Below are 56,430 nucleotides of genomic sequence, written 5' to 3'. Positions count from 1 at the left end.
CCGCGTTCGCGGTGCTGGTCGTGCTGCTGATGTTCCGGCCGACCGGTCTGCTCGGCGAATCACTGGGGAGGGCACGCGCATGACGACCACCATCGACCCGCCGGAGCGGCGGGAGACGGCGGCGGACAAGCTGCGGCAGGGCCGGCACGCGATCTCGGAGCGCTGGCACCACGCGCCGCGCTGGGTGCGCTGGGTGCTGCTGGTCGCGGTCATCGCGTTCTTCTACGCGCTGCCGAACAAGGAGTTCTACCAGTACCTCGGGCCGATCCCGACCCCGGGAGCGAACTTCACCCAGGTGATGTTCACGGTCTCGATCTACGTGCTGCTGGCGGTCGGCCTCAACATCGTGGTCGGCTTCGCCGGTCTGCTCGACCTCGGCTACTTCGGCTTCTTCGCCGTCGGCGCGTACACGGTGGCGGTGCTGACCTCGCCGAGCAGTGACCTCAAGACGCTGTGGCCGTGGCTGGCGGTGGTGCCGATCGCGATCGGCCTGACCATGGTCTCCGGCGTCATGCTCGGCACGCCGACGCTGCGTCTGCGCGGCGACTACCTGGCGCTGGTGACGCTCGGCTTCGCCGAGATGATCCGGATCGCTGCGGTCAGCTCCGAGTTCCTCAAGGGACAGCGCGGCTTCAACCAGATTCCGCACCCGCCCGGCCAGTACGCCGACGGCCGGCCGTGGTTCGGCGTGCTCGACGCCCGCCCGTACTACTGGCTGGTGCTCACGCTGATCATCCTGGTGGTGATCGGGGTGCGGAACCTGACCCACAGCCGGGTCGGCCGGGCCTGGATCTCGATCCGTGAGGACGAGGACGCGGCCCAGCTCATGGGTGTGCCGACGTTCAAGTTCAAGCTGTGGGCGTTCGCCTCCGGCGCGGCCATCGCCGGTCTGGCCGGCGCGTTGTTCGCCGGTAAGCAGAACTTCGTCAACTCGCAGAACTTCGAGCTGCTCAACTCGATCATCATCCTGGCCGCCGTCATCTTCGGCGGCTCGGGCAACATCGTCGGCGCGATCGTCGGCGGCGGCCTGGTCGCGTACATGATCGAGCGGTTCCGCGGCATCGAGCTGTTCGGCATCGAGCTGTACGAGTACCGGTTCCTCTTCTTCGGTCTGGTGCTCGTGGTGATGATGATCTTCCGGCCGCAGGGCCTGATCCCGAACCGGCGACGAGCGGCGGAGTTCAAGGACCGCCGCAAGGAGGTGATCGTCGGTGAGTGACACCGAGCAGACCCCGGCAGTTCCGGCCCAGGCGGCGGCCCCCGCCGTCGAGACGGTCGACAAGCGGGAGCCGTTGCTGGAGGTCGACCACGTCACGCTGCGCTTCGGCGGTGTGGTGGCCCTCAACGACGTGGACTTCACCCTCTACAAGGGGGAGATCCTCGGCCTGATCGGACCGAACGGCGCCGGCAAGACCACCTGCTTCAACGCGATGACCGGTATCTACCAGCCCACCGAGGGGCAGATCCGGTTCCTGGGCCAGAAGATCAGTGGCAAGAAGCGCCACCAGATCACCCGGATGGGCATGGCCCGTACGTTCCAGAACATCCGTCTCTTCCCGGAGATGACCGCGCTGGAGAACGTCCAGGTCGGCGCGGACGCGCACCACAAGACCAGCGTGATCGCCGCCCTGCTGCGCCTGCCGCGGCACTGGAAGGAGGAGCGCGAGGGCCGGGAGAAGGCCGAGCGCCTGCTGGAGTTCGTCGGCATCAGCAACCGGATGCACGAGTTCGCCCGCAACCTGTCCTACGGCGAGCAGCGCCGGCTGGAGATCGCCCGCGCGCTGGCCACCGACCCGAAGCTGCTCTGCCTGGACGAGCCGGCCGCCGGCTTCAACCCGGCGGAGAAGGAGGAGCTGCTGCAGCTCATCCGGCAGATCCGGGACCAGGGCGTGACGGTGCTGCTGATCGAGCACGACATGCGCCTGGTGATGGGCGTGACCGACCGGATCGTGGTCCTGGAGTTCGGAAAGAAGATCGCCGAAGGGCTGCCCGCCGAGGTGCGGGACAACCCGAAGGTGGTCGCGGCATACCTGGGGGTGCCGGACGATGCTGCTTGAGATCGAGGACGTGAGCCTGCTCTACGGGCGGATCCAGGCGCTGCACGGCATCAGCCTGACCGTGGACGAGGGGGAGATCGTCGCGCTGATCGGCGCGAACGGCGCCGGCAAGTCCACCACCATGCGGGCGATCTCCGGCATCCGGCCGGTCGCCTCCGGCACGATCAAGTTCGCCGGTGAGGACATCACCAAGCTCCGCGCCGACCTGCGGGTCCGCCGCGGGCTGTGCCAGGCGCCCGAGGGCCGGGGCATCTTCCCCGGCATGACGGTGCTGGAGAACCTCGACATGGGCGCGTACACCCGGCGCGACAAGGCCGGCATCGCGCAGGACCTGGCCCGGGTGCTGGACCTGTTCCCGCGGCTGGCCGAGCGGCGCAAGCAGGCCGGCGGCACGCTCTCCGGCGGTGAGCAGCAGATGCTCGCGGTCGGCCGGGCGCTGATGAGCCGGCCGAAGCTGCTGCTGCTCGACGAGCCGTCGATGGGTCTCGCGCCGATGCTGATCCAGCAGATCTTCACGATCATCACGGAGATCAACCAGCAGGGCACCACGATCCTGCTGGTGGAGCAGAACGCCCAGCAGGCGCTGGCGCGCGCCCACCGGGCGTACGTGCTGGAGACCGGCCGGATCGTCAAGAGCGGCACCGGCGCGGACCTGCTGCACGACCCCTCGGTCAAAGAGGCCTACCTCGGCGTGGCCTGACCGACCGACCCCTCGCAATAAGGAGTACAGCCATGTTCCACCCCAACCCCGGACGGCGGGCGGCGCTCGGCGTCGCCGGTGCGGCCGTCCTGCTGCTCTCCCTCGCCGCGTGCGGCGAGAAGGAGAACTCGGCCGAGCCGGGCGACGGCCCGTCGGTGTCCGCCACGGCCGACTCCAACCTGGCCGCGAAGGTGCCGGACGCCATCAAGGCCGACGGCGTGATCAAGGTCGGCACCGACTCGACGTACGCCCCGGCCGAGTTCCTGGACCAGGACGGCAAGACCGTGGTCGGCTTCGACGTCGAGCTGTTCAACGCGGTGGCGCAGAAGCTCGGTCTCAGGGCCGAGTACGAGTCGGCGCCGTTCGACGCGATCCTGCCCGGTGTGGGTTCGGGCAAGTACGAGGTCGGCGTCTCGTCGTTCACCATCAACGCCGACCGTCTGAAGACGGTCAACATGGTGAGCTACTACTCGGCGGGCACCCAGTGGGCGACCAAGAAGGGCAACCCGGCCGGGGTGGACCCGGAGAACGCCTGCGGCAAGAAGATCGCCGTGCAGGTCGGTACGGTCCAGCTCGACGACATCACCGCCCGGTCGAAGAAGTGCACCGACGCCGGCAAGCCGGCCATCAAGATCGACCAGTACCAGGCGCAGAGCGACGCCACCGCTGCCGTGGGCAGTGGCAAGAACGACGCCATGCTGGCCGACTCCCCGGTCGGCGCGTACGCGGTGAAGCAGAGCAACGGCCAGCTGGAGGTGCTCGGCGACATCTACGAGTCGGCGCCCTACGGCTACGCGGTGAACAAGGAGCAGCAGGCGTTCGCCGAGGTGCTCAAGGAGGCCGTGCAGGCGGTCATCGCCGACGGCAGCTACAAGGCGGCGCTCAGCAAGTGGGGTGTCGAGGGCGGCGCCATCACCAACGCTGAACTGAACCCGTCGGTCTGACCATGTCGGCCGACACATCCGGACGGGCACGGCCAGAACCGATCAAGGCCGTGCCCGTGCGGCACCCCGGGCGCTGGGTCGGCGTGGCGGTCATCGCCGTGCTGGTCGCGATGTTCGTGCACATGCTGGTCACGAACTCCGCGTTCCAGTGGTCGTTCATGGTGGACGAGATGTTCCGTCCGCCGATCATCGAAGGGCTGCGCGGCACCATCCTGCTGCTGATCACGTCGATGGTGATCGGCATCGGCCTGGGCATCGTCATCGCGATCATGCGGCTGTCGCCCAACCCGGTGCTGCGCGGCGTGGCCTGGGTGTACACCTGGTTCTTCCGGGCGGTGCCCCGGCTGGTGCTGGCGATCCTCTTCGGCAACCTCGGCATCCTCTGGTCGCGGCTGGAGTTCGGTCTGCCGTTCGACAGGCAGATCGGCGCCCTGTTCGGGTTGCACGACTTCGAGGCCCGGCTGTTCGGGTTCAGCGCGGTGGACATCCTGACCGGCTTCGTGGCCGGCATGCTGGCGCTGGGCCTTTCCGAGGCCGCGTACATGGCCGAGATCGTCCGGGCCGGCATCCAGTCGGTGGACGAGGGGCAGACCGAGGCGGCTCAGGCGCTGGGCATGAGCCGGGCGCAGATCCTGCGGCGGATCGTGCTGCCGCAGGCGATGCGGGTGATCATTCCGCCGACCGGCAACGAGACCATCGCGATGCTCAAGGACACCTCGCTGGTGGCCTTCGTGCCGGTGTCGATGGAGCTGTTCTTCCAGCTCAAGGCCGTCGGTTCCCGGACCTTCCAGCCCTTCCCGATGTACGTCGCGGCGACGTTGTGGTACCTGCTGCTGACCAGCGTCCTGCTGGTGGGGCAGTACTACCTGGAGCGGCACTACTCCAAGGGGTTCGGGCGCAGCGGGCGGGCCCGGCAGCGGCTGCGGAATCTGACCGCCGAGAGCGGCAGTACCACGAGTGGGACGGCGCAATGACGGACATGACCGCTTCCCCGCAGACGCGGGCCGCCGAGTTGATGGTCCGGGCCGAGCAGGTGCACAAGTCGTTCGGGCCGCTGGAGGTGCTCAAGGGCATCGACCTGGAGGTCCGCTCCGGCGAGGTGTGCTGCCTGCTCGGGCCCTCCGGCTCCGGCAAGTCGACGTTCCTGCGCTGCATCAACCACCTGGAGAAGATCGACGCCGGCCGCATCTGGGTCGACGGTGACCTGATCGGCTACCGGGAGCGCGGCGGCAAGCTGTACGAGATGCGCGACCGGGACGTGGCCGCGCAGCGCCGTGCCATCGGCATGGTGTTCCAGCGGTTCAACCTGTTCCCGCACATGACGGTGCTGCAGAACGTCATGGAGGCGCCGGTGCTGCTGCGCCAGGCCAAGAAGGCGGAGGCCCGGGAGCACGCCGCGCAGTTGCTGGACCGGGTGGGGCTGGGCGACAAGCTCGGCGCGTACCCCGGTCAGCTCTCCGGCGGCCAGCAGCAGCGGGTGGCGATCGCCCGGGCGCTGGCCATGCGGCCGAAGCTGATGCTGTTCGACGAGCCGACCAGCGCGCTCGACCCGGAGCTGGTGGGCGAGGTGCTGGACACGATGAAGGACCTGGCCCGCGACGGCATGACGATGATCGTGGTGACCCACGAGATCGGCTTCGCCCGCGAGGTGGGCGACCACCTCGTGTTCATGGACGGCGGCGTGGTGGTCGAGCAGGGGGACCCGCGCGAGGTGATCTCGGCGCCGAAGCACGAGCGGACCAAGGCGTTCCTGGCCAAGGTTCTCTGACCTCGGCCTCCGGTGCGGCGCGCGCCGCACCGGAGGCCGGAGTTGTCGGGCGTACGGACTAGAGTCGCAGCCGTGACAGCTACGACGCCGCGCCTGCTCCTCGTCGACGGACATTCCCTGGCATACCGGGCGTTCTTCGCCCTGCCTGTGGAGAACTTCTCCACCACCACGGGGCAGCCGACCAACGCCGTCTACGGCTTCACCTCGATGCTGATCAACGTGCTGCGCGACGAGCAGCCGACCCACATCGTCGTGGCGTTCGACGTGTCCCGCCGCTCCTTCCGCACCGAGAAGTACTCCGAGTACAAGGCCGGCCGCAGCGAGACGCCCACCGACTTCAAGGGCCAGGTCAGCCTGGTCAAGGAGGTCCTCGCCGCGCTGCGCGTGCCGGTGGTCGAGAAGGAGGGCTACGAGGCCGACGACGTCATCGCCACGCTCGCCTGGCAGGCCCGCGACCAGGGCATGGACGTGCTGATCACCACCGGCGACCGGGACGCGTTCCAGCTCGTCGGCGAGCGGGTCACGGTGCTCTACCCGCGCAAGGGCGTCTCCGACCTGGCCCGGATGGACCCGGCCGCGGTCGAGGCGAAGTACGGCGTCACCCCTGATCGCTACCGCGACCTGGCCGCGCTGGTCGGCGAGACCAGCGACAACCTGCCCGGCGTGCCCGGCGTCGGCCCGAAGACCGCGGCCAAGTGGATCAACCTGTACGGCGGCGTCGAGGGCGTGGTGGCCCGCGCCGACGAGATCAAGGGCAAGGCCGGCGACAGTCTGCGCGAGCGGCTCGCCGACGTGATCCGCAACTACGAGATCAACTGCCTGGTCTCCGACCTGGAGCTGCCGGTACGCCCCGAGGACGCCCGCTGGCAGGGCTGGGACCGCGAAGCGGTGCACCAGGTCTTCGACACGCTCCAGTTCCGCATCCTGCGCGACCGGCTCTACCAATACCTGGAGGCGGTCGAGCCGGAGGCCGAGGCGGGCTTCGACCTGGACGGCGCGGTGCTCACCGAGCCGGGCGCGCTCGCGGGCTGGCTCGACACGCACGCCCCGGCCGGCACGCCGGTCGGCCTGGCGGTCACGCTCGACACCGGCCCGAACCGCCGCCACACCGCCACCGTGACCGGGATGGCGCTGGCCACCGCCGCCGGCGCGGGCGCCTGGTTCGACCCGAGCCGGCTGGACGCCGGCGACGAGGCCGCGCTGGCCGGCTGGCTGGCCGACGCCGAGCGCCCGAAGGTGCTGCACGACAGCAAGCCGGCGGTGCTGGCGTTCGCCGCGCACGGCTGGGAGCTGGAGGGCATCGCCCGCGACACCCAGATCGCCGCCTACCTGGCCCGCCCCGACCAGCGCTCGTACGACCTGACCGACCTGGCGCTGCGCTACCTGCACCGGGAGCTGCGCGTCGACGCTCCGGAGACCGGTCAGCTCACGCTCGACGGGTTCGGCGACGAGGGCGCGGCCGAGCAGAACCTCATGCTCCAGGCCCGCGCCACGCTCGACCTGGCCGACGCGATCGACGCCGAGCTGTCCCGCGACGGCGAGCAGTCGGCCCGGCTGATGGCCGGCGTCGAGCTGCCGCTGATGCGGGTGCTCGCCGCGATGGAGCGCACCGGCATCGCCGCCGACACCGACTACCTCTCCGAGCTGGAGGCGCACTTCGCCGCCGAGGTGAAGGCCGCCGCCCAGAGCGCGTACGAGGTGGTCGGCCGCGAGTTCAACCTCGGGTCGCCGAAGCAGTTGCAGGAGATCCTCTTCACCGAGCTGGGCCTGCCCAAGACCAAGCGGATCAAGACCGGCTACACCACCGACGCGGACGCGCTCCAGTGGCTCTACGCCCAGACCGAGCACCACCTGCTGCACCACCTGCTGCGCCACCGCGACGTGGCGAAGCTCAAGTCGACTGTCGACGGCCTGCTCAAGTCCGTCTCCGATGACGGCCGGATCCACACCACGTTCAACCAGACGGTGGCGGCGACGGGGCGGCTGTCGTCCACCGAGCCGAACCTGCAGAACATCCCGATCCGCACCGAGGAGGGGCGGCGGATCCGCCGCGCGTTCGTCGTCGGTGAGGGCTACGAGTGCCTGCTCACCGCCGACTACAGCCAGATCGAGATGCGGATCATGGCGCATCTGTCCTCCGACGACGCGCTGATCGAGGCGTTCAACTCCGGGCACGACTTCCACGCGGCCACCGCGTCCTCGGTCTTCACCGTCGAGGTCGCGGACGTCACCGCCGACCAGCGCCGCAAGATCAAGGCGATGAACTACGGCCTGGCGTACGGGCTCAGCGCGTTCGGCCTGTCCCAGCAGCTCGGCATCAGCGCCGAGGAGGCGCGCGGGCTGATGGAGAACTACTTCGCCGGGTTCGGCGGGGTGCGTGACTACCTCCAGGAGGTGGTGGCCCGCGCCCGCCAGGACGGTTACACCTCCACCATCCTGGGCCGCCGCCGCTACCTGCCCGACCTGGTCAGCGACAACCGGCAGCGCCGGGAGATGGCCGAGCGGATGGCGCTCAACGCCCCGATCCAGGGTTCGGCGGCCGACATCATCAAGGTCGCGATGCTGCACGTCGACGGCGCGCTGCGCGAGGCCGGGCTGCGGTCCCGGATGCTGCTGCAGGTGCACGACGAGCTGGTCTTCGAGGTCGCGCCGGGCGAGCGGGAGGCGTTGGAGGCGCTGGTGCGTAAGCAGATGGGCGAGGCGTACCCGCTGTCGGTGCCGCTGGAGGTGTCGGTGGGCGAGGGCCGCGACTGGAACAGCGCCGACCACTGACCCCCGACGCCCCACCCCGTCCGGCCCGCCGGCCTGCGGGTGATCAAGGAGTTTGTGTCCTCCCGGGGCCCGAATCAGGACACGAACTCCTTGATCACTGAAGGGAAGCGGGTGAGGGCGCGGGCGCGGCCGGAGGGGCGGCGGCCTGGAGGGCGGCGGCCAGGCGGTCGCGGACGGCCACCTGGGCCGCGATCCGGGCGTCCAGCACGGCCAGCCGCTCCCGGCCGACCCGCAGCCCGGCCACTGACGGCGGCGCGGACGCCACGTCCCCGTCCAGGCAGGGCAGGAAGACCCGCACGTCGTCGAGCGTCAGCCCGGCGTCGAGCAGGTGACGGATGTTGCGGACCCGGGTGACCACCGCGTCGTCGTACTCGCGGTAGCCGTTCGCGGCCCGGGCCGAGGCGATGAGCCCGTGTTCCTCGTAGTGCCGCAGGGCACGCGGCGTGCAGCCCGTCGCCTTCGCCACCGCGCCGATCCGCACCGCCGTCACCGTCCTCTCACGCGACCACCGCGCCCCCGTCCACCGGCAGCACCACACCGGTGACGAAGCCCGCCTCCGGCTCGCAGAGTCGCCGGATCGCCCAGGCTACGTCCTCCGGGCGGCCGATCCGGCCCGCCGGGGTGTGCGCGAGTTGCCAGTCCCGCACCGCCGCTCGACCTTCGGAGGACAGGCCACTGTGCACGCCGATCGGCGTGTCGATCGCTCCGGGCGCCACCGCCACCACCCGGACGCCGCGCGGCGCGAGTTCCACCGCCCAGCTGCGGGTCAGCGAGTCCAGCGCGGCCTTGCCGGCCGCGTACACCGAACTGCCCGGCCAGGCGCGCAGGCCGACCGACGTGGTGACGTTGACCAGCACACCGCGTGTCGCGGCGAGCGCCTCGACGGCGGCGTGCGCCAGCCGGACGGGCGCGAGGAGGTTCGTCTCCAGTTGCCGCCGGGCGGCGTCCTCGTCCAGATCCGCCAGCGGCCCGCCGCCGGCCACGCCCGCGTTGTTGACCAGGACGTCCAGGCGGCCGTACCGGTCGAGCGCGGCGCTGACGATCCGGCCGGGCCCGTCGGGCGCGGTGACGTCGGCGGTCAGTGGCGTGATGTCCGGCCGGCCGCCGGCGGTCTCCGACAGCGGCGCGGCGCGCCGGCCGACGGCGACGACGGCGTACCCGGCGGTGGCGAGGGTGTGTGCGGTGGCCCGGCCGATGCCGGTGCCCGCACCGGTGACCACGGCGACGCGTGGTGTGCGGCGTTCCATGCCGGCATCGTCCGACCCTGCCGCCTGCGGCAGGGTCAAGTCAGAGGCCGAGCAGGACGGGCATCGCGTTTACCGCGCCGTGCACCACGAGCAGCGGCCACATGCGGCGGTACCGCGACCACAGGTAGCCGAGGAACAGCCCGGCGATCCCCTGGTTCACGATCACCGACGCCAGGTCGACGGCGGGACGGCCGCTGCCCTGGATGGCCACGTGCCAGACCGCCCACACCAGCGACGCGAGCACGATCGCCGGCCAGCGTCCCAGCAGCGACTCCCACCGGGTCTGCAGCCACCGCCGGTAGAAGACCTCCTCCAGCAGCGCGTTCACCGCGAAGGCCACCAGCAGCGTGACGGCCAGCTCGACCGGCGTGACGGTCCGCCCCCAGTCGCTCGCCGGCACGGCCAGCGGCGTCGCGTAGCTGAGTGCCAGCCACACCGCCACCGGCAGCGCCGGACCCCACCGGTGGGCGGCGTCCGCCGGGGCCGGGCCGGGCGACCACCGTGGCGGCCGGCGGCGCGCGGCGAGGAACACCACAAGGGGTACGCCGAGCAGCAGCGCGAGCTTCAACACCGTGTACGCGGGTTCGCCGCCCAGCAGCGGCATGACGGCGGCGAACGCGATCCCGGCCAGCAGCAGCGGCACCGCCTCGCGGTACGGCGCGACCAGGTCCGGCCACCTCGGGTCGGGCGCGGGCGGGATCAGCCGGATCAGCGCGATCCCGGCCAGCGCCGGGATCCAGCGGCTCCACATCGGCACGGTGCCGTCGTGGTCGGCGCTGTACCTGACGCCGGTGTTGCCGGTTGCCACCAGGAAGACTGCCGCGACGGCGATCAGGCCGAGGCCCGCCAGGAGGACCACCCGTCCGGCGCGGGGATGACGGCCGGCGGTCGGGACGTCTGTCGTCATCGCCGGCACGGTACCAACGCGCGGCGAACGACCCGGGCGGCTCAGCCCTTGAGCGGGTCGTGCCCCCAGTTCATCAGCGACCAGCGCCACCTGGTGTCCCGCACGTCCCCGGACGGCCGCTGGGCGAGGTGGCGGTGGACGTACCCGATCACCTTGCGCATGTGCTTGTAGTCGGCGGCGGTCAGGTCGGCGCGTTTGCGGCGCAGCAGGTCGACGATGCGCCGGCCGGAGTCGTGCCCGACCGACTCGCCGCCGGCGGTGCCCTTCTTGTGCCAGCCGACGTGCTTGGACTCCTCGGTCTCCAGCCAGCGGGACAGCTCACCCGGCTTCATGTTCACCGCGTCGGTGAACTCCCGGTACGTCTGCTGCGGGTCCTCAGCGCGACTCATGGCGCAGCACCTCCGGGCGGTGGGCGACGTCGCGGCCCGAGTCGTCGTTGGTGATCCGGTACTGCGGCTGCTCCGGCGAGGCGTTCACGGTGTGCCCGCGGACGTGGGTGCGCTCGGTCAGCTTCTCCTTGACCACCCCGTACGCCCGGCCGCTGTGGCTGGCCCAGGAGACGTGGTCCCCGGCGTGGAACTCCTTCTCGGCCATGCCGCCCGGTTACCCGGAGTGGATACCGAGTAACGGCGTCGTCAGGGCCGGATCTCCGCGATCGGCAGCTTGATCGCGAAGGGCTCGGGCAGCTCGATCACCTCGCTGCTGTCGTCCACCAGCTCGTACTGCCGCTCGCCGCCCGGGCCGATCCGGTCACCGAGGCGGTACGCGTAGAGGTGCACCGGATCCTGCTCGATCCGCCAGTAGAAGGGGATCCCCGCGGCGGCGTACTCGCCCGGCTTGGCGAACCGGTCGACGCGCCGGGTGCCGGGGGAGACGATCTCGACGGCCAGGACGACGTCCGCCGGTCGCAGGAGGGACCTGTCGCTCGGCAGCCCGGCGTGGTGGAGCAGGACGTCCGGTTGCCGGCTGGTGTTGGGGCTGAGCCCGACTCCGACGGCTTGGGACGCCCGCAGGTGAGCCGGTGCGTGCGATCGAAGCCAGAGCCACAGCAGGCTGGAGATTGTCTGGTGGCCCAGGGTGGGGGAGGGTGTCACCTGGAAGACTCCGTCGACGAGTTCGACGCGGGGGGCGTCGTCCGGCAGGGTGAGCAGATCCTCCAGCGTGTAGTCCGCACGCTGCTGCCGCATCGGGTCCGGACACCAGGGGCCAGGTGATGTCGGGATGGGCTCGGCGCTCATGCGGCGAGCGTACCGCCGGGTGCCGGAGCTCGTGTCGCACCGGACGTGCGACGCGCTCAGCCCGTGGGCTTCTCGGCGACGAAGATCGCGGTGCCGGGGAACAGCCGGCCGCGCAACGGGCTCCACTGCCCCCAGATGCCCTCGTGCCCGGCCGGCCACTCCGGCTCCACCAGGTCCAGCAGCCGGAACCCGGCGCCGACCAGCTCCCGGATCCGGTCGCCCAGGGTGCGGTGCTGCTCGACGTACGTGGCCACGCCGTGCTCGTCCTGCTCGACGTAGGGGGAGCGGTCGAAGTACGAGTGCACGGCGGTCAGCCCGCCCTCGCCCGGGTCGTCCAGGAAGATCCAGCGCATCGGGTGGGTGACCGAGAAGACCCACCGGCCGCCGGGGCGCAGCACCCGGGCCACCTCGCGCATCGCCGCCGCCGAGTCGTCCACGAACGGGATCGCGCCGAACGCGGTGCAGACCGTGTCGAACGCGGCGTCGGCGAACGGCAGGGCGAGCGCGTCGGCCTGCACCAGCGGCACGCGTACCCCGGTGCGTTCGGCGGCCTCGGCGGCGTGCCGCAACATGCCGGCGGACAGGTCCAGCGCGACCGGCCGGGCGCCCTGGGCGGCGAGCCAGCGGGCGGCGGCGGCCGCCCCGGCGCCGAGTTCGAGGATCCGCCGGCCGGCCACGTCGCCGAGCAGCCGCGCGTCGGCCTCGCGCAGGCCCTCCGGGCACCAGACGAAGTCGGCGTCACCGAGGAACGCGCCGTGCTCGGCCTGGTACGCGTCGGCGTCGGTGTCCCACCAGCCGCGGTTGGCCCGGCGGATCTCACCGGCGTCGACCCGTCGGCGGGTCACCCTGTCGTCGTCCACCCGTCCACGCTAGGTCCGGCGGCGTCCGGCCGGTCGGGTGGGGTGGCGGTTGGGACGGGTGTGACGGACGAGACAGCTGTGGCCCCTTACCGCGCAAAATCTCCGCTTTCGCAGCGGATGAGTTCGCGCGGACCCGGGAGGGCTTGCACGCTGTGGTAATGCAGCGGGTAGGCTAGACGATGCGCTCGCGGATCGTGTGCCTCGGCAGGGAGCAGGTGCGCGGTCACCGGAGCCACTAATGATCTTCTCGCGTCGATCGTTCGGTGTGCCCGGCGACGGATCCGTTGGCGCGGCAGAGTCACCGCGACACCCATGCCCGCTGTGACAACCCATCCGACCGGAGCAACCGCCCACATGACGAGCAGCATCGAGGCCACCTCGAGCGCCAACAAGGTCACCCACGACGACCTCGGCTCTGAGGAAGCTTTCCTCGCCGCGATCGACGAGACCATCAAGTACTTCAACGACGGCGACATTGTCGAAGGCACCGTCGTCAAGGTCGATCGGGACGAGGTCCTGCTCGACATCGGCTACAAGACCGAGGGTGTCATCCCCTCTCGGGAGTTGTCGATCAAGCACGACGTGGACCCGGCCGAGGTCGTTTCGGTGGGCGACCACATCGAGGCCCTCGTCCTCCAGAAGGAGGACAAGGAGGGTCGGCTGATCCTCTCCAAGAAGCGGGCGCAGTACGAGCGGGCCTGGGGCACGATCGAGAAGATCAAGGACGAGGACGGCGTCGTCCGCGGTTCGGTCATCGAGGTCGTCAAGGGTGGTCTCATCCTCGACATCGGCCTGCGTGGCTTCCTGCCCGCGTCGCTCGTCGAGATGCGGCGTGTGCGTGACCTGCAGCCGTACGTCGGCCGCGAGCTCGAAGCCAAGATCATCGAGCTGGACAAGAACCGCAACAACGTGGTCCTGTCCCGCCGTGCCTGGCTGGAGCAGACGCAGTCCGAGGTGCGCACCGAGTTCCTCAACAAGCTGCAGAAGGGGCAGGTCCGCAAGGGCGTCGTCTCCTCGATCGTCAACTTCGGCGCGTTCGTCGACCTGGGCGGCGTGGACGGCCTCGTGCACGTCTCCGAGCTGTCCTGGAAGCACATCGACCACCCGTCCGAGGTCGTCGAGGTGGGCCAGGAGGTCGAGGTCGAGGTCCTGGACGTCGACCTGGACCGCGAGCGGGTCTCGCTGTCGCTGAAGGCGACGCAGGAGGACCCGTGGCGTCAGTTCGCCCGCACCCACGCGATCCAGCAGATCGTGCCGGGTAAGGTCACCAAGCTGGTGCCGTTCGGCGCGTTCGTCCGGGTGGACGACGGCATCGAGGGCCTGGTCCACATCTCCGAGCTGGCCGAGCGCCACGTGGAGATCCCGGAGCAGGTCGTGCAGGTCGGCTCCGAGGTCATGGTCAAGGTCATCGACATCGACCTGGAGCGCCGCCGGATCTCGCTGTCGCTCAAGCAGGCCAACGAGGGCTTCGTCGAGGGCGAGGAGCACTTCGACCCGACCCTCTACGGCATGGCCGCGACCTACGACGAGCAGGGCAACTACATCTACCCGGAGGGCTTCGACCCGGAGACGGGCGAGTGGCTCGAGGGCTACGACAAGCAGCGCGAGACCTGGGAGCAGCAGTACGCCGAGGCACGTCAGCGCTGGGAGGCCCACACCAAGCAGGTGCAGACCTCCCGCGCCGCCGACGCCGAGGCCGCTGCCAACCCGGCTCCGCCCGCCACCAGCGGCACCACCACCTCGACCTCGGCCCCGAGCCGTCAGGCCGAGGAGCCGGCCGGCACGCTTGCGACCGACGAGGCGCTCGCCGCGCTGCGGGAGAAGCTCGCCGGCGGCAAGTGACCGGACGCTGACGCCTGCTCGTCCCACCGGACGAGCCGGCGACCGCCTCTGACGACGGGCCCCGTCCCCGCGTTCCGCACCAGCGGAGCGCCGGGGGCGGGGCCCGCGTCGTGTGCCGGGACGGTTTGGCATGTGGACGAGCGATCCGGTTGACTGTCCGGGTGCTGAAGGTGGGGCTGACCGGCGGAATCGGATCGGGCAAGAGCGCGGTGGCGAGCCGCCTCGCCGCGCTGGGCGCGGTGATCGTCGACTCGGACCGCATCGCCCGCGAGATCGTCGCGCCCGGCACCGACGGGCTGGCAGAGGTGGTCGCCGCCTTCTCCGACAGGGTCCTCGACGCCGACGGGGCGCTGGACCGGGCCGCCCTCGGCGCGCTGGTCTTCGGCGACGAGGCCGCCCGCCGCACGCTCGAAGGGATCACCCACCCCCGGGTACGCGCACGCAGCGCCGAACTGGTCGCCGCCGCCCCGGCCGACGCGATAGTCGTCAACGACGTACCGCTGCTGGTCGAGGTAGGGCTCGCGCCCACGTACCACCTGGTGGTCGTGGTGCAGACGGCCGTGCCGACCCGGATGGCCCGGCTGACCCGCGACCGGGGCATGGCCGCGGCGGAGGCGCAGCGGCGCATCGCCGCGCAGGCCGACGACGCCACCCGGCGCGCGGTCGCCGACGTGCTGCTGGCCAACGACGGCACGCTCACCGAGCTGCACGCCGCCGTGGACGCCCTCTGGCGGGACCGCCTGGTGCCCTACGAGCGCAACGTCCGCGAGCGCCGCGCCGTGCCGGCCGACCCGGCGGCGCTCGCCGGGCCGGACCCGACCTGGCCCGAGCAGTACGCCCGGCTGGCCGCCCGGATCCGCCACGCGGCGGGCGGTGACGTCCGGGTCGACCACGTCGGCTCCACCGCCGTGCCGGGGCTGGCCGCGCCGGACGTGATCGACATCCAGGTGACTGTCTCCTCGCTGGACGAGGCGGACGGGCCGATCGCGCAGCGGCTGGCCGAGGCGGGCTTCCCGCGCCTGCCGGGTGACTGGTGGGACGTCCCCCGGCAGCCGGAGCCGGTGCGCTGGCCCAAGCGGCTGCACGGCGGCGCGGACCCGGGGCGTCCGGTGCGGCTGCACCTGCGCGAGGCCGGCTCGCCCGGCTGGCGGTACGCGCTGCTGATGCGCGACCACCTGCGCGCCGACCCGGCGCGGCGGGCCGACTACCTGCAGGTGAAGCGGGAGCTGGCGGCCACCGCGCCGGAGCACGCGGCGTGGGGCACTGTCAACGACCCGTGGTTCGACGAGGAGCACCTGCGCGCCGAGGAGTGGGCCGCGCAGACCGGCTGGCGTCCCTGACGCTCACCCCCGGCGTCGCGCGCGGCGGCGGGCGGGTCAGCGCGACGCCGGGCCCGGTGGACCGGCGGACACACGGCCCGGCGTGAGGTCGAGCCGGACCCAGACACCGGACCCGGTGCGCAGTTCCAGCCGGCGTGGCAGCCCACCGCGGTCGAGCCACCAGCGCCTGCCGCCCGGCACCTCGACCACGTCGACGGTCCGGTCGGCGACCCGGTCCTCCCGTACCCGGACGGCGTCTCCGTCCGGCGCGTGCGTCCCGGCGCGCAGCGCCGCGTCGATCAGCCGGTCCAGGTCGTCGCCGGGCGGGCGCGCGGGCGCCGCGAGCAACCCGGGCGGCATCGGCGTCGGCGGCGTGGCCGGCCCGTCGGGGGACCGGTGCGCCTCGGCCACCCGGCCCGGCCGGACCCAGCGCAGGGTACGCCGGCCGCTGCCGTCCTCGATCACCACCAGGTACGCCGACGAGGTAGCCCAGCTCAGCGTGCCCGTGCCGCGCAGGGTGGCGGACGGGCCGAGCGGGGCGGTCACGGTCACCGCCGCGCCGCCGACGGCGCGCAGGCGGGCGGGCAGCGCGGCCAGCCGCTCGGCCTCGTCGTCGGTGAGGTCACGGGGTTGCCCGGGCCGGCCGCCGAGGGCGTCCACCGGGTGCAGCGTGGGCCGGTCCGCGCGGCTCAGCTCGACGGTGACCGGGCTGCCGTCGGCCAGCCGTCCGGCGAGCCGGTGCAGGCGGGCGTCGGCGTCCAGCCAGAGCGTGGGCCGCGGGTCGCCCGGCACGGCGAGCGGGGCCTGGAGCACGTCCACCGGGATGCCGCCGACGCTGTCGTGGCGCAGCCACCGGCCGTCGGCGCCGGGCGGGTCGACCCGCGCGGCGCCGAGCCCGATCAGCAGGTCGCGTACCGCGCCCAGGCCGTGCCCGCCGCCCGGGGCCCGCATCCGCCAGCCGTCAGTGGGCGGCACCAGCGGGGGCCGGGCCGGCGTGGGGAGCGCGCCGGGGTCGGGGCGCACGAGCAACGCGGAGCCGGTGGCCTGGGCCAGGCCCCGGTCGGCGTCCGCGCCGGGGCCGCCGACGTCCAGGTAGACCAGGGGGCGGGCCCAGTCGACCCAGCCGACCAGTTCGGTACGGGCGCCGCCGGCGCCCACAGTGACCCGGACGCCGGCGCGTACGTCGCGCAGGTTGGTGACCCGCAGCGCGGCCACCCGGTCGGCCTCGGCGGAGGTGAGCGGGCGAGTCGTCCCGGCCGGTGCGTCGGGCCCGGGCGTCCCGGTCAGCAGCGCGGCGACCAGCGCCGTCGCGGAGATCACGGCGGCGCCGGCGAGCGCAGCGAGCATGATCCGGCGGCGGCCCGGCCCGTCCGGTGGGTCGTCGGCGCCGTCCAGTTCCGGGCCGCCTCCGGGCCGGGCCGGGTGAGCGGGGGAGCGGCCGGTGACGAGCTCGCGGCGGCGCCGGCCGGCCACGGTGGCGGGCCGGGCCGGCGTGCTGGTGCGGGCGCGGCGGTGCCGGCGGCCGGGCTCACGGGGCACGGACTGGTCGCCGCCGCCCCGGGCGGTGAGGCGGCGGGGGCGACCCGCGCCGCGCGGGCGGCCGGCGTCGTCGGCGGACGGGGGCGCGCCGGTGTCGGGCGGCTCGCGTCGCGGCCGGCGGTCGGGAGAGGTCCCCACGAGTGGAAAACGCGAGAGCGGGGTTTCGGTGACGAGCAGGGGCGCTCGCGGCGGCCGGTCAGCGCCTGCGCGCGACCACCGTCGGCGCGCACGCCGGTCGACCCGGGTGCTGCGGCCCTGGCGCCGGGGGCAACCGGCCCTCGGAAGGGGGGCGGTCGCCGGCCCGGTCGGCCGCCGCGAGCGGCCTACGGTACGAGGGTAAACCCGTGAGATGAGCCACACAATGGGAATATCGAAGCTGATCAGGGACGGTCCGTGGTCGTGGCCGGAAGTGTCGGACCGCGGGCGTACGGTTGGTGTCATGGCGCTCGACATTCCCCGGCTCGACGGCCGCTTCCAGGTCGTCAGTGAGTTCCAGCCGGCCGGTGACCAGCCGGCTGCCATCGACGAGCTTGAGCGTCGCGTGCGGCGCGGCGACCGCAACACGGTGCTGCTCGGCGCGACCGGCACCGGCAAGAGCGCCACCACGGCGTGGCTGGTCGAGCGGCTGCAGCGGCCGACCCTGGTGCTCGCCCCCAACAAGACCCTCGCGGCCCAGCTGGCGAAGGAGTTCGGCGAGCTGCTGCCGCGCAACGCCGTCGAATACTTCGTCTCCTACTACGACTACTACCAGCCCGAGGCGTACATCCCGCAGACCGACACCTACATCGAGAAGGACTCCTCGATCAACGAGGAGGTCGAGCGGCTGCGGCACTCGGCCACCATGTCGCTGCTCACCCGGCGCGACGTCATCGTGGTCGCCACCGTCTCGGCGATCTACGGGCTGGGCACGCCGGAGGAATACCTCGACCGGGCCGTGCGGGTGAAGGTGGGGCAGGAGCTGGACCGTGACCAGTTGCTGCGGCGGCTGGTCGACATCCAGTACACGCGCAACGACATGGCCTTCCAGCGCGGCACCTTCCGGGTCCGCGGCGACACGCTGGAGATCATCCCGGCGTACGAGGAGCTGGCGGTCCGCATCGAGCTGTTCGGTGACGAGATCGAGAAGCTCTACTACCTGAACCCGCTGACCGGTGACGTGGTCCGCGAGGTCGACAGCTTGATGATCTTCCCGGCCACGCACTACGCCGCCGGTCCGGAGCGGATGGAACGGGCGATCCGCGACATCGAGGCCGAGCTGGGCGAGCGGCTGGCCGAGCTGGAGCGGCAGGGCAAGCTGCTGGAGGCCCAGCGGCTGCGCATGCGCACCACCTACGACATCGAGATGATGCGGCAGGTGGGCTTCTGCTCCGGCATCGAGAACTACTCCATGCACATCGACGGCCGGCTGCCCGGCAGCCCGCCGCACTGCCTGCTCGACTACTTCCCCGACGACTTCCTCACCGTGGTCGACGAGTCGCACGTGACGATCCCGCAGATCGGCGGCATGTACGAGGGCGACGCCTCCCGCAAGCGGATGCTCATCGACCACGGCTTCCGGCTGCCCAGCGCGGCGGACAACCGTCCGCTGCGCTTCGACGAGTTCCTGGAGCGGGTGGGCCAGATGGTCTACCTGTCCGCCACCCCCGGCCCGTGGGAGCTGGAGCAGGCGCAGGGCGAGTTCGTCGAGCAGGTGATCCGCCCCACCGGCCTGATCGACCCGGAGGTCGTGGTCAAGCCGACAAAGGGCCAGATCGACGACCTCATGCACGAGATCAAGCTGCGCACCGAGCGGGACGAGCGCGTCCTGGTCACCACGCTCACCAAGAAGATGGCCGAGGACCTCTCCGACTACCTGCTGGAGAACGGCATCCGGGTGCGCTACCTGCACTCCGAGGTCGACACGCTGCGCCGGGTCGAGCTGCTGCGCGAGCTGCGCAAGGGCGACTACGACGTGCTCGTCGGCATCAACCTGCTCCGGGAGGGTCTCGACCTGCCCGAGGTCTCCCTGGTGGCGATCCTCGACGCCGACAAGGAGGGGTTCCTGCGCAGCGGCCGGTCGCTGATCCAGACCATCGGCCGGGCGGCCCGTAACGTCTCCGGCCAGGTCCACATGTACGCCGACAAGATCACGCCGTCGATGGCGGACGCGATCGACGAGACCAACCGGCGCCGGGCCAAGCAGATCGCGCACAACGAGGCGAACGGCATCAAGCCGGAGCCGCTGCGCAAGAAGATCCACGACATCCTCGACGACATCTACCGCGAGGCGGAGGACACCGAGAACAGCAACGTCGGCGGTGCCGTGCGGCAGCTCTCCCGGGGCAAGGCGCCGGTGAAGGAGACCCGCAGCCGCCGGGGCGCCGCGACCACCCCGTCCCGCGAGGGCATGGCCCGGGCCGATCTGGCCAACCTCATCCAGGAGCTCAACGACCAGATGCTCGCCGCCGCGCGGGAGCTGCAGTTCGAGCTGGCCGCACGCATCCGGGACGAGGTCGCCGACCTCAAGAAGGAGCTGCGCGGGATGGACGCCGCAGGAGTCCGGTGACCGGCGTGACGGCCGGGGTGGCGCGATGCTGACCGAGGCCGTCGTCGCGCGCCCCGATCCGCGACTGCGCCAGTGGGTGGACAGCTACCTCGGCTACCGCGAGGACGTGTCCGTCCCGCTGGCGCGCCGGGAGGTGGCGGGCGCGTTCGTGGTGCTGATCCTGGGCTGGGGCGCCCCGATGGACGTCGCCGACCCGCGTGACCGGGCCCGGGGCGCGTACGGCACGAACGCCTTCCTGGCCGGCCCGTTCGACAGCTGGTGCGCCACCCGCACCGTGGGGACGGGCACCGGGGTCCAGATGATGCTGACCGCCCCGGCGGCCCGCCGCCTGCTCGGGCTGCCGCTGGCCGAGCTGGCCAACCGGGCGGCGCCGGTCGACGCGGTGGCGGGCTGGCTGGCCCGGCTGCGCGACGAGCTGGCCGCAGCGCCGGGCTGGCCGGAGCGCTTCGCCCGGCTCGACGCCGCGCTGTCCGCGCGGCTGGCGGCGACCACGCCGGTGGACCCGCACCTGCTGGCCGCCTGGCGGCGGCTGGACGGCGGCGGGAAAGCCCTCGGCGTGGCCACGCTGGCCGAGGAGCTGGGCTGGTCGCGTCGCCACCTGTCGGTCCGGTTCCGACGGGAGTTCGGCCTGCCGCCGAGGACCGTCGCCCGTCTGCTGCGTTTCGACCGGGCGTACGCGAGCCTGGGCCGTACCGTGCTCACCGCGCCCTCCGCCGTGCCCGACGACACCGGCTGGGCGGAGCGGGCGGCCCGGTGGGGCTACTACGACCAGTCGCATCTGATCCGGGAGTTCCGCGAGTTCGCCGGCGTCACCCCGGCCGCGCTGGCCGGGCCGGGATCTCATTCGTCCAATCCGGCCTGACCGAGGCGGCGGCAGACTGGCGGCATGCAGAGCGTTTATCCCGTCTTGCGCTATCCCGACGTGCGAGCCGCCGTCGACTTCCTCTGTTCCGCGTTCGGCCTCACCGTGCGCGAGCTGCACGAGCTGCCCGACGGCACCCTGGTCCACGTCGAGCTGGAGTACGCCGGCGATCTGGTGATGCTCGGCCCGGGGCCGGCGCCGCAGCCCCGCCCGGCCGACGACGACTACCGCGTCTACCTGGCGATCGAGGACGTCGACGCGCATCACGAGCGGGCCGGGGCGGCCGGCGCGGAGATCATCAGGGCGCCGTTCGACACCGACTACGGCTCCCGTGACTACATCGCCCGCGACCTGTCCGGGCACGTCTGGTCGTTCGGCACCTACCGCCCCTGAACGACTGGCGCCTACTCCGGGCGTGGTAGCGCTGTGTGGGCGAGGTATTGCCGAGCGTGATGGTCATGCGTACTCTCCTCCCCTGGGAGGCGTGCATGCCGTTGTCAGCAAGTCCCGTGGTCCGGAGGGCGCGGCTCGGTGTGGAGCTGCGCCGGCTGCGCCGTCGCGAGTCGCTCACGTTGGAGCAGGTCTGCGTCCGGCTGGGTTGGGCGTCCACCTCGAAGCTGTCCCGCATCGAGCTGGGGCAGAGTCGGCCCGACCTGGCCGACGTGCTCGACCTGCTCGACATCTATCAGGTGCCGTCACCGCAGCGGGACGAGCTGATAGTCATCGCCCGGGACGCCGCCACCGGACGCGGCTGGTCCCGGGCGCTCGGCGAGATGGGCGAACGGCAGCGGGCGTACGTCGAGCTGGAGGCGGGCGCCGAGCGCATCGTCGAGTATCAGTGCGCGCTCGTGCCCGGCCTGCTCCAGACCCCGGCGTACGCCCGGTTGCGCGTATCGGCGGGCGCGGCGCTGACCGGGGACGTGGACGTGGAGGCCGAGGTCCGCGCCCGCGCGGCGCGTCAGGAGCTGCTGATCCGGCCGGATCCGCCGCACTACACGGCGCTGATCGACGAGCGGGTCTGCGACCCGGACGGCCTGCCCGGTGACGTGTGGCGTGACCAGATGCGGCATCTGCTCGCCCTCGCCGAGCGGCCTCGCGTCAGCGTCCGGCTGCTGCCCGGCGCGTCCTGCGGCGACGGCCCGCACCCGCTCGCGCCGTTCTCCTACTACGCCTACCCCGATCCGGCGGACCCGCGCACCGTGCTGGTGGAGACGCTGACCACCGACGTGCGCCTGGTGTCCGAGACGGACGTGAGCCACTACGAACGGGTCATCGAGCGGCTGCTCGCGGTCGCGCTGCCACCCGATGCCACGGCCGAGCTGGTGGCCCGGCGGCTGGGCGCCGCGCCGGTGCCCCGTCAGCGCGATCCGCACGACCTTGGCTGACCGGCGCGAGCTGGATCGACCGGCACGAGCTGGCGCGACCACCGGGCCCGGCGCCCCCGATGACCGTCGGGGCCGGTGGCCGCGCAGCGCGCAGGCTACGGCACGGGTACGACAGTTCAGGCCGGGACGTCGGTGAAGTGCTCGACCAGCGGCGGCCCGGCGAAGTACGGGCCGATCAGCCCGCGCCACTGCGCGAACCGGTCGGTCTGGCGGAAGTTCACGTCGTGCGCCTCGACCGAGTCCCACTCGACCAGCAGGACGAACCGGGTGGGCGACTCCACGCCCCGGGTCATCCGCACGGAACGGCAGCCCTCGGCGCCGGCGAGGATCGGCCGTGCCTGCGCGTAGGCGGCGGCGAAGTCGTCCTCGTTTCCGGGCGTCACATCGATCAGCGCGACCTCAAGAACCATGTCCGCAGCCTGCCATGCCACCCCGCCGGGTGTACGCACCGGGGGGAGACGCCCGGGCGAGAGTTGCTGGGCTAGCCTCCTAGGATGCGCTACGCGGGGTGAGGCGGCGCACGTCACCCAGCCGTACGACGGCCCGGAGATGCGGCACCTGGGTGTGATGGTGAACAATGGCGCCCGAGGAGGGGAGTATTCCCTCGCGGTGGAGTCGTCAGCACGGAAGAGCGCCGGTACCTTACGGTGGCCCGACCCGGCTCCGTCGGTCGGAACCTGCTGTCAGGCTCCGGCGGAAGAGACCTCCGACAGTCACCCCTGTCGGCGTCGACGCACCCCTGCAGCCCACCCGGCGTACGGTGTGCCCGAGGCCGCGTGTCTGCCGGAGGATGGATTTGAACGTGTCCGCATTGGTGTGGGCGGTAACGCTGATCGCGATGATCGCGGTCCTGCTCGCCGACCTGTTCATCATCGGCCGGCGACCGCACGAGCCCAGCGTCCGCGAGTCCAGCCTCTGGGTGGGCTTCTACGTCGGCCTGGCGCTGATCTTCGGCGGGGTGCTCTGGCTGACCGCCGGTGGCCGCGTGGCGGGGGAGTTCTACACCGGCTGGCTCACCGAGTACAGCCTCTCGGTGGACAACCTCTTCGTCTTCGTCATCATCATGGCCCGCTTCGGGGTGCCCCGGCAGTATCAGCAGAAGGTGCTGCTCGTCGGCATCATCCTGGCGCTGGTCATGCGCGGCGGCTTCATCGCGGCCGGCGCGGCGCTGATCTCCCAGTTCTCCTGGGTGTTCTACATCTTCGGCGCGTTCCTCATCTACACCGCGGTGAACCTGGCCCGGCAGGGCGAGCCGGACGAGGACGAGTTCAGCGAGAACGTGCTGATCCGGTGGAGCCGGCGGGCGCTGCCGCTGTCCCGGGACTACGACGGGGCGAAGATCACCACCCGGGAGAACGGTCGGCGGCTGTTCACCCCGATGCTGATCGTGATGATCGCGATCGGCACCACCGACCTGATCTTCGCGCTCGACTCGATCCCGGCGATCTTCGGCATCACCCAGGAGCCGTACCTGGTCTTCACCGCCAACGTCTTCGCCCTGATGGGGCTGCGGCAGCTCTACTTCCTGCTCGGCGGCCTGCTGGACCGGCTCATCTACCTCAGCTACGGCCTCGCCGTGGTGCTCGGCTTCATCGGCGTGAAGCTGATGCTGGAGGCGCTCGCCGACAACCACCTGCCGTTCATCAACGGCGGCGAGCCCGTGGGGTGGGCCCCGCACATCCCGATCTGGCTGTCGCTCACCGTCATCCTCGGCACCCTGGCCGTGGCCACCGCGGCAAGCCTGGCGAAGTCGTCACGGGACCGGCGACGGGAGCTGGTCAAGACCCGCCCCTGACCGCAGGGTCAGACGCGGTGCGCGCCGACGAGCGTGGCGGCCCGGTCGGCGGGCAGCTCCTCCTCGACCACCCGGCGGGTCAGGTAGCAGGCGTGCAGCATCCGGCGCCGGCCGCCGTGCGGCTCGGCCGACACGATCCCGACGTGGTGGACGCGCCGGCCGGGCCGCGCGAAGAAGTAGAGGTCGCCGGGACGTTCGTCGCCGAGCACCACCGGCGTCGTCGCGTCCGCCTGGTCGTCGGCGTCGCGGGGGAGCGTGATCCCGTGCCGCCGCCAGGCCAGGTGGACCAGCCCGGAGCAGTCGATGCCGTCGGTGGACAGGCCGCCCCAGACGTAGAGCAGGTCACGCAGCCGCTCGGCGACCGCGAGCACCTCCTTGGCCTCGGGGCGTTCGGCCGGCAGCGGCACCAGGTCGCCCTCCGGGGCCCACAGCGGGTCGGCCCGACCCGGTACGCGGACCGGTCGCCCGCCGTCCACCGGCCGCCCGGCCGACTCCAGGCGGGTGCCGAGCACCAGGCCGCGAAGCGCCGGTGCGCCACCCGGCGAGGCGTGCAGCGTGGTGTGGGCGACGTCGACGGTCAGCGCGGCGCCGGCCGGCTCGGCTGTGGTCAGGTGGGCGGTCCGCACCCAGCCCGGGTAGCCGTCGGCGCCGTGTTTCGCGGCGGGCTGGCCGAGCGCGACGACGCGGGCCCAGCCGTCCGGCCGCGTCTCGGTGATCCGTACCGGCTCGCCGAGCAGCAACTGGGTCAGGACGCAGTCACCGACCCGCTGGTCGCGGTCCATCCCGGCGATCCAGCCGGCGACGTCGGGGCAGTCGGCGAGAGCGGGCCGGTCGATCGGGCGCACCGCATCGGGTGCTGTCCACAGGGTCGCCACCGGCACCCGTACGACGGCCTGTCGGCACGGTTGAGGCGCCACGCGTACCCCTCTCTGGAATGGTTCTCCGGGCGACCATATGAAAAATTCTGCCGCTACTCAACCATGTGACTGAATTTTAGCTTCACGGAGGCCGGTGACGCCGAGACCCGGCGCGTCCGGCAGCAGCACGCTCGCGCCCTCGTACCGGATGCCGCCGGTCACCGGCGACCAGGCCAGCCACCAGGCGGCGTCGAGGTCCGACACGGCGGTGGTGCCGTAGGCGGCGACCAGGCTGGCGGCGGCGCCCACGCCGACCGGGCCCTCCATCATCGAGCCGACGATGGTGCCCATGCCGTGCGCGGCGGCCAGGTCCAGCAGCGTGCGGGCCGGTTGCAGCCCACCGCACTTGGCCAGCTTCACGTTGACCATGTCGGCGGCCCGCCGCCGGATCACCTCGACCATGTCCCGCACGTCGAAGACGGACTCGTCGGCCAGGATCGGCAGCCCGACCCGGTCGCTGACCCAGGCCAGCCCGTCCAGGTCACGGCGGTGCACCGGCTGCTCGACCAGCTCGACGTCGAGCCCCGCGTCCTCGATCGCGCGGATCACCCGCACCGCCTCCCGGGGCGTCCAGCCCTGGTTGGCGTCCAGCCGGATCCGCACGTCCGGCCCGACCGCGGCCCGCACCGCGCGCACCCGGTCCAGGTCGCCGCGGGCGTCGGTGCCGACCTTGAGCTTGAGCACCCCGAACCCCTCGGCACCGCGCCGCGCCGCCGTCGCGGCCAGGTCGACCGCGTCGCCGGCGGCCAGCGTGACATCCGTCGGCACCCGCAGCGCCGTGCCGCCGAGCAGACGCACCAGGGGTACGCCGAGCCGCCGCGCGGCCAGGTCGTGCAGCGCCACGTCGAGCGCCGCCTTCGCCGACTCGTTGCCCACCACGGCGCGACGCACCAGGGCGCAGCCCGCCTGGAGGTCGTCGGCGTCCCGGCCGATCAGCAGCGGCGCGAGCAGTTCGCGTACGCACGCCTCGGCGCCGGCCACCGACGCGCCGGTCACCTGCCAGACCTGCGGCGCCTCACCGAAACCCGAGCGGCCGTCGCCGTCGATCACCTCCACGACCAGCGTGTCCACTGTGGTGGTGCGGCGCAGCGCGGTGACAAACGGGGTGTGTAAGGGGGCCGACAGACGGTGGGTGCGTACCGCGGCGATGGTCATGTGGGGCACCCTATAGCCAACTGGCGGCGAGCAGGGGAGGGCCGATGACCGGGCGGGAATGGGAGCTGGTGGGCGCGCCGAACGCGCGTGACCTGGGCGGACTGCCGACGACAGACGGGCGGCGGGTACGCGCCGGGCGGCTCATCCGCACGCCCGCGCTGGGCCGGCTCACCGACGAGGACCTGCCGGTGCTGGGCAAGCTCGGCCCGGCCTGCGTGGTGGACCTGCGTGACGTCCACGAGCAGGCGGTGGCCCCGCCGGACCGGCTGGCCGGTGCGCCCCGCGTGGTGCACCTACCCGTCTACGACGCGGCGCATCCCGTCTTCACGTACGTCTCGGCGGTGCTGCAGGGCCACGACCTGAACGCCTACGCGGCGCTGGCCCGGGAGGGCATGCCGGGGGCGATGACGGCGATCTACCGCTGGTTCGTCACCGGCGAGTCGGCGCGGGCCGGTTTCAGCGCGGCGGTGCGGCTGGCCGTCGAGGACGCGAACCTGCCGCTGCTGTTCCACTGCTCGGCCGGCAAGGACCGCACCGGCTGGCTGTCGGTGGTGCTGCTGACCGCGCTGGGCGTCCAGGAGGAGGCGATCCGCGCCGACTACCTGGTGCACAACGAGCTGACCGAGAGCCTGCGCGAGGTGCTGCTGTCCGCGATGATCCAGCGCCGGCCGGACCTGGATCCGGCGGTGGCGCGGCCGCTGCTGGAGGTGCGCCCGGAATACCTGGACGCCGCCTACGACGAGGTGCGCCGGACGCACGGCTCGTTCGAGGCGTACCTGCGCGACGGTCTGGGGGTGACCGACGCGGACCGCGCGGCGCTGCGCGAGCGGCTGCTGGAGTAGCCGGGTCAGCCGGCCAGGTCGTGCCGCGCCGCCCAGACCCGCGCGGAGGCGTGCGCGATCAGCCGGCAGGCGTCGTCCTCCACCTCGTCGCCGTCCGCGCCGCCGTCGGCCAGGTCGGTGGTGGTGCAGACGACGATCGTGTACGGCGGCGCGTCGTCCGGGAAGACCACGCCGGCGCCGTGGCGCACGCCGCGCACCCAGCCGTTCTTGTGCGCGATGCGGGTGCCGTCGGGCAGCCCGGCGGCCAGGTCCTCGCGGTGCTCCTGGGCGGCGAGCACGTCGAGCATGGCCGCGCAGGCAGACGGCGAGGCGAGCGGGCCGGGCCGGGTCGCGCCGAGCGCCAGCTCGCCGAGCAGGGCGGCCAGGTCGGCGGCGGTGACCAGGTTGTCGATGCCGGAGTCGCGGGCGGCGAAGTCCTCGATGCCGCGGCCGGTGACGCTGTGCCGCGCCCCGGCGAGCGCCCACGCCCGCGCCACGGCGGGCAGCCCCACCTGGCCGATGCAGATGTTCGTGGCCAGGTTGCTGGACCGGACGATCATCCGTTCGGCGAGCCAGCGCAGCGGCGCGTCCCCGCCGACGCGGTCCCAGACCGCCTCGTCGTTGTCGTAGTTCCGGGCGTTGGCGAACCGGGGCGCGCCGGGCAGCGCGGAGTCGAACGAGTTGCGCACCGGCACCGGCGCGTCCAGGTCGAGCCGGCCGGCCTCGGCGGCGCGGAACAGCGCCACCAGCACGGCGAGCTTCATCGTGCTCGCCGCGTAGTGGGTGGCGTCGGCGCGCCGCGTCCACGCCGGCCGCGCGCCGGGCCGGCCCACGTACGCGGAGACGGTGCCGGGCACCTTGTCCAGGTGCGCGTCGAGCTCCTCCCAGGTCATGGGGGCACCGTAGCCGATCTGCGGGGCAGCGGCGGGCCCGGTGCGGGGCTAGCGTGCGGAGATGACGACCCCGTTGTACGACGGCATCGCCGACTGGTACGAGGAGTACGCCAGCGAGACCTCGTCGATCTACATGGACCGGATCCGGTCGGTGCTGGCCGGCCTGCTGGGCGAGGGCCCGGGCCGCTGCCTGGACCTGTGCTGCGGCACCGGCGCGCACGCGGCCGAGCTGCGCCGTCTCGGATGGACGCCGGTGGGTGTGGACCTGTCCGGCGGGCAACTGCGCCACGCCCGGTCGCGGCTGCCGGTGGCCCGGGCTGACGCGACAGCGCTGCCGCTGGCCGCCGGCGCGGTGCCGGCCGCGGTGTGCGTGCTCGCGCACACCGACATGCCCGATTATCCGGCCGCGCTCGCGGAGGCGGCGCGGGTGCTGGCGCCCGGTGGCCGGCTGGTGCACGTCGGGGTGCACCCGTGTTACGTGGGCGCGTTCGCCGACCGGTCCGAGCCGGAGCGGATCGTGATCGACGGCGGGTACGCCTCACGGGAGCACACGCTGCGGTCGTGGAACGTCGTCGGGGTGCGGGCGCGTGTCGGCGCCTGGCACCTGCCCCTGGCCGACCTGCTCAACGCCGTCACCGCGGCCGGTCTGGTGGTGACCCGGGTGGTCGAGTCCGGCTCCGGGCCTGTCCCCGACGCCCTGGCGATCGCCGCCACCAAGCCCCGCTGACGCCTCGTCCCCGCGATCGTCCTGTTACGGGCGTTCGTCCGGGTCCGTGCCGCCACCGCTGTCGCCCGACCTCCACCGTGGTCGGCCACTCGTCCGCCCGCTTCCGGGATCCGCCCGCCCGCTCCTGCCCCCGTCCGCCGGCTTCCGCCTGCGTCGGCCCGCTCGCTTCTCCTCCGCCCACCGGTTCCGGCCTGCGTCGGGCCGTCCACTCCTGGCTCAGTCCGCCAGTTCCGCGTCATCCGACGGCCGCTCCCATGCCGTCCGCGGAGACCGCCCGGTCTCCCACTATCCGGGATCTGGAAGGTCATATCCCGAGATCCGTGTAGATCTTGGTAGGAATCGGCCCCTGGAGGGGCCATTTCGTACCAAGATCTCGCGCTTTGGCGGTCGATCATGAGGTTAGCGGCGGTTATGGAGATCGAAAACGCCGCCAACCTCATGATCAACCGGGCAGGGCAGGGCAGAGAGGGAGAGACGGGGGAGCCCGGTCCGCCTGGGGGCGGGCCGGGCTCCGGGTGGGGCGGGGTGGGTCAGCCTGCGTGCTTGCGGCGGGCCGCCATCCGGCCGCGCTGGGTCTGGTCCAGCACCACCTTGCGGATGCGCACCGCGGCCGGGGTGACCTCGACGCACTCGTCCTCGCGGCAGAACTCCAGCGCCTGCTCCAGGGACAGCTTGCGCGGCGGGATCAGCTTCTCGGTCTCGTCGGCGGTCGACGAGCGCATGTTGGTGAGCTTCTTCTCCTTGGTGATGTTGACGTCCATGTCGTCGGAGCGGGAGTTCTCGCCGACGATCATGCCCTCGTACACCTCGGTGCCCGGCTCGACGAAGAGCTGGCCGCGTTCCTGGAGGTTGGTCATCGCGAACGCGGTGACCGCGCCGGCCCGGTCGGCGACCAGCGACCCGTTGTTGCGGGTGCGCAGCTCGCCGAACCACGGCTCGTACGACTCGAAGACGTGGTGCAGGATGCCGGTGCCGCGGGTCTCGGTGAGGAACTCGGTGCGGAAGCCGATCAGGCCGCGCGCCGGGACCAGCCACTCCATCCGGATCCAGCCGGTGCCGTGGTTGACCAGCTGCTCCATCCGGCCCTTGCGGGTGGCCAGGAGCTGGGTGATCGCGCCGAGGTACTCCTCCGGGGCGTCGATGGTCAGCCGCTCGACCGGCTCGCAGGTCTTCCCGTCGATCTCCCGGGTGACCACCTGCGGCTTGCCGACGGTGAGCTCGAAGGACTCGCGGCGCATCTGCTCGACCAGGATCGCCAGGGCCAGCTCACCACGGCCCTGCACCTCCCAGGCGTCCGGCCGCTCGGTGGGCAGCACCCGCAGCGACACGTTGCCGATCAGCTCCTTGTCGAGCCGGTCCTTGACCATCCGGGCGGTGACCTTGGCGCCCTTGACCCGGCCGACCAGCGGCGAGGTGTTGGTGCCGATGGTCATCGAGATGGCCGGCTCGTCCACGGTGATCAGCGGCAGCGGCACCGGGTTCTCGGCGTCGGCGAGTGTCTCACCGATCATGATCTCCGGGATGCCGGCCACGGCGATGATGTCGCCCGGCCCGGCGGACTCGGCCGGCTTGCGCTCCAGGCCCTCGGTCATCAGCAGCTCGGAGATGCGTACCCGCTGGGTGCTGCCGTCGGTGCGGCACCAGGCCACGGTCTGGCCCTTGCTGATCGTGCCCTGGCGGACCCGGCACAGCGCGAGCCGGCCCAGGAACGGCGAGGCGTCGAGGTTGGTGACGTGCGCCTGCAGCGGCGCGCCCTCGTCGTACGCGGGGGCCGGGATGGTGTCCAGCAGGGTGCGGAACAGCGGCTCCAGGTTGCTGCTGTCGTCCGGGACCGCGCCGTCGGCGGGCTGGGTCAGCGAGGCGATGCCGTCGCGGGCGCAGGCGTAGACGATCGGGAAGTCGATCTGCTCCTCGTCGGCGTCCAGGTCGAGGAACAGCTCGTACGTGTCGTCGACGACCTCCTTGATCCGGGCGTCCGGACGGTCCACCTTGTTGATCACCAGGATGATCGGCAGCCGCGCGCGCAGCGCCTTGCGGAGCACGAACCGGGTCTGCGGCAGGGGGCCCTCGCTGGCGTCGACCAGCAGCACCACACCGTCGACCATGGTCAGGCCGCGCTCGACCTCGCCGCCGAAGTCGGCGTGACCGGGGGTGTCGATGATGTTGATGGTGACCGGTTCCGAGCCGTCCGCCGGCAGATACCGCACGCCGGTGTTCTTGGCGAGGATGGTGATGCCCTTCTCGCGCTCGAGGTCCATCGAGTCCATGACCCGCTCGGTGTTCTCACCGCGGGCGCCGTAGGCGCCGGCCTGCCGCAACATGGCGTCGACCAGGGTCGTCTTGCCGTGGTCGACGTGGGCGATGATGGCGACGTTGCGGAGGTCGGTGCGTAGCTGCATACCCTCCATACTCCTGTCTGCGGTAGCCCGGGCACGCCTCGGGGTCACCCCGAGATCGCCCGGATCTGCGTCGAAAGTGCTGTGCCGACCGTTCCAGCGACTGGCATGCTGACACCCGTGCGGGGTGTCCGATGCCTGACCTGCTGAGCTGGCTGCAGGAGCTGCCGCCCCTGCTGATCTACCTGGCCGCCGCGGCGATCGTCGCGGCGGAGACCGCGGTGATCGTCGGGCTGCTGATGCCCGGCGAGGCGACCCTGCTTCTGGTCGGCTTCCTAGCGTACGCGGGGACGCTGCGCCTCGCGCCCGTGCTGGTGGCCATGACCGCCGCCGCCGTGATCGGAGACACACTCGCGTGGCGGGCCGGGCGGCGGTACGGCCCACGGCTGCGCGCCTCGGGGGTGGGTGCCCGGATCGGGGCGCACCGGTGGCGGCGGGCCGATTCGCTGCTGGACCGGCTGGGCGGTCGCGGCGTGCTGGCCGCCCGCTGGATCGCGTTCGCCCGTACGCTGGCGCCCCGGCTGGCCGGGTCGGCCGGAATGCCGTACCGGCGGTTCGCGCCGTGGAACCTCGCCGGGGTGGCGAGCTGGGTCGGCGCCTCGGTGCTGGCCGGTTACCTGGCCGGGGAGTCGTACGAGCGGGTGTCGAAGCTGCTCGGCCAGGCCACCGGGGCGGTGCTGGCCCTGCTGCTGTGCCTGCTCGGCGTGGTGCTGGCGGGCCGCTGGCTGGGGCGCAACCCGGACCCGGTGCGCGCGCTGGCCGCCCGGGCCGCCGCGCTGCCGCCGCTGCGCTGGCTGCGGTCCCGGTACGGCGTGCTGTTCTTCCTGGTCGCGATGCGGGTCGGCCCGGCCTGGAGCCTGCTGGTCAACCTGGTGCTGGGGCTGGCGCTGCTGTTCGTCGCCGGGCTGGCCGTGGCGCTGCTGCTGGAGGCGGTGGTCCGGCACAGCGGGCTGGGTGTCCTCGACGGGCTGGTCTCCGACTGGTTCGCCGCCCGGCGTACCCCCGGGGTGGTCGACGCGGCGCAGGCCGCGGTGTCGGGGCTGCGCGGCTGGCTGCTCATCGCCGCGGTCGCCGTGGTGGCCGCCGTGGTGACGGGGCGGGGCCGGCCGTGGCGGGCCGACCCGCTCGGGGTGCTGGGCACCGTCGGCGCGGCGGTGCCGCTGGTGTTGCTCGTCGTTGTCGCGGAGCTGACCGATCCGGGTGGCCCGGACCGGGCCGGTGACCTGTTCCCGACCCAGAACGCGGTGGTGACGGCGAGCTTCGGCACGCTGGCCTGGCTGCTGTCCCGCGGCGTGCGCTGGCCGGTCGGCGTGGCCGTGTGGACGGCCGCGTCGGCAGGCGTGGTCATGGTCACCGGCGCGCGGCTCTACCTGGGACTCAGCACCGCGAGCGGCACCGTCACGGCGGTGCTGCTGGGCCTCGCCTGGACCACCGTGTTCGTGGTGGCGTGGGCGACCCGGGACCGGCTGGCGGACGGCGCCGAGCGGCCGGACCCGGCGGACGGCGGCCCGGCCCCACGGGACGCGCCGCCGCGGCCCCGGCGGCGCCGGTCGGCGTCTCGGGTACCCCGCGGACCTGCCGATCCTTGTTAGGGTGCGCCGACGGCAACGACGGGGGAGGTCGGATGCGGCGAGGATTCGGCAGGTGGGCCGCGGTGGCGGTGGCAGCGCTGCTCGCGACGGGCACGCTGACGGCGTGCGGCGAACAGGAACGGCCGGTCCGCGAGGTCGCCGCGGACCTGCCCACGGCGGCGCCGGCGGACGAACCGCAGGAGGCGCCCGCCGACGCGCCCAGCGAGGAGCCACCGGCGGTCGCGGCGATGGGTGGGCGGCCCAGCCCGAGCGCGTCGGCGAAACCGAAACCGGCCGCGAAGCCGTCCCGCACGTCCACGGCCCCGCTGGCCAAGCCGAAGCCGCCGACCGAGACCCAGGTGCCTCCCGCCCCGCCGAAGCCGGCGGACGAGGGCTGTAAGCCGAGCTACCGGGGCACCAAGGCCAGCCAGAGCCAGGTGAAAGCGGCGCTCGCCGATGCCGCGGCGCGCACCTACTGGCCCACCTCGGCGCCGGACATCCGCATCCCGTCGGCCCTGATGAAGGCCACCGCCTGGCAGGAGAGCGGGTGGCAGTCCAACATCATCGCCTGCGACGGCGGGGTCGGGCTGATGCAGGTCATGCCGGCCACGGCGGAGTGGATGAACCAGCGGTTCGGGCAGTCGTACGACATCGACGCCTACCGCGACAACGCCTACCTGGGCGGCACCTACCTGGCCTGGCTGACCAAGTACATCGGCGACATGTACTTCGAGTCCGACTACCGCCTCGATGCCTCGCTGTGCACGTCCACGTTGAACTCCTGCCTGCTGAACGCCGTGATCGCGGCGTACAACTACGGGCACGGCGCGGTGGCGCGGGAGGACCAGCCGCTGACCATCCCCAACCCGCAGTACGTGCGCAACGTGCGGGCGCTGATGACCGAGTGCGAGTGCCTGAGCTTCTGAGCGAACGAGCGGACGAACGAGCGAGCGGACAAACGAACGGGCGGGGCCGGCGAACGTGCCGGCCCCGCCCGTCTGTCCAGGTCAGTCCCGCGCGGGCACCGGCTCGGCCGGCGCGTCGACGGCGTCGCCGGGCGCGTCGGCGTCCCGGGTGATCCGGCCGGGCCACCAGAACCGGTCGCCGAGCAGGAACGCCAGCGACGGCACCAGCACGGTACGGACCAGCAGCGTGTCCAGCAGCACACCGATGCAGACGATGATGCCGATCTGGGTGAGCGTGATCAGCGGCAGCACGCCGAGCACCGCGAAGACCGCGGCGAGCAGCACGCCCGCGCTGGTGATGACGCCGCCGGTGACCCGCAGCGCCGACAGCATGCCGTCGCGGGTGCCGGTGCGCCGGGCGTCCTCCCGGGCCCGGGTGACCAGGAAGATGTTGTAGTCGACGCCGAGCGCCACCAGGAAGACGAACGCGAGCAGCAGCACCCCGCTGTCCAGCGCCGGGAAGTCCAGCACGTGGTCGAAGAGCAGCCAGGCCGCGCCGAGGCTGGCGAAGAACGACGCGATCACGGTCACCACCAGCAGCAGCGGCGCCAGGATTCCGCGCAGCAGCAGCACCAGCACCGCGCCGACCAGCAGCAGGATGAGCGGCAGGATCAGCTTGAGGTCCTTGGTGTTCGCCTCGTTCGAGTCGTAGGTCGCGGCGACCGAACCACCGACCAGGGCGCCGTCGGGGGCGTCCGCGCCGTCCACGGCGGGCGGCGCGGAATCCGGTACGGCGGCCACGGCGTCGCGCAGCGCCACCACGGTCCGGTCGGAGGCGGCGCTGCCGGGCTCGGCGGTGAGCACCACGTCGATCTGGGCGACCCGGTCTCCGGCGGCGCCCGGCCGGGCCGAGGCGACCCCGTCGACGTCGGAGGCGGCGGCGAGCACCGCCGGGGCGGCCTGCGGGTTGGTGAGCACCGCAACCGGCTGGGTGCTGCCGGCCGGGAACGCCCGGGCGAGCGTCTCCGCCCCGGCGACCGCCTCCGGCTTCTCACTGAACTGCTCGGTCTCGGACAGGCCGGTGCGGATGCCGAGGCCGCCGAGGGCCAGGCCGGCGAGCAGCAGGACGGCGAGCGCGGCGACCGGCAGCGGCCGGCGGATGACCATCTCGCCGAGGCGGCCCCAGATCCGGCCCTCGCGGGCGGCGCTGCCGACGCGGGGGATGAACGGCCAGAACAGGCCCCGGCCGAACAGCAGCAGGGCCGCGGGGAGCACGAACAGGGCGGAGAGCATGGCGAGGATCACACCGGTGGCGCAGGCGATGGCGAGCGCCCGGTTGGTCTCCTGCTCGGACAGCAGCAGCGTGAGCACGCCGAGGACGACGGTGCTGCCGCTGGCCAGGATCGGTTCGGCGGTGCGGCGCAGCGCCGAGCGCATGGCGGCGAACCGGTCCTCCTCCCGGCGCAGCTCCTCCCGGTAGCGGGCGATGAGCAGCAGGGCGTAGTTGGTCGCGGCGCCGAACACCAGCACGCTGGCGATGCCGGTGACCTGGCCGCTGGGCAGGTAGATGCCGAACGCGGGCACGAGGGACTCCACCACGCGCAGCGTGATCTGCTCGGTCGCGCCCACCACGAGCAGCGGTACGAGCCACAGGAACGGGCTGCGGTAGGTGACCAGCAGCAGCACCGCCACCACGGCGGCGGTGACCAGCAGCAGCGTGGTGTCCGCGCCCTGGAACACCTTGCCCAGGTCGGCGGTGAACGCGGGCCCGCCGGTGACCTCGACGGTCAGCTCGCCGGGCAGGTCACCGACCGCCTCGCGGAGCTTCTCCACCTCGTCGACCACCGCCGACGGGCCGCCCTCGGTGGACAGCGGCACCGCGACCAGCGCCACGGTCCCGTCCGGGGAGACCTGGGCGGGGGAGACCCGGCCGCCGGCGGCGAGTGAGCTCAGCTGGCCGGCGAGGCCGTCGAGCTGGCCCCGGTCGGCGCCGCTCAGCGGAGCCTGGTCGGCGCGGCTGACCACGACCAGGGCGGTCTGGGCGTCCTTGGAGGGCAACTGGTCCTGCAGCCGTTCGACCTGCGTCGACTGCCATTCCACGGACAGGCCGGTGCCGGAGACCGGGTCGGGATTGTCCGGCTTCGGCAGCCCGAAGGCGACTACGCCGACGACGAGCGCGACGGCCAGGGTGAGCCAGGCGGCGAGCCGGCCCCGGACGACGCGGGAGAACAGTGACATCGGATGCCCTCACTATTGGTCGCGGAGGATTCTCTCTGAACGAGTATCTTGATAGGCGAGATTATCCGGGGTGGTTCTATGCTGCAACCAGATCAGTTCGGGCAGGGGGTGTCGGCGAGCGGTGGCGCACAGGATGTACCGGCGACGGGACGACCCGCGCGGGCGGATGATCGCCGAGATCACCAACGACCTGCGGCGCTACTCCGTCGACGCCCAGCACATCGGGCACGCCTTCGCCGGGCTGCACGGGCTCAACGCCACCGACCTGCACGCGCTGATCGCGGTGATGGAGGCCGAGCTGGTCGGCGACCCGATCACCCCGGGCCGCCTCGGTGAGGCGCTCAACATCTCCTCCGGGTCGGTGACAGCGCTCGTCGACCGCCTGGAACGCGGCGGTCACATCCGCCGCGACCGGGACACCGCCGACCGCCGCAAGATCCTCCTGCACTACGCCGACCGTGGCGCCACGCTGGCGCAGAGCTTCTTCGGCCCGCTCGGGCGCCGCACCGACGAGGTGATGGACCGCTTCACCGACGACGAGCTGGCCGTGGTGCAGCGGTTCATGGCGGAGATGGTGCGCTCCATGCGTACCCACCGGGACGAGATCCGCGCCGCGCCCCGCCGCGGCGCCGCACCCGGCCCCGGCGAGGGCGACTGACCGTGCGGCTGGTCACCCGGGCCGCCGCCGCGGCGCTGCGACTACCGGCCGCCCGCACCGGGCGGGTCACCGTCACCCGGGACATCCCGGTCCGGGTCCGCGACGGGGTGACGCTGCGTGCCGACCACTACGCACCCGACCTGCCCGGCGCGCACTGCGTGCTGATCCGCACCCCGTACGGGCGGGGCGGGCCGATCCGCCTGCTCGGCCGCCTGATCGCCGAGCGGGGCTTCCACGTGGTCATCCAGTCCTGCCGCGGCACGTACGGCTCGGGCGGCGAGTTCGCGCCGCTGGTGCACGAGCGCGACGACGGCCTCGACACGCTGGACTGGCTGCGCCGCCAGCGCTGGTGGACCGGCGCGTTCGGCATGTTCGGTGCCAGCTACCAGGGCTTCGTGCAGTGGGCGCTCGCCGCCGAGGCGGGCGACGAGCTGCGCGCGATGGTTGCCGTGGTGACCGCGTCGGGCACCCGCGACTCCACGTACGCGGGGGAGTCGTTCGCCCTGGACACGGTGCTCACCTGGGCCGAGCTGCTCCAGGCGCAGACGGTGCCCTGGCTGGCCCGGCAGTGGGAACTCAAGCGTGGTCAGCCCCGCCTCGTCCGTGCCCTGGCGCACCTGCCGCTGGCCGAGGCGGACCGGGTCGCCACCGGTGTCACGGTGCCGTTCTTCCAGGAGTGGCTGCGCCACCACACCCCCGACGCCGACTACTGGCGTACCCGGGTCTTCGGCGAACGGATCACCGAGGTGCGCGCCCCGGTCGCCATGGTCAGCGGCTGGCAGGACATCTTCCTGCCGGCCCAGCTCGACGACTACGCCCGCCTGCGGGCCGCCGGAGCGCGACCCCGCCTGGTCGTCGGCCCCTGGACCCACGGCAGCCCGGGGCTGCTCCTGGCGTCGCTGCGCGAAGGGCTGGACTGGCTCGACACGCGCCTGGCCGGGCGGCCCGCGCCGCAGCGCGCGCCGGTGCGGGTGCACGTCGGCGGCGCCGGCGGCGGCTGGCGTGACCTGCCGGACTGGCCGCCGCCCGCCACGCCCGTGCGGTGGCACCTGCGCTCGGGCGGCGGGCTCGCCCCGGAGCCGCCGGAGCCCGGCACCACGCCCGACCGCTTCTGGTACGACCCGGCCGACCCGACCCCGTCGCTGGGCGGGCCGCTGCTCGTGGCCCAGCGGGCCGGCGCGGTCGACAACCGGCCGGTGGAGGCCCGGCCGGACGTGCTCACCTACACCGGTGGGCCGCTGCCGGAGCCGGTCGAGGTGGCCGGGCCGGTACGCGCCGAGATTCATGTACGCAGCGAACTGTCGTACCTGGACGTGTTCGTGCGTCTGTGCGACGTGGACCGGCGCGGGCGTTCCTGGAACGTCTGCGACGGGCTGGTCCGGGTCGAGCCGGGCCGGTTCCCGCGTGATCCGTCCGGTGTGGTCGCCGTGCCGGTGACGCTCTGGCCGACCGCGTACCGCTTCGCGCCCGGGCACCGGCTGCGGGTCCAGGTCTCCGGTGGCGCCCACCCCCGGTACGCGCGCAACCCCGGCACCGGTGAGCCACTCGGCACTGCCGTGACTCTTCGTGCTGGTTGGCGAGAGATTCTCAGCGATCGTGAGCATCCCTCGGGGTTGGAGCTGCCGCTCACGCGGACACCGTCCACAGCGGGCTGATAGTCCAAAAAACCGTCCCTGAGCTGGGCACTTCTGCCTAACCGTGGTTAAGCTCGGAGCAAGTGCCCGGTGCCGTGCAGTTATCCGGCGGGGCGCGTCCGCGGATCGCACGCCATCACGCGGTGTGATTGTCGTGCCCTCGCCGGTCATCGATCGGAAGGGGATCTGCCATGACGTCGGCCCCGGCGAACCTGCTGGCCGTCCGGAATCTGTTGCTCACCTATCTCAACGTCGACAAGAAGGCCGTACGCGCCGACGATCTGGAGCCGGCGGAGGTCGGCATCGTCGGCGACCCCAACCACCGGGGCGGCTACCACTGCGGATCTGACCGGGTCGTGACGAACGACTACTCGGTGGTGGAGTCCACCCGGGACCGGTCCGGCCTGACCCTGTACGCGTCCGCGTTGGACGTCGGCACGTTCTCCGTCCGCTCCGGCGGCGGTACGCACAACCTGCGGACGTTCTCCACCTGGATGGTGGCGCAGTGCGTGGCGAACGCGGCTGACACCCGGGACATCCGGGAGGTCATCTACTCCCCGGACGGGCGGACCGTGCGCCGCTGGGACCGGCTGGGACGGCGCACCAGCGGCGACAGCAGCCACCTGTACCACACGCATTTCAGCTTCTTCCGTGACTCGACAAAGGCGGGGCGTGACCTGACCCCGCTGTTCCGCCGCTATCTGACCGCGATCGGAATGATCGCCACCGCGAAACCGGAGGACGACATGGAACAGACCGACCGGCTCATCAAGGACACCGGCTCGAAGAACCGCACTGTGGGCGACGTCCTGGCTGACCTGCAGAACCTGCGCAACTGGCTGATCTCGCCGGCCAGCACCACCGGGCTGGTCAACCCGCCCATGCCCAACTCGCCGTTGCAGCAGATGCTGGCGATGCTGCGCGCCTGGCCGGCGCTGGTCGCGCAGGTGAACGAGTTGTCCGGCCGGGACTTCACCGACGAGCAGCAGATCGTCTCCGGTGTGCTGGCCGGGTTGCCGCCGGAGAAGATCGCCGAGGCCATCCCGCCGCAGATCGCCCGGGACGTGGCCGACGAGTTGTCCCGGCGGTTGATCGCCTGACGGTCCGGCGCCGCGACCGCGGGTCGCGGCGCCGTCGGCCGGCGCATTCCGCAAGAGTTGTTGCGCAACAGCTCTTGCGGATGTGAGACTCGGGCGCATGGAACAGCGGACCGTCCGGCAGATCACCGACTCGCGGGTGCTCGCCGCGCTCGCCCACCCACTGCGCCGCCGGCTCATGGACGTGCTCAAGGTGTACGGCCCGTGCACCGTCGGCATGCTCGCCGACCGCACCGACCAGGCGCCGGCGAACGTGAGCCACCACCTCAAGGTGCTGGCCGCCGCCGACCTGCTGGTCGAGGCGCCCGAGCTGGCACGCGACCGCCGGGAACGGTGGTGGAAGCCCCGGAACCGGGGCGTGCGCTGGTCCGAGTCCGACTTCGGCGACGACCCGTCCACCCGGGTGGTCGTCGAGGCCGCCGGCTCACTGAACCTGGAGCGGCACACCGAGCTGGTGCGGGCCTGGCACAGCGCGTCCGACGAGACGCACGCCGCGTGGAACGACGCCCCGTTCAGCACGGACCACTGGCTGCACCTGACACCGGACGAGTTGAACGCGCTCGGCCGGGAGGTGATCGCCCTGCTCACCCGATGGGCCGACCGGCCGATCCCCGACGACGGGCAGCGCCGCGAGCCGGTCTTCGTGTTCGCCCACGGCGTCCCGAGCCGGCCGTGACCGTCCACCGCGTTCCGGCGCCGTGCGGGAACGCCTTACCGGGACGCCCGTCGTGACCGCCCCCGCGCGCATGTCGGGGCCGGCCGCGCCGACGCGCGGAGGGCTGTTCCGGCACCGCGACTTCCGGCTGCTCTGGACCGGCCACACGGTGAGCGCCGTCGGCAGCAACATGACCGCAGTGGCGCTGCCCCTGGTCGCGGTCGCGGTGCTCGACGCGAGCACGTTCCAGGTGGCGGTGCTCACCGCCGCGGCGTGGCTGCCCTGGCTGCTCGCCGGCCTGCCGGTCGGGGCGTGGGTCGACCGGGTCCGCCGCCGGCCCGTGATGATCGCCGCCGACCTCGCCGCCGCCGCGCTGTTCGCGAGCGTCCCGGTGGCCGCCCTGCTCGGCCTGCTCACCGTCGGGCACCTGCTGGTCGTGGCGCTCGGCGCCGGCCTGGCCCGGGTCTTCTTCGAGACCGCCGACCAGGTCTACCTGCCCACGCTGCTGCGTCCCGAGCAGGTGCCCGAGGCGAACGCCCGGCTGCACGCCACCCAGACCGCGAGCTACCTCGTCGGCCCGGGACTGGCCGGTCTCGTCGCCCAGCTCGTCGGCGCGGTGACCGCGGTGGCGCTGGACGCGCTCACCTTCCTGCTGTCCGCGCTCTGCCTGCGCCGGATCAGCGCGGTCGAGGCCCGGCCGCACCGGGACGCCGGGACGACGTCGCTGCGCCGCGAGGTCGCCACCGGGCTGCGGTTCGTCGTCCGCGACCCGTACCTGCGGGTGCTGACGGTCTTCGGGGCGGCGAGCAACATCGGGCTCACCGGCTACCAGGCGGTGCTCGTGGTGTTCCTGGTGCGCTCGGCCGAACTCCCGGCGGGCCTGGTCGGCCTCCTGATCGGACTCGCCAGCCTCGGCGGCGTGATCGGCGCCGCGCTCGCCGCGCGCCTGGCCCGCCGGATCGGTAGCGCCCGGACGCTGCTGGTCGCCGGCGCTCTCACCGGGCCGCCCGCGCTGCTCATCCCGCTCGCCGGACCCGGCGCGCGGACCGCCTGGCTGGTGCTCGGCGGTGTGCTCGTGAGCCTGGGCGTCGCGATCGGCAACGTGGTCAAGGGCAGCTTCCGGCAGACGTACACCCCGCACCGGCTGCTCGGCCGCGTCACGGTGAGCATGCATCTGCTCAACTACGGCACCATTCCGCTGGCCGCCCTGCTCGCCGGCGCGCTGGGCGCGGCCTGGGGGCCGGGTGGCGCGATCCGGGTGATGACCGCGTGGCTGGCGTTGACCCCGCTGATCCTGCTGGCCGGGCCGCTACGGAGACGGCGCGACCTGCCGGCCGCGCCGTCCTGATGATGCGCTGCGGCGGCGGTCGGAGCCCCGACCGCCGCCACCGGCACGTCACTACATCGGACGGACGTTGTCCGCCTGCGGGCCCTTCTGGCCCTGGGTCACCTCGAACTCGACCTTCTGACCCTCGTTCAGCTCGCGGTAGCCACTGCTCTGGATGGCCGAGTAGTGGACGAACACGTCCGGGCCTCCGCCGTCCTGCTCGATGAAGCCGAAGCCCTTTTCCGAGTTGAACCACTTGACCGTGCCGGTTGCCATGCGTCTCTCCCTGTTCAATGCGGGCGAGCGCCGGCCCCGCGGCCGGTGGTCGCCCTGTACCACCCCGACAGTAACCGTCCGGACCGCAATCCGCTGCCGGAAGCGCGCGGCGCGCCCGTGAATACGTGCCGCGCCGGGAAAATGACCCCGGCGCCGGGCGCGGCGCGGCATGCTTGCCCCGATGAGCACGCAGACGGCTCTGGCCGACCTGGAACAGGAGATCGCGGTGCCCGGCGCGGGCCCGGACCGCCTGCGACTGGTCGACACGCCGTTCGTGCCCGAGGTGCGCCTGCACCTGGCCGAGGACGCCATCCTGTGGTGGGCCCGGATGGAGGCCGCCGCCGGTCGGTCGCTGCCGCCGCCGTACTGGGCGTCGGTCTGGGCCGGCGGGCAGGCGCTGGCCCGGCACCTGCTCGACCACCCCGAACTGGCCGCCGGGCGGCGGGTGCTCGACCTGGCCGCCGGATCGGGGCTGGTCGCCATCGCCGCCGCGCTCGCCGGGGCGGACGAGGTGGTCGCCAACGACATCGACCCGTACGCGGTGGCGGCCGTCACTGTGAACGCCCGCGCCAACCGGGTCCGGGTGGCGGCCGACGGCGACGACCTGCTCGACGGCGTCGCGGGCGCCGACCTGCTGGTGGCCGGCGACGTGCTCTACGACGCCGGACTGGCCGCGCGGGTCCTGCCCTACCTGCGGCGCTGCGCCGACCACGGCGTCGAGGTGCTGGTCGGCGACCCGGACCGGGGCCACCTGCCGCCGGGCGGGCTGGAGCTGGTGGCCAGCTACCCGGTGCCGACCACCGAGCCCTCCGTCGACTCCCCGGTACGCCGGGTGCAGGTGCTGCGACCCCGATGACCCTCAGGGATCTCCGGGTCGGGTGTCGGGGGCCACTGGGGGATCATGCCCGATGTGCCGGGTGACCGGCGGGCCATAGCGTGCAGCTCATGAACGATCTCGTGGCCGCCGCCGGTGAGCTGCCCACCACCCTCCTGATGGGTCTGCTGGGCATCGTGATGCTCGCCGACGCCGTACCCCTGATCGGGGTGCTGGTGCCCGGCGACGCGGCGGTCCTCGCGGCGGTCGGCGCCGGTCGCCCGGCCGGCGGGGCCCTGACCGTCGCCGCGGTGGTCACCGGCTGCCTGGCCGGCTGGTCGCTGAGCTTCTTCGCCGGACGGCGCTGGGGCGGGCAGCTGCGGGAGAGCCGGGTCGGCGGCTGGATCGGCGAGTCCCGGTGGACCGCCGCCGAGACGCTGCTGCACCGCGGTGGCGGACGGATCGTGCTGGTGGCGCCGTTCCTGCCGGTGTTCAACGCGCTGCTGCCGCTGGCCGCCGGCGGGCTGCGGATGTCGTACCGGCGGTTCCTGGCCTGCGCGGCGGCGGGGGCGACCGCCTGGGCCGGGCTCTACGTGGCGCTGGGCCTGACCGCGCGGGCGCTGACCGGGCTGCTGCCCGCGGCGCTCAACCCCACGGTGCTGACCATGGCGGTCGGGCTGCTGCTCGCCGGCCCGGTGCTGCTCGCCACCCGGCGCCGCCTGCGCGCGGTCACCGGCTGACCGCGCCCGGCCCGGCCGCCACGGGGGAGGCCGGACCGGGCGTGTTCACCAGCCGCGGGCGCGCCACTGCGGCAGCGCGGGCCGCTCGGCGCCGATGGTGCTGTCCTTGCCGTGGCCCGGGTAGAACCAGGTGTCGTCGGGCAGCCGGTCGAAGAGCTTGGCCTCGACGTCGTCGATGAGCTGCCCGAAGCGCTCCGGGTCCTGGTCGGTGTTGCCGACGCCGCCCGGGAAGAGAGAGTCGCCGGTGAACAGGTGCGGGGTGCCGGAGGGGTCGCGGTAGAGCAGCGCGATCGAGCCCGGCGTGTGCCCGCGCAGGTGGATGACCTCCAGCGCGCAGTCGCCGACCGGCACCGTGTCGCCCTCGCCGAGCCGCTCGGCGGAGATGGGCAGGCCCTCGGCGTCGTCGGCGTGCACGAGCGCGCGCGCCCCGGTCTTGGCCACCACCTCTTCCAGCGCGACCCAGTGGTCCATGTGCTGGTGCGTGGTCACCACGGCGGCCAGCCCGCCGTCGCCGGCCAGCTCCAGCAGGCGCGGCGCCTCGTTCGCGGCGTCGATCAGCACCTGCTCGCCGGTGGCGTTGCAGCGCAGCAGGTAGGCGTTGTTGTCCATCGGGCCCACCGACAGCTTGGTGACGGTGAGCCGGTCGAGCTCGCGCACGGCCGGCGGCCCGCCGGGCGTGACGTCTCCGGTGTAGGTCATGACGATGTTCAGATCCATTCCGGTGGGTTGGGCAGAGGGCCGTCGGGGTCGACGGTGAGCAGCTCGCCCGCGCCCCGGCCGGTCAGCCAGGCGGCGAGTTCCGGCGCGGGGCCGGTGACCGTGGGCGCCCCCTCGGGGTCACCCACGACGAGTTCGGAGGCCGCGCCGTCGAAGCGCAGCACCATGGCCGGCGCGGCCGGATTGCCGGACAGCCCGGTCACCACCTCGTGCAGCAGCCGCTGGGCGAACGCCTCCGGCCAGTCCGCCGGAAGGTAACCGGCCGCCAGGTCGACGTGGTGGACCTCGACCTCGCGCAGCCGGCCCCAGACCAGCATCGCCGCCGGCCAGGGGCCGCGCCGGGTCTGCACGGTGGCGCCCCAGGCGTCCACGGGCATCGCCGCGACCGCCGCGTCGAAGCGCTGGCCACTGCGGCGTACGTCGTCGAGCAGGTCGGCGGGACCGCGGTCGGCGCCGGCGTCGATGTCGGCGGCGCGGGCCTGCGCCGAGGCGTACATCGGGATGTCCTCGCCGGTGCGCGCGGAGGTGAGCAGGTTGACGAACCCGTCGGCGTTGCGGGCCAGGTGGGTGAGCACGTGCGCTCGGGACCAGCCAGGCAGCAGCGAGGGCGCCGCGACGTCCGCCGCGGTCAGGCCGGACACGGTACGCAGGAGGCGGTCGTTCGCCTCGGCCAGCGGACCGGTCAGCAGCAGGGGGTCGGCGGTCATCGCGTTCTCACGGTTCGACAGTAGCGGGCCCGGGCGGGCCGCGCCGCCGGGGAAATCGCTTTCGGCGCGTCGGCGCGGCACCTACCGTCGGGGCCGACGACCTCGGGCCTGCCGGTCCGCGTCGTCGCCAACGCGGCACCGGGAGTCGGAGAGGAGGTGGTGTGCATGCCGGTCGCAGCGCGTGTGCTCCACCACGTATCCCTCGACACCGATGAGGACACCATGACTCTCGACCTGACCGCCCTCGGCTGGGACGCCGGCTGGGCGGCCCACCTCGACCGGCGCGCCGGCCACCGTCCCGGGCGGGTCGCCCGGGTGGACCGGGGCGTCTGCACCGTGCTGAGCCCGCAGGGGCCGGTGCGGGCCAGCCTCGGCGGCGCCGTGCTCGCCGCCGCCGCCCGTGACCTGACCGCGCTGCCCTGCGCGGGCGACTGGGTGCTGCTGTCCACCTGGCCGGACGGCCCGGTCACGGTGGAGGCGGTGCTGCCGCGGCGTACCGCGCTGGTGCGCCGTACCGCCGGCAAGGACGCCAGCGGCCAGGTGCTGGCCGCCAACCTCGACGCCGCCGCGGTGGTCGAGCCGGTGCACCCGGAACCGGACGCCGCACGGATCGAACGGCTGCTCTCCCTGGCGCACGAATCCGGGGCGCAGCCGCTCGTCGTGCTCACCAAGGCCGACCTGGCCGCCGACCCGGAGGCGGTGGCCCGGCAACTGGCCGACCTCGCGCCGGGCGTGCCGGTGCTGCCGGTCAGCGCCGAGCGGGGCGCCGGCCTTGCGCCGCTGCGCCGGTTCGTCGGCCCCGGGCGCACGCTCGGCCTGCTCGGCCCCTCCGGCGCCGGCAAGTCGAGCCTGGTCAACGCGCTGGCCGGGGCGGACGTGATGCGCACCCAGGCGATCCGCCGCGTCGACGGCAAGGGCCGGCACACCACCACCTGGCGGTCGCTGGTGCCCCTGCCGGGTGGGGGAGCGGTGCTGGACACCCCCGGCGTACGGGCGGTCGGCCTGCTCGACGGCGCGGCCGGCCTGGACCGTGCCTTCGCCGACATTGCCGAACTGGCCGCCGGCTGCCGGTACGGCGACTGCGCCCACGACGCCGAGCCGGGCTGCGCGGTGCGCGACGCACTGGAGGACGGCGCGCTGCCGGTGCGCCGCTGGGAGAGCTGGCGCCGGTTGCAGCGGGAGATCGAGTACGAGGGCGGTCGGCGCGCGGCCCGGCTGGCGGCCGAACGGCGGGGCGGCTGGCGTGGCGGGCGGCGACGTACCGGGCGTCCGGCGCCGCCCCCGGCACCCGGGGCATTCTGAACCTGCGCGAGCCGGTCGGGTGGGCGTGAGTGGTTCCCGCCCGACCGGCCTGAGCTGGGGGAATGTTCGCGAGACGGAAGTTGTCATACGTCGGGGCTAGAGTTGCCGAGGCGTCTTCTCTGCGCCCCGACAACCTGTGAAAACCACCCAGACCCGGCGTCTGGTGCACAGATCCGCCTCATATTCTTCTTCCGGGAGCACACGCACCGTGGCCGACCGACTGATCATCCGTGGCGCGCGCGAGCACAACCTGCGTGACGTCAGTCTCGACCTGCCCCGGGACGCCCTGATCGTCTTCACCGGGCTGTCCGGTTCGGGCAAGTCGAGCCTGGCGTTCGACACCATCTTCGCCGAGGGGCAGCGCCGCTACGTGGAGTCGCTGTCGTCGTACGCCCGGCAGTTCCTCGGGCAGATGGACAAGCCCGACGTCGACTTCATCGAGGGCCTCAGCCCCGCCGTCTCCATCGACCAGAAGTCCACCTCGCGCAACCCCCGCTCCACCGTCGGCACCATCACCGAGGTCTACGACTACCTCCGCCTGCTGTTCGCCCGCATCGGAGAGCCGCACTGCCCGATCTGCGGCGAGCGGATCTCCAAGCAGAGCCCGCAGCAGATCGTCGACCGGGTCCTGGCCATGGCCGAGGGCACCCGGTTCATGGTGCTCGCGCCGGTGGTGCGCGGCCGCAAGGGCGAGTACGTCGACCTGTTCGCCGAGCTGCAGGCCAAGGGCTACGCCCGGGCCCGGGTCGACGGCGTGGTGCACCCGCTGACCGAGCCGCCGAAGCTCAAGAAGCAGGAGAAGCACACCATCGAGGTGGTGATCGACCGGCTCAACGTCAAGCCCAGCGCCAAGCAGCGGCTGACCGACTCGGTCGAGGCCGCGCTCGGTCTCTCCGGCGGCCTGGTGCTGCTCGACTTCGTCGACCTGCCGGAGGACGACCCGGCCCGGGAGCGCCGCTACTCCGAGCACCTGGCCTGCCCGAACGACCACCCCCTCGCGATCGAGGACCTGGAACCCCGGGTCTTCTCCTTCAACGCGCCCTACGGCGCCTGCCCCGAGTGCACCGGCCTGGGCACGAAGAAGGAGGTCGACCCCGAGCTGGTCATCCCCGACCCGGAGCGCACGCTGCGCGAGGGCGCGATCCAGCCGTGGGCCACCGGGCACAACCTCGAATACTTCCTGCGGCTGCTGGAGGCGCTGGGCGAGGCCGAGCACTTCGACATCGACACGCCGTGGCGGAAGCTGCCGTCGCGGGCGCAGAAGACGATCCTGCACGGCTCCGACGACCAGGTGCACGTGCGCTACCGCAACAAGTACGGCCGCGAGCGCTCCTACTACACCGGCTTCGAGGGCGTGGTGCAGTGGATCGAGCGCCGGCACACCGACACCGAGTCGGAGTGGTCCCGGGAGAAGTACGAGGGCTACATGCGGGACGTGCCCTGCGCGGCCTGCGGCGGCGCGCGGCTCAAGCCCGAGGTGCTCGCGGTCACCCTGGCCGGCAAGAGCATCGCCGAGGTCTGCAACCTGTCCGTGGGCGAGGCCGCCGACCTGCTGGCCGGCATCGAGCTGACCGACCGGCAGAAGATGATCGCCGAGCGGGTGCTCAAGGAGATCAACGCCCGGCTGAAGTTCCTGCTCGACGTCGGGCTGGACTACCTCTCCCTGGACCGGCCCGCCGGCACGCTCTCCGGTGGCGAGGCGCAGCGCATCCGGCTCGCCACCCAGATCGGCTCCGGCCTGGTCGGCGTGCTCTACGTGCTCGACGAGCCGTCGATCGGCCTGCACCAGCGCGACAACCACCGGCTCATCGAGACGCTGCTGCGGCTGCGCGGGCTGGGCAACACGCTGATCGTGGTCGAGCACGACGAGGACACCATCCGGGTGGCCGACTGGATCGTCGACATCGGCCCGGGCGCGGGCGAGCACGGCGGCAAGATCGTGCACAGCGGCTCGGTGCCGGCGCTGCTCGACAACACCGAGTCGGTCACCGGGGCGTACCTGTCCGGGCGCAAATCCATCCCGACGCCTGCCGGCCGCCGCCCGCAGACGCCGGGCCGCGAGCTGGTGGTGCACGGCGCGCGCGAGCACAACCTGCGCAACCTCACCGTGAGCTTCCCGCTCGGCCAGCTCATCGCGGTCACCGGGGTCAGCGGCTCGGGCAAGTCGACGCTGGTCAACGACATCCTCTACACGGTGCTCGCCAACCAGATCAACGGCGCGCGGCTGGTGCCCGGCCGGCACACCCGCATCACCGGCCTGGAACACGTGGACAAGGTCGTCGGCGTGGACCAGTCGCCGATCGGGCGTACCCCGCGCTCCAACCCGGCCACCTACACCGGCGTCTGGGACCACATCCGCAAGCTCTTCGCCGAGACCACCGAGGCCAAGGTCCGGGGGTACGGCCCGGGCCGGTTCTCGTTCAACGTCAAGGGCGGGCGCTGCGAGGCGTGCTCCGGCGACGGCACCATCAAGATCGAGATGAACTTCCTGCCGGACGTCTACGTCCCCTGCGAGGTGTGCAAGGGCGCGCGCTACAACCGCGAGACGCTCGAGGTGCACTACAAGGGCAAGACTGTCGCCGAGGTGCTGGACATGCCGATCGAGGAGGCGGCCGAGTTCTTCTCCGCCATCCCGGCCATCCACCGGCACCTCCGGACGCTGGTCGACGTCGGCCTCGGCTACGTGCGCCTCGGCCAGCCCGCGCCGACGCTGTCCGGCGGTGAGGCGCAGCGCGTCAAGCTCGCCTCCGAGCTGCAGAAGCGCTCCACCGGCCGCACCGTCTACGTGCTCGACGAGCCGACCACCGGCCTGCACTTCGAGGACATCCGCAAGCTGCTGATGGTGCTGGAGGGGCTGGTCGACAAGGGCAACACCGTCATCACCATCGAGCACAACCTCGACGTGATCAAGACGGCCGACTGGCTCATCGACATGGGCCCCGAGGGTGGCCACCGGGGCGGCACGGTCCTCGCCACCGGCACGCCGGAGGAGGTCGCCGAGGTGCCGGAGAGCCACACCGGGCAGTTCCTGCGGCCGATCCTCAAGCTCGACGGCAAGGCCAAGGGCGCCAAGGCGGCCACCAGCCGGGCGGCCAAGGCCAACGGCAACGGCGGCGCCAAGCCGCGGGCCCGCAAGGTGCCGGCCGCGGCGCGCTGACCGACGTCCTCCATGCGATGCCCGGTACGTTGACGCGCCAGTATGAACCGTGCCCCACGCTGGTGCGTGTTTCCGCAGTAAGCCGAGAGAAAGGCCGGATATGAGTGATGATCAGGCGTTGACCCGACCGGTCACCCAGAGCCGCCGTGCCCTGCTCGCCGGAGCCGGGGCGGTCGGCGCGGCAGTGGTGCTCGCGGGCTGCGGCAGCGACGACGAGGCCTCGCCCGGGCTCGCCCCGACCAGCGGCGGCCCGCCCGGCGCCACCGCCACCGGGGACGCCGGCGGCGGCGACCGGGCCGGCAGCAACTCCGTGGCCCGCACCTCGGACATCCCGGTCGGCGGCGGCGCGGTCTTCGCCAGCCAGGGCGTGGTCATCACCCAGCCCGAGGCCGGCCAGTTCAAGGCGTTCGACCCGATCTGCACGCACCAGCGCTGCCCGGTGTCGAACGTCGACGGCGGCACGATCAACTGCACCTGCCACAACAGCCGCTTCTCCATCGTCGACGGCTCGGTGAAGGGCGGCCCGGCCACCAAGCCGCTCGCCGCGAAGGACATCACCGTCGACGGCGACCAGATCCGCCTGGCCTGACCACCCGCCGCGCCCCCGGTCACCCGGGGGCGCGGCGGCGGCCGGGTGTCAGGGGTGCGGACTAGGCTTGACAGCGTGGCTGACCCCTCGACGTACCGTCCCGCGCCCGGCACCATCCCGGAATCGCCAGGGGTCTACCGCTTCCGCGACGGCACCGGGCGGGTGATCTACGTCGGCAAGGCGCGCAACCTGCGCAGCCGGCTCAACTCCTACTTCGCCGACCCGGTCGGCCTGCACCAGCGCACCCGGCAGATGGTCTTCACCGCCGAGTCGGTCGACTGGATCACCGTCGCCACCGAGGTCGAGGCGCTCCAGCAGGAATACACCTGGATCAAGCAGTACGACCCGAGGTTCAACGTCCGCTACCGCGACGACAAGTCGTACCCCTATCTCGCGGTCACACTCGACGAGGAATACCCCCGGTTGCAGGTGATGCGGGGCGTCAAGCGCAAGGGCGTGCGCTACTTCGGGCCGTACTCGCACGCCTGGGCGATCCGCGAGACGCTCGACCTGCTGCTGCGCGTCTTCCCGGCGCGGACCTGCTCGTCCGGGGTGTTCAAGCGGGCCGGGCAGGTCGGCCGGCCCTGCCTGCTCGGTTACATCGGCAAGTGCTCCGCGCCGTGCGTCGGCAGCGTCACCGCCGACCAGCACCGGGAGATCGTCGACGGTTTCTGCGACTTCATGGCGGGCCGCACCGACACCATGGTCCGCCGGCTGGAGAAGGAGATGCTCGACGCCAGCGAGCAACTGGAGTTCGAGCGGGCCGCCCGCCTGCGCGACGACGTCGCGGCGCTGCGCCGGGCCATGGAGAAGCAGACCGTGGTGCTCGGCGACGGCACCGACGCCGACGTGGTCGCCTTCGCCGACGACCCGCTCGAAGCCGCCGTGCAGGTGTTCCACGTCCGCGGCGGCCGGGTGCGCGGCCAGCGCGGCTGGGTGGTGGAGAAGACCGAGGAGCTGAGCACCGGCGACCTCGTGCACCACTTCTGCACCCAGGTGTACGGCGGCGAGCAGGGCGAGGCCGACGTGCCCCGCGAGCTGCTCGTGCCCGAGCTACCAGGCGACGCCGACGCGCTCGCCGACTGGCTCTCCACCCGCCGGGGCAGCCGGGTGTCGCTGCGGGTGCCGCAGCGCGGCGACAAGCGGTCGCTGCTGGAGACCGTCGAGCGCAACGCCAAGGACGCGCTGGCCCGGCACAAGCTCAAGCGGGCCGGCGACCTGACCACCCGCAGCCAGGCGCTCGACGAGATCGCCGACGCGCTCGGCATGAACACCTCGCCGCTGCGCATCGAGTGCTACGACGTCTCCCAGATCCAGGGCACCGACGTGGTCGCCAGCATGGTCGTGTTCGAGGACGGGCTGCCCCGCAAGAGCGAGTACCGCCGCTTCATCGTGCGCGGCGCCACCGACGACCTGTCGGCCATGTCCGAGGTGCTGCGGCGGCGCTTCGCCCGCTACCTCGACGCCCGCGCCGAGACCGGGGAGCTGGGCGAGGAAACCGCCTCCGACCCGGACCGCCCCGGCATCGACCCGACCACCGGGCGGCCGCGCAAGTTCGCGTACCCGCCGCAGCTCGTGGTGGTCGACGGTGGCCCGCCGCAGGTGGCCGCCGCCGCGAAGGCGCTCGCCGAGCTGGGCATCGACGACGTGGCGCTGTGCGGACTGGCGAAGCGGCTGGAGGAGGTGTGGCTGCCCGACGACGAGTTCCCGGTGATCCTGCCCCGCACCTCCGAGGCGCTCTACCTGCTGCAACGGGTCCGCGACGAGGCGCACCGCTTCGCCATCACGTTCCACCGGCAGCGGCGCTCCAAGCGGATGACCGAATCGGCGCTGGACAACGTCCCCGGCCTCGGCGAGGTACGCCGCAAGGCGCTGCTGCGGCACTTCGGCTCGCTGAAGCGGCTGTCGTCGGCCACCGTGGAGGAGATCACCGAGGTGCCCGGGGTGGGCAGGCGTACGGCCGAGGCGATCCTGGCCGCGCTCGACGGCTCCACCGACGCCACCACGGCCGCCCCCCGTTCCTGACCCTTCGCCTGCTCGCGCCTGCTCGCGCCTGCTCGCGCCTGCTCGCGCCTGCCGTCGTGGCCCCCGGCCGCTGTCCAGCGTGCGTCAACAAACGCCCGCCGGCCCGCCACCGCCGTCGCGTGCCGTGGGTGGAACGCCGTGGGTGTCTCGGGCTGCTTTTGACACCCATGCCGCTCCAGTCGCCGTCGCCAGGTGCCTCGGGTGGAACGCCATGGGTGTCTCCGCCCGCCTTTGACACCTACGCCGTTCCAGCCATGGCTGTTCCCGGTGGGCGAAACCGCCCACCTTGCAGTTCGTGCCTAACGTATGACCGCTTTGTGAGGCTTGTCCGGGGGGCCGACTGCAAGGTCTGCCGTGCGCGTGCACCGCGAAGGCGCCGCCCAGTGCGCCCTGGGGCCGGTGTCGGTTTGCCGGGGTGGCGCGTTGTGGTCGGCGCCATGCTCACGGCGGAATCCGGGGTGGGGTGCAGGCGTTGTACATGGCTGACCGCCCAGGCACGAGGGCCGAGCGCTCAACCCGGTCCGCCTGGCGCCACGGGTCAGGTCACGGGAATCGCCCCGGCCCGGCCGTCGTTACATCCCCCGACGACGAGCACCCCCGCCGGCGGGAATGACCCCGGCCCGGTGGTCGTTACATCCCCGAGCCGCGGAGCAGCCCCTTTCGGGTCGCCCGCGCGCCAGCCCGCTCGACGGGCACCCCCCAAGACTTTCCCCCTCCGCGGCACCCCTGCCGCGTATCCCCCATTTCAGGGAGGCAACCATCATGGCTACCACTCTGCTGCGCAAGACCGTTCTGACCGCTGCCGGTGTCGTCGCCACCGCCGGTGGCATCGCCGGCCCCGCGATCGCCGCCCACGCCGCCCCGGCCGAGAAGGCCGCCATCGTCGCCGACCGCAAGAGCGGTCATGGCGAGCGTGAGCTCGACGTGCGCTACGAGGCCCAGCCCAACTTCTACTTCTGCGGCCCCGCCGCCGCCCGCAACGCGCTGAGCGTGCAGGGCAAGAACATCGACGTGCACGCCATGGCCCGCGAGATGGGCACCACCGAGGCCGGCACCAACTCCATCAACGACATCACCCCGGTACTGAACAAGGAGACCGGCGCGAAGGACGCCTACAAGTCGGTCGAGATCAGCACCCCCAAGGCCGACGACAAGCAGACCGACAAGCTGCGCGCCGACGTGGTCAAGACCGTCGACGCCGGCCGGGCCGTGGTCGCCAACATCGCCGGCACCGCCACCGACACCGACGGCAACACCCACTCCTTCGAAGGCGGCCACTACATCAGCGTCATCGGCTACCGCGACGACGGCAAGACCGTCACCATCGCCGACAGCGCCGACCCGAACACCGCCACCTACCGGATGAGCATCGACAACCTCGCCGACTGGATCGCCACCCGCGGCTACAGCACCAGCTAAGACCAACACCGCCGCACCAATGGCTGCAGAGCAAGAACGGGCAGCACGCACACCGGAAGGGCCCGACCCCCACCACAGGGGGTCGGGCCCTTCCGCGCGTACGTCAGGACTCGGCGAGTACGGCCAGGATCGCCTCGCCGTACTTGGCGAGCTTGTTCTCGCCCACCCCGCTGACCCGGGACAGCTCGGCCAGGGAAGCCGGCGGCTCGGCGGCGATCTGCCGCAGCGTCGCGTCGTGGAAGATGACGTACGCCGGGACGCCCTGCTCCTTGGCGGTGGCCGCGCGCCACGCGCGGAGCCGCTCGAAGACCGGCGCGGCGGCGGGGGAGAGGTCGGCGACCACAGTGGCCGCGCCCCGGGGCTTGGCGGACCGGCCGGCCGCCGGCCGCTCCGGCTCCTTGCGCAGCGTGACCGTACGGCGGCGGCCGAGCACGTCCGCGCTGGCCTCGGTCAGCGCCAGCGTGCCGTAGTCGCCCTCGACGGCGAGCAGACCCTCGGCGAGCAGTTGCCGCACCACGCCCCGCCACTCGGCCTCGCGCAGCTCGCTGCCGATGCCGAACGTGCTGAGCGAGTCGTGGCCGTGCTGGTCGATCTTGTCGGTGTGCTTGCCGAGCAGGATGTCGATGCTGTGCCCGGCGCCGAAGCGCTGGTTGCGTTCGCGGTCGAGCCGGTAGACGGTGGAGAGCAGCTTCTGCGCGGCGACAGTGCCGTCCCAGGACTCGGGCGGGTCGAGGCAGGTGTCGCAGTTGCCGCAGGCGGCCACGCCGGTCTCGCCGAAGTATTCGAGCAGCTGGGCGCGGCGGCAGCGGACCGTCTCGCAGAGCGCCAGCATCGCGTCCAGGTGGGCGGCGAGGTTGCGCCGGTGCGCCAGGTCGCCCTCCGACGTCTCGATCATCTTGCGCTGCTGCACCACGTCCTGCAGGCCGTACGCCAGCCAGGCGGTGGACGGCAAGCCGTCGCGCCCGGCGCGGCCGGTCTCCTGGTAGTAGCCCTCGACCGACTTCGGCAGGTCCAGGTGGGCGACGAAGCGTACGTCGGGCTTGTCGATGCCCATGCCGAACGCGATGGTGGCGACCATGACCAGCCCGTCCTCGCGCAGGAAGCGCTGCTGGTTGGTGGCGCGGGTCGTGGCGTCCAGCCCGGCGTGGTACGGCAGCGCGGGGATGCCGTTGGCGACCAGGAACTCGGCCGTCTTCTCCACCGAGGCCCGGGACAGGCAGTAGACGATGCCGGCGTCGCCCGGGTGCTCGTCGCGCAGCAGGCTGAGCAGCTGGCGGCGGGGCTCCCGCTTCGGCACGATCCGGTACTGGATGTTGGGCCGGTCGAAGCTGGCCACGAAGTGCCGGGCCTCGGTGAGCCGCAGCCGGGTGGCGATCTCGGTGCGGGTCGCCCGGGTCGCGGTGGCGGTCAGCGCGATGCGCGGCACGTCCGGCCAGCGTTCGTGCAGCATCGACAGGTTGAGGTAGTCGGGGCGGAAGTCGTGCCCCCACTGCGACACGCAGTGCGCCTCGTCGATCGCGAACAGCGCGATCCGGCCGCGTTCCAGCAGGCCGAGCGTGGACCGCACCGCGAGCCCTTCCGGGGCGAGGTAGAGCAGGTCCAGCTCGCCGGCCAGGTAGGCCGCCTCGACCCGGCGCCGCTGCGCCGGGTCCTGCGTCGAGTTGAGGAAACCGGCGCGTACGCCGACGGCGGTGAGGGCGTCGACCTGGTCCTGCATGAGCGCGATCAGCGGGGAGACCACTACCGCCACGCCGTCGCGGACCAGCGCGGGGATCTGGTAGCACAGCGACTTGCCGCCACCGGTGGGCATGAGCACCAGCGCGTCGCCGCCGGACACCACGTGTTCGACGACGTCCTGCTGGAAGCCGCGGAAGGCGTCGTACCCGAAGACCCGCCGCAACACGTCGAGCGCGTCGCCGGTCGGTGGGGAGCCGGCCGGTGCGGAGGTGGTCCGCTCGTCGGTGGGGGAGACCATCCGCGCAGTCTACGAGCGTCCCCCGACAGCGCCCGTCCGGCGAGCCGGTCCGGGGGTGGCGACATGTTCCGGTGGTCACCCCGTGGAATCCCGGACGGGGTCGCAGCCGTTAGAGTCGCTGATTGACCATGCGCGGCCGACCGGCCGCGGCGCCACGGCTGGGGGTAGCGGGTGAGCGAGGCGCGTACAGCGGGTGACCTGGGGCCGAGCGAGGCGGAGACGGCGCCGGCCGAGTCGGACACCTCACTGGTGGTGGTGACCGGGCTGTCCGGCGGCGGGCGCAGCACGGTGGCCCGGGCGCTGGAGAACGTCGGCTACTACGTGGTCGACAACCTGCCCCAGGCGCTGCTGCTCGACATGGCCGAGCTGGCCTTCAAGGCCGGCGGCGCGGCCCGGCGTACGGCGATGGTGCTGGACGTGCGCTCGCGCGCCTTCTCCACCGACCTGGCCGGGGCGATCCGGGAGCTGCGCGAGCGCGGCTTCTCCCCCCGGGTGGTCTTCGTCGACGCCGACGACGAGGTGCTGATCCGCCGGTTCGAGAGCGTGCGCCGCTCGCACCCGCTGCAGGGCGACGGGCGGCTGGCCGACGGCATCGCCGTCGAGCGGACGCTGCTGGAGGAGGCACGCGAGCAGGCCGACGTGATCATCGACACCAGCCACCTGAACGTGAACCAGCTTCGGCGCCGGGTGGAGGAGCTGTTCGGCGGCGAGGACGCCCGCCGGCTGCGGATCACCGTGATCTCGTTCGGCTTCAAGTACGGCCTGCCGCCGGACGCCGACTTCGTGATGGACGCCCGGTTCCTGCCGAACCCGTACTGGGTGCCGGAGCTGCGCGAGCACACCGGCCGGGAGGAGGCGGTCAGCGCGTACGTGCTGGGCCAGGAGGGCGCGGACGCCTTCGTGGCCGGGTACGCCGACCTGGTCAACGCCACCACCGCCGGTTTCGAGCGGGAGGGCAAGCGCTACCTGACCGTGGCGGTCGGCTGCACCGGCGGCAAGCACCGCAGCGTGGCGATCGCCGAGGAGCTGGCCGCCCGGCTGCGCCGCTCCGGTATCGCCGCCAACGCCCAGCACCGGGACCTGGGGCGGGAGTGACCCCGACCAGGGTGGTCGCCTTCGGTGGCGGGCACGGGCTCTCGGCGTCGCTGCGGGCGCTGCGGCACTGCGTACCCGAACTGGACCTGGACATCACCGCGGTGGTCACCGTCGGCGACGACGGCGGGTCCAGCGGGCGGCTGCGCGCGGAGCGCGGCGGCCTGCCCCCGGGTGACCTGCGTCAGGCGCTCGTGGCGCTGGCCGGCGACCATCCGGCCACCCGGCGCAGCGCGGCGCTGTTCCAGTACCGCTTCACCACCGCGACGCCGCCCCCGCCGACGCTCGCCGCGCCGGTCCCGCCCGCCCGCGCCGGCGACTCGCTCGCCGGCCACGCGGTCGGCAACCTGCTGCTGCACGGCCTGACCGAGCTGCTCGGCGATCCGGTGGCCGCGCTCGACCACGCGGGCGCGATGCTCGGCGCGGTGGGGCGGGTGCTGCCGATGTCCCGCCAGCCGGTGGGCATCGAGGCCCGGGTCCGCGGCGCGGACCCGGCCCATCCGGACGAGGTGTCCACCGTGCGCGGCCAGCACCAGGTCGCGGTCACCCCGGGCACCGTCGAGTCGCTGCGGCTCAACCCACCCGCGCCGGCCGCGTGCGCCGAGGCGGTGACAGCGGTACGCGCCGCGGACTGGCTGATCTTCGGGCCGGGCAGCTGGTACACGAGCGTGCTGCCGCACCTGCTGGTGCCGGGCCTGGCCGACGCGATCGTCTCCAGTCCGGCGCGGCGGCTGGTGACGCTCAACCTGGTGGCGGAGAAGGAGACCTCGGGGCTCTCCCTGCCCGACCATCTGGACACGCTGCGGCGCTATCTGCCCGAGCTGAAGGTGGACCGGGTGCTGG

50 protein-coding genes and 1 pseudogene (2 of these 51 cut by a window edge) are annotated in these 56,430 nt (G+C 72.8%); 33 read left to right on the top strand and 18 right to left on the bottom strand.

Features of this window, described 5'->3' with window-relative positions; all coding sequences use genetic code 11:
- The 8 genes from DQE82_RS09470 to polA all read left to right on the top strand — a co-directional run.
- Positions 1 to 83, top strand: partial view of a branched-chain amino acid ABC transporter permease gene (locus DQE82_RS09470; protein ID WP_043329571.1) — the end only. It extends 868 nt beyond the left edge of the window; 83 of the gene's 951 nt are visible here — the last part of the coding sequence; its start codon lies off the left edge, out of view; its stop codon occupies positions 81 to 83.
- A complete protein-coding gene (locus tag DQE82_RS09465) occupies positions 80 to 1,219 on the top strand; it encodes a branched-chain amino acid ABC transporter permease (protein ID WP_030503807.1) in 1,140 nt (379 codons plus the stop codon). The genes DQE82_RS09470 and DQE82_RS09465 overlap by 4 nt, the downstream gene beginning before the upstream one ends.
- Positions 1,212 to 2,057, top strand: a complete 846-nt coding sequence (locus tag DQE82_RS09460) for an ABC transporter ATP-binding protein (RefSeq protein ID WP_030503808.1) — start codon at positions 1,212 to 1,214, stop codon at positions 2,055 to 2,057. Before DQE82_RS09465 ends, DQE82_RS09460 begins: the two co-directional genes overlap by 8 nt.
- Positions 2,047 to 2,757: an ABC transporter ATP-binding protein gene (locus DQE82_RS09455; protein ID WP_043329572.1), complete on the top strand. Its 711-nt coding sequence runs from the start codon at positions 2,047 to 2,049 to the stop codon at positions 2,755 to 2,757. The genes DQE82_RS09460 and DQE82_RS09455 overlap by 11 nt, the downstream gene beginning before the upstream one ends.
- Positions 2,758 to 2,789: 32 nt before the next feature.
- Positions 2,790 to 3,701, top strand: a complete 912-nt coding sequence (locus tag DQE82_RS09450; protein WP_043329573.1) for an ABC transporter substrate-binding protein — start codon at positions 2,790 to 2,792, stop codon at positions 3,699 to 3,701.
- A 2-nt stretch (positions 3,702 to 3,703) separates the two neighbouring features.
- A complete protein-coding gene (locus DQE82_RS09445; protein WP_043329574.1) occupies positions 3,704 to 4,675 on the top strand; it encodes an amino acid ABC transporter permease in 972 nt (323 codons plus the stop codon).
- Positions 4,676 to 4,680: 5 nt separating this feature from the next.
- Positions 4,681 to 5,469: an amino acid ABC transporter ATP-binding protein gene (locus tag DQE82_RS09440; protein WP_282596598.1), complete on the top strand. Its 789-nt coding sequence runs from the start codon at positions 4,681 to 4,683 to the stop codon at positions 5,467 to 5,469.
- Positions 5,470 to 5,541: 72 nt separating this feature from the next.
- Positions 5,542 to 8,241: a DNA polymerase I gene (polA, locus tag DQE82_RS09435; protein ID WP_113972501.1), complete on the top strand. Its 2,700-nt coding sequence runs from the start codon at positions 5,542 to 5,544 to the stop codon at positions 8,239 to 8,241.
- Positions 8,242 to 8,335: 94 nt separating this feature from the next.
- On the opposite strand, the gene DQE82_RS09430 is transcribed toward polA, so the two are convergent.
- From DQE82_RS09430 to DQE82_RS09400, 7 genes and pseudogenes are all read right to left on the bottom strand, one after another.
- On the bottom strand, positions 8,336 to 8,722 hold the full coding sequence (locus tag DQE82_RS09430) for a MerR family transcriptional regulator (RefSeq protein WP_233514626.1): 387 nt from the start codon (positions 8,720 to 8,722) through the stop codon (positions 8,336 to 8,338).
- Between the two features lie 16 nt (positions 8,723 to 8,738).
- Positions 8,739 to 9,488: an SDR family NAD(P)-dependent oxidoreductase gene (locus tag DQE82_RS09425; RefSeq protein WP_113972499.1), complete on the bottom strand. Its 750-nt coding sequence runs from the start codon at positions 9,486 to 9,488 to the stop codon at positions 8,739 to 8,741.
- A 40-nt stretch (positions 9,489 to 9,528) separates the two neighbouring features.
- Entirely contained in the window at positions 9,529 to 10,395 is an 867-nt protein-coding gene (locus DQE82_RS09420) for a CPBP family intramembrane glutamic endopeptidase (RefSeq protein WP_113972498.1), read from the bottom strand.
- Between the two features lie 44 nt (positions 10,396 to 10,439).
- Positions 10,440 to 10,784, bottom strand: a pseudogene (locus DQE82_RS09415) (DUF3140 domain-containing protein); the annotation flags it as partial.
- On the bottom strand, positions 10,771 to 10,989 hold the full coding sequence (locus tag DQE82_RS09410) for a DUF2945 domain-containing protein (protein WP_043329581.1): 219 nt from the start codon (positions 10,987 to 10,989) through the stop codon (positions 10,771 to 10,773). The pseudogene DQE82_RS09415 and the gene DQE82_RS09410, both read right to left, overlap by 14 nt.
- Before the next feature lie 41 nt (positions 10,990 to 11,030).
- A complete protein-coding gene (locus DQE82_RS09405) occupies positions 11,031 to 11,582 on the bottom strand; it encodes a Uma2 family endonuclease (protein WP_069089070.1) in 552 nt (183 codons plus the stop codon).
- Positions 11,583 to 11,689: 107 nt separating this feature from the next.
- Positions 11,690 to 12,493 carry a class I SAM-dependent methyltransferase gene (locus DQE82_RS09400; protein WP_113972497.1) on the bottom strand — a complete coding sequence of 268 codons (804 nt, stop codon included), beginning with the start codon at positions 12,491 to 12,493 and terminating at the stop codon, positions 11,690 to 11,692.
- Positions 12,494 to 12,805: 312 nt separating this feature from the next.
- Between DQE82_RS09400 and rpsA the strand changes: the two genes are divergently transcribed.
- Together rpsA and coaE are read left to right on the top strand one after the other, a co-directional pair.
- Positions 12,806 to 14,335: a 30S ribosomal protein S1 gene (gene rpsA, locus DQE82_RS09395; protein ID WP_051611429.1), complete on the top strand. Its 1,530-nt coding sequence runs from the start codon at positions 12,806 to 12,808 to the stop codon at positions 14,333 to 14,335.
- A 161-nt stretch (positions 14,336 to 14,496) separates the two neighbouring features.
- A complete protein-coding gene (coaE, locus tag DQE82_RS09390; protein ID WP_069089072.1) occupies positions 14,497 to 15,675 on the top strand; it encodes a dephospho-CoA kinase in 1,179 nt (392 codons plus the stop codon).
- 36 nt (positions 15,676 to 15,711) lie between these two features.
- On the opposite strand, the gene DQE82_RS09385 is transcribed toward coaE, so the two are convergent.
- A complete protein-coding gene (locus DQE82_RS09385) occupies positions 15,712 to 17,331 on the bottom strand; it encodes a hypothetical protein (RefSeq protein WP_233514625.1) in 1,620 nt (539 codons plus the stop codon).
- A gap of 301 nt (positions 17,332 to 17,632) precedes the next feature.
- Here DQE82_RS09385 and uvrB point away from each other — a divergent pair, with 301 nt between their 5' ends.
- From uvrB to DQE82_RS09365, 4 genes are all read left to right on the top strand, one after another.
- Positions 17,633 to 19,738 (top strand): excinuclease ABC subunit UvrB, encoded by a 2,106-nt coding sequence (uvrB, locus tag DQE82_RS09380; protein ID WP_043329585.1) that lies wholly within the window; start codon positions 17,633 to 17,635, stop codon positions 19,736 to 19,738.
- Positions 19,739 to 19,763: 25 nt separating this feature from the next.
- The gene (locus DQE82_RS09375) at positions 19,764 to 20,600 is read left to right on the top strand and encodes a helix-turn-helix transcriptional regulator (RefSeq protein WP_113972496.1); all 837 of its coding nucleotides are present in this window, start codon (positions 19,764 to 19,766) and stop codon (positions 20,598 to 20,600) included.
- Positions 20,601 to 20,624: 24 nt separating this feature from the next.
- On the top strand, positions 20,625 to 20,993 hold the full coding sequence (locus DQE82_RS09370) for a VOC family protein (RefSeq protein WP_043329588.1): 369 nt from the start codon (positions 20,625 to 20,627) through the stop codon (positions 20,991 to 20,993).
- Positions 20,994 to 21,088: 95 nt separating this feature from the next.
- Positions 21,089 to 21,985, top strand: a complete 897-nt coding sequence (locus DQE82_RS09365) for a DUF5753 domain-containing protein (protein ID WP_113972495.1) — start codon at positions 21,089 to 21,091, stop codon at positions 21,983 to 21,985.
- Between the two features lie 116 nt (positions 21,986 to 22,101).
- On the opposite strand, the gene DQE82_RS09360 is transcribed toward DQE82_RS09365, so the two are convergent.
- On the bottom strand, positions 22,102 to 22,395 hold the full coding sequence (locus tag DQE82_RS09360) for an antibiotic biosynthesis monooxygenase (protein ID WP_030503827.1): 294 nt from the start codon (positions 22,393 to 22,395) through the stop codon (positions 22,102 to 22,104).
- A gap of 386 nt (positions 22,396 to 22,781) precedes the next feature.
- Here DQE82_RS09360 and DQE82_RS09355 point away from each other — a divergent pair, with 386 nt between their 5' ends.
- The gene (locus DQE82_RS09355; RefSeq protein WP_043329590.1) at positions 22,782 to 23,780 is read left to right on the top strand and encodes a TerC family protein; all 999 of its coding nucleotides are present in this window, start codon (positions 22,782 to 22,784) and stop codon (positions 23,778 to 23,780) included.
- Between the two features lie 8 nt (positions 23,781 to 23,788).
- Here DQE82_RS09355 and DQE82_RS09350 read toward each other — a convergent pair whose 3' ends face one another.
- Both DQE82_RS09350 and DQE82_RS09345 read right to left on the bottom strand, forming a co-directional pair.
- Complete coding sequence (locus DQE82_RS09350) at positions 23,789 to 24,625, bottom strand: C40 family peptidase (RefSeq protein WP_233514624.1); 837 nt, start codon at positions 24,623 to 24,625, stop codon at positions 23,789 to 23,791.
- A gap of 129 nt (positions 24,626 to 24,754) precedes the next feature.
- Positions 24,755 to 25,852 carry a mandelate racemase/muconate lactonizing enzyme family protein gene (locus DQE82_RS09345; RefSeq protein WP_069089076.1) on the bottom strand — a complete coding sequence of 366 codons (1,098 nt, stop codon included), beginning with the start codon at positions 25,850 to 25,852 and terminating at the stop codon, positions 24,755 to 24,757.
- 44 nt (positions 25,853 to 25,896) lie between these two features.
- Here DQE82_RS09345 and DQE82_RS09340 point away from each other — a divergent pair, with 44 nt between their 5' ends.
- Positions 25,897 to 26,694, top strand: a complete 798-nt coding sequence (locus DQE82_RS09340) for a tyrosine-protein phosphatase (RefSeq protein ID WP_043329595.1) — start codon at positions 25,897 to 25,899, stop codon at positions 26,692 to 26,694.
- A 5-nt stretch (positions 26,695 to 26,699) separates the two neighbouring features.
- On the opposite strand, the gene DQE82_RS09335 is transcribed toward DQE82_RS09340, so the two are convergent.
- Entirely contained in the window at positions 26,700 to 27,566 is an 867-nt protein-coding gene (locus tag DQE82_RS09335; protein ID WP_113972493.1) for a serine hydrolase, read from the bottom strand.
- Between the two features lie 61 nt (positions 27,567 to 27,627).
- Here DQE82_RS09335 and DQE82_RS09330 point away from each other — a divergent pair, with 61 nt between their 5' ends.
- Entirely contained in the window at positions 27,628 to 28,293 is a 666-nt protein-coding gene (locus tag DQE82_RS09330) for a class I SAM-dependent methyltransferase (RefSeq protein ID WP_113972492.1), read from the top strand.
- Between the two features lie 530 nt (positions 28,294 to 28,823).
- On the opposite strand, the gene typA is transcribed toward DQE82_RS09330, so the two are convergent.
- A complete protein-coding gene (gene typA / locus DQE82_RS09325) occupies positions 28,824 to 30,692 on the bottom strand; it encodes a translational GTPase TypA (RefSeq protein WP_043329598.1) in 1,869 nt (622 codons plus the stop codon).
- A gap of 131 nt (positions 30,693 to 30,823) precedes the next feature.
- On the opposite strand from typA, the gene DQE82_RS09320 reads away from it, so the two are divergent.
- A complete protein-coding gene (locus DQE82_RS09320) occupies positions 30,824 to 32,281 on the top strand; it encodes a DedA family protein (RefSeq protein WP_064445291.1) in 1,458 nt (485 codons plus the stop codon).
- 32 nt (positions 32,282 to 32,313) lie between these two features.
- Complete coding sequence (locus DQE82_RS09315) at positions 32,314 to 33,186, top strand: lytic transglycosylase domain-containing protein (protein ID WP_043329600.1); 873 nt, start codon at positions 32,314 to 32,316, stop codon at positions 33,184 to 33,186.
- Between the two features lie 81 nt (positions 33,187 to 33,267).
- On the opposite strand, the gene DQE82_RS09310 is transcribed toward DQE82_RS09315, so the two are convergent.
- Positions 33,268 to 35,403: an efflux RND transporter permease subunit gene (locus tag DQE82_RS09310; protein ID WP_113972491.1), complete on the bottom strand. Its 2,136-nt coding sequence runs from the start codon at positions 35,401 to 35,403 to the stop codon at positions 33,268 to 33,270.
- A 133-nt stretch (positions 35,404 to 35,536) separates the two neighbouring features.
- On the opposite strand from DQE82_RS09310, the gene DQE82_RS09305 reads away from it, so the two are divergent.
- From DQE82_RS09305 to DQE82_RS09285, 5 genes are all read left to right on the top strand, one after another.
- Positions 35,537 to 36,061, top strand: a complete 525-nt coding sequence (locus DQE82_RS09305) for a MarR family winged helix-turn-helix transcriptional regulator (RefSeq protein ID WP_064445294.1) — start codon at positions 35,537 to 35,539, stop codon at positions 36,059 to 36,061.
- Positions 36,062 to 36,063: 2 nt separating this feature from the next.
- Positions 36,064 to 37,716: a CocE/NonD family hydrolase gene (locus DQE82_RS09300; RefSeq protein ID WP_113972490.1), complete on the top strand. Its 1,653-nt coding sequence runs from the start codon at positions 36,064 to 36,066 to the stop codon at positions 37,714 to 37,716.
- A gap of 170 nt (positions 37,717 to 37,886) precedes the next feature.
- On the top strand, positions 37,887 to 38,795 hold the full coding sequence (locus DQE82_RS09295) for a hypothetical protein (protein WP_113972489.1): 909 nt from the start codon (positions 37,887 to 37,889) through the stop codon (positions 38,793 to 38,795).
- A 97-nt stretch (positions 38,796 to 38,892) separates the two neighbouring features.
- Positions 38,893 to 39,468, top strand: coding sequence for a helix-turn-helix transcriptional regulator (locus DQE82_RS09290; RefSeq protein WP_113972488.1), 576 nt, complete (start codon positions 38,893 to 38,895; stop codon positions 39,466 to 39,468).
- Positions 39,469 to 39,520: 52 nt separating this feature from the next.
- Positions 39,521 to 40,795, top strand: coding sequence for an MFS transporter (locus tag DQE82_RS09285; RefSeq protein ID WP_233514623.1), 1,275 nt, complete (start codon positions 39,521 to 39,523; stop codon positions 40,793 to 40,795).
- 51 nt (positions 40,796 to 40,846) lie between these two features.
- Here the strand turns inward: DQE82_RS09285 and DQE82_RS09280 are convergent, their stop codons facing one another.
- Positions 40,847 to 41,050 (bottom strand): cold-shock protein, encoded by a 204-nt coding sequence (locus tag DQE82_RS09280; RefSeq protein ID WP_013287480.1) that lies wholly within the window; start codon positions 41,048 to 41,050, stop codon positions 40,847 to 40,849.
- Positions 41,051 to 41,231: 181 nt separating this feature from the next.
- Here DQE82_RS09280 and DQE82_RS09275 point away from each other — a divergent pair, with 181 nt between their 5' ends.
- Together DQE82_RS09275 and DQE82_RS09270 are read left to right on the top strand one after the other, a co-directional pair.
- On the top strand, positions 41,232 to 41,906 hold the full coding sequence (locus DQE82_RS09275; RefSeq protein WP_043331125.1) for a methyltransferase: 675 nt from the start codon (positions 41,232 to 41,234) through the stop codon (positions 41,904 to 41,906).
- 89 nt (positions 41,907 to 41,995) lie between these two features.
- Complete coding sequence (locus tag DQE82_RS09270; protein WP_069089083.1) at positions 41,996 to 42,604, top strand: DedA family protein; 609 nt, start codon at positions 41,996 to 41,998, stop codon at positions 42,602 to 42,604.
- A 45-nt stretch (positions 42,605 to 42,649) separates the two neighbouring features.
- Here DQE82_RS09270 and DQE82_RS09265 read toward each other — a convergent pair whose 3' ends face one another.
- Positions 42,650 to 43,303, bottom strand: a complete 654-nt coding sequence (locus DQE82_RS09265; protein ID WP_043331130.1) for an MBL fold metallo-hydrolase — start codon at positions 43,301 to 43,303, stop codon at positions 42,650 to 42,652.
- 8 nt (positions 43,304 to 43,311) lie between these two features.
- The gene (locus tag DQE82_RS09260; protein ID WP_113972487.1) at positions 43,312 to 44,028 is read right to left on the bottom strand and encodes a maleylpyruvate isomerase family mycothiol-dependent enzyme; all 717 of its coding nucleotides are present in this window, start codon (positions 44,026 to 44,028) and stop codon (positions 43,312 to 43,314) included.
- A 222-nt stretch (positions 44,029 to 44,250) separates the two neighbouring features.
- Here DQE82_RS09260 and rsgA point away from each other — a divergent pair, with 222 nt between their 5' ends.
- From rsgA to DQE82_RS09235, 5 genes are all read left to right on the top strand, one after another.
- A complete protein-coding gene (rsgA, locus tag DQE82_RS09255) occupies positions 44,251 to 45,330 on the top strand; it encodes a ribosome small subunit-dependent GTPase A (RefSeq protein ID WP_113972715.1) in 1,080 nt (359 codons plus the stop codon).
- A 208-nt stretch (positions 45,331 to 45,538) separates the two neighbouring features.
- Positions 45,539 to 48,487: an excinuclease ABC subunit UvrA gene (gene uvrA / locus DQE82_RS09250; RefSeq protein ID WP_113972486.1), complete on the top strand. Its 2,949-nt coding sequence runs from the start codon at positions 45,539 to 45,541 to the stop codon at positions 48,485 to 48,487.
- Positions 48,488 to 48,587: 100 nt separating this feature from the next.
- Positions 48,588 to 49,076, top strand: coding sequence for a Rieske (2Fe-2S) protein (locus tag DQE82_RS09245; protein ID WP_064445299.1), 489 nt, complete (start codon positions 48,588 to 48,590; stop codon positions 49,074 to 49,076).
- 75 nt (positions 49,077 to 49,151) lie between these two features.
- A complete protein-coding gene (gene uvrC / locus DQE82_RS09240) occupies positions 49,152 to 51,101 on the top strand; it encodes an excinuclease ABC subunit UvrC (protein ID WP_043329617.1) in 1,950 nt (649 codons plus the stop codon).
- Positions 51,102 to 51,863: 762 nt separating this feature from the next.
- A complete protein-coding gene (locus DQE82_RS09235; protein WP_113972485.1) occupies positions 51,864 to 52,520 on the top strand; it encodes a C39 family peptidase in 657 nt (218 codons plus the stop codon).
- A 103-nt stretch (positions 52,521 to 52,623) separates the two neighbouring features.
- Here DQE82_RS09235 and recQ read toward each other — a convergent pair whose 3' ends face one another.
- Positions 52,624 to 54,495, bottom strand: coding sequence for a DNA helicase RecQ (recQ, locus tag DQE82_RS09230; protein ID WP_113972484.1), 1,872 nt, complete (start codon positions 54,493 to 54,495; stop codon positions 52,624 to 52,626).
- Positions 54,496 to 54,666: 171 nt separating this feature from the next.
- Between recQ and rapZ the strand changes: the two genes are divergently transcribed.
- Complete coding sequence (rapZ, locus tag DQE82_RS09225; protein WP_043329622.1) at positions 54,667 to 55,590, top strand: RNase adapter RapZ; 924 nt, start codon at positions 54,667 to 54,669, stop codon at positions 55,588 to 55,590.
- Positions 55,587 to 56,430, top strand: the 5' portion of a protein-coding gene (locus DQE82_RS09220) for a 2-phospho-L-lactate transferase CofD family protein (protein ID WP_113972483.1). It continues 164 nt past the right edge of the window; only the first 844 of its 1,008 coding nucleotides appear in the window; it begins with the start codon at positions 55,587 to 55,589; its stop codon lies off the right edge, out of view. The genes rapZ and DQE82_RS09220 overlap by 4 nt, the downstream gene beginning before the upstream one ends.

Origin of the sequence: Micromonospora sp. LHW51205 (assembly GCF_003315815.1) — a bacterium.
Taxonomy (GTDB): Bacteria; Actinomycetota; Actinomycetes; order Mycobacteriales; family Micromonosporaceae; genus Micromonospora; species Micromonospora chalcea.
This window is presented reverse-complemented; position numbering and strand designations above follow the sequence as displayed.

What these genes read in the sequence shown, in the direction of transcription:
- rpsA (WP_051611429.1), top strand. Translation starts at nt 12,806, where the DNA reads ATGCCCGCTGTGACAACCCATCCGACCGGAGCAACCGCCCACATGACG.
- DQE82_RS09365 (WP_113972495.1), top strand. Translation starts at nt 21,089, where the DNA reads ATGCCGTTGTCAGCAAGTCCCGTGGTCCGGAGGGCGCGGCTCGGTGTG.
- DQE82_RS09405 (WP_069089070.1), bottom strand. Translation starts at nt 11,582, where the DNA reads ATGCGGCAGCAGCGTGCGGACTACACGCTGGAGGATCTGCTCACCCTG.
- DQE82_RS09270 (WP_069089083.1), top strand. Translation starts at nt 41,996, where the DNA reads ATGAACGATCTCGTGGCCGCCGCCGGTGAGCTGCCCACCACCCTCCTG.
- DQE82_RS09280 (WP_013287480.1), bottom strand. Translation starts at nt 41,050, where the DNA reads ATGGCAACCGGCACGGTCAAGTGGTTCAACTCGGAAAAGGGCTTCGGC.
- typA (WP_043329598.1), bottom strand. Translation starts at nt 30,692, where the DNA reads ATGCAGCTACGCACCGACCTCCGCAACGTCGCCATCATCGCCCACGTC.
- DQE82_RS09440 (WP_282596598.1), top strand. Translation starts at nt 4,681, where the DNA reads ATGACCGCTTCCCCGCAGACGCGGGCCGCCGAGTTGATGGTCCGGGCC.
- DQE82_RS09445 (WP_043329574.1), top strand. Translation starts at nt 3,704, where the DNA reads ATGTCGGCCGACACATCCGGACGGGCACGGCCAGAACCGATCAAGGCC.
- recQ (WP_113972484.1), bottom strand. Translation starts at nt 54,495, where the DNA reads ATGGTCTCCCCCACCGACGAGCGGACCACCTCCGCACCGGCCGGCTCC.
- DQE82_RS09465 (WP_030503807.1), top strand. Translation starts at nt 80, where the DNA reads ATGACGACCACCATCGACCCGCCGGAGCGGCGGGAGACGGCGGCGGAC.
- DQE82_RS09455 (WP_043329572.1), top strand. Translation starts at nt 2,047, where the DNA reads ATGCTGCTTGAGATCGAGGACGTGAGCCTGCTCTACGGGCGGATCCAG.
- DQE82_RS09315 (WP_043329600.1), top strand. Translation starts at nt 32,314, where the DNA reads ATGCGGCGAGGATTCGGCAGGTGGGCCGCGGTGGCGGTGGCAGCGCTG.
- DQE82_RS09310 (WP_113972491.1), bottom strand. Translation starts at nt 35,403, where the DNA reads ATGTCACTGTTCTCCCGCGTCGTCCGGGGCCGGCTCGCCGCCTGGCTC.
- DQE82_RS09340 (WP_043329595.1), top strand. Translation starts at nt 25,897, where the DNA reads ATGACCGGGCGGGAATGGGAGCTGGTGGGCGCGCCGAACGCGCGTGAC.
- DQE82_RS09245 (WP_064445299.1), top strand. Translation starts at nt 48,588, where the DNA reads ATGAGTGATGATCAGGCGTTGACCCGACCGGTCACCCAGAGCCGCCGT.
- DQE82_RS09425 (WP_113972499.1), bottom strand. Translation starts at nt 9,488, where the DNA reads ATGGAACGCCGCACACCACGCGTCGCCGTGGTCACCGGTGCGGGCACC.
- DQE82_RS09450 (WP_043329573.1), top strand. Translation starts at nt 2,790, where the DNA reads ATGTTCCACCCCAACCCCGGACGGCGGGCGGCGCTCGGCGTCGCCGGT.
- DQE82_RS09410 (WP_043329581.1), bottom strand. Translation starts at nt 10,989, where the DNA reads ATGGCCGAGAAGGAGTTCCACGCCGGGGACCACGTCTCCTGGGCCAGC.
- DQE82_RS09295 (WP_113972489.1), top strand. Translation starts at nt 37,887, where the DNA reads ATGACGTCGGCCCCGGCGAACCTGCTGGCCGTCCGGAATCTGTTGCTC.
- DQE82_RS09420 (WP_113972498.1), bottom strand. Translation starts at nt 10,395, where the DNA reads ATGACGACAGACGTCCCGACCGCCGGCCGTCATCCCCGCGCCGGACGG.
- DQE82_RS09290 (WP_113972488.1), top strand. Translation starts at nt 38,893, where the DNA reads ATGGAACAGCGGACCGTCCGGCAGATCACCGACTCGCGGGTGCTCGCC.
- DQE82_RS09360 (WP_030503827.1), bottom strand. Translation starts at nt 22,395, where the DNA reads ATGGTTCTTGAGGTCGCGCTGATCGATGTGACGCCCGGAAACGAGGAC.
- DQE82_RS09330 (WP_113972492.1), top strand. Translation starts at nt 27,628, where the DNA reads ATGACGACCCCGTTGTACGACGGCATCGCCGACTGGTACGAGGAGTAC.
- DQE82_RS09335 (WP_113972493.1), bottom strand. Translation starts at nt 27,566, where the DNA reads ATGACCTGGGAGGAGCTCGACGCGCACCTGGACAAGGTGCCCGGCACC.
- DQE82_RS09275 (WP_043331125.1), top strand. Translation starts at nt 41,232, where the DNA reads ATGAGCACGCAGACGGCTCTGGCCGACCTGGAACAGGAGATCGCGGTG.
- DQE82_RS09265 (WP_043331130.1), bottom strand. Translation starts at nt 43,303, where the DNA reads ATGACCTACACCGGAGACGTCACGCCCGGCGGGCCGCCGGCCGTGCGC.
- rsgA (WP_113972715.1), top strand. Translation starts at nt 44,251, where the DNA reads ATGACTCTCGACCTGACCGCCCTCGGCTGGGACGCCGGCTGGGCGGCC.
- DQE82_RS09345 (WP_069089076.1), bottom strand. Translation starts at nt 25,852, where the DNA reads ATGACCATCGCCGCGGTACGCACCCACCGTCTGTCGGCCCCCTTACAC.
- DQE82_RS09375 (WP_113972496.1), top strand. Translation starts at nt 19,764, where the DNA reads ATGCTGACCGAGGCCGTCGTCGCGCGCCCCGATCCGCGACTGCGCCAG.
- DQE82_RS09320 (WP_064445291.1), top strand. Translation starts at nt 30,824, where the DNA reads ATGCCTGACCTGCTGAGCTGGCTGCAGGAGCTGCCGCCCCTGCTGATC.
- DQE82_RS09305 (WP_064445294.1), top strand. Translation starts at nt 35,537, where the DNA reads ATGTACCGGCGACGGGACGACCCGCGCGGGCGGATGATCGCCGAGATC.
- DQE82_RS09260 (WP_113972487.1), bottom strand. Translation starts at nt 44,028, where the DNA reads ATGACCGCCGACCCCCTGCTGCTGACCGGTCCGCTGGCCGAGGCGAAC.
- DQE82_RS09370 (WP_043329588.1), top strand. Translation starts at nt 20,625, where the DNA reads ATGCAGAGCGTTTATCCCGTCTTGCGCTATCCCGACGTGCGAGCCGCC.
- uvrB (WP_043329585.1), top strand. Translation starts at nt 17,633, where the DNA reads ATGGCGCTCGACATTCCCCGGCTCGACGGCCGCTTCCAGGTCGTCAGT.
- DQE82_RS09235 (WP_113972485.1), top strand. Translation starts at nt 51,864, where the DNA reads ATGGCTACCACTCTGCTGCGCAAGACCGTTCTGACCGCTGCCGGTGTC.